Here is a 57671-nt window from a genome sequence, read left to right on the forward strand (position 1 = left end):
CTGCCACTACGAAAGATCCCCAATACGTAGAATGGGCACATAAATGGACGGAACTACTTAAATGTCGAATAGACTCCCAAACTGTTTTTCGAGGATTTTTATTCTATTATGGCGCGGCATTGGGAAGTATTCTGCTAGAAGATCATCAAGGAAGGGAAATTGCTGTTCTTTCGGCAAAATCTATCGCTAAATCCTTTAATCCAAATGCGGGCCTCATTCCTCTTGGTATGGAGGCAGAAGAGGCGGGGAATGTTGGGATTGCGGAAACGAATATTGATGGAGTTAGTGCAACCCCATTATTGCTATGGGCAGCAAAGGAAACAGGGGATGCAACACTCGCGAACATTGCCATTCGCCATGCTCTGAAAAATAGGGATTTAAGTATTCGGGAAGATGGCTCTGTTTGTCAATCGGCCTCCTTTGATCCATCAGGCAACTTGGTCAAAAGGTACACACACAAGGGCTTCTCCGACGAGAGTACCTGGGGACGTGCACAGGCTTGGGCTATGATGCACTATACGGTGGGATACCTATGGGCAAAAGAAGAAAGACAATTGTTAGAAACAGCGATACATGTATCCGATTGGTGGGTCAATCACTTACCTGAAGATGGTGTAGCTTTTTGGGATTTTGATGATCCTGCTATCCCCAATACTAATCGTGATACTTCTGCAACGGCTATAGGTGCGTCCGCTCTATTAAAGTTAAGTTCATTGATAAATGACAAAGAAAAAAGTGCAGTATATAGATCAACGGCAGTTAAATCGATTAATCATCTCGTTTCCAATTATTTAGTCCCCGAACATGAACAGGATCAAAGAAGACCAGGCATGCTGCTAGGAGGATGTTTTAATAAAAAATTAGGTGTTGCCACGGACAACGAATTAATTTGGGGAAGTTATTATTTGTTTGATAGCTTGTGTTGTTTACTTGGTTATTTAAAACCTAATAAATATTAATTTTTTATTAAGTGGGGGATTTCAATTCATGTTTTAACCGTTAACGGTCCAACTGCTAGGGCCTTTTGAAATCCCCCTTTTTAGGTCTTCGACCGGACTGTGGATATAGCAAAAGATCCCCCATCTAGTTAGGTAGAATGAACCGATCGGGTACTTCCGCATTCTTATAATCTCTTATTTTTCACCATTCCTTTTTTCATAATTCCGATATTCTTTAAATATAATTCTAAAGTAGACAAGAGAGCAAATTCTTATCCTCCATTGGAAGGTTCATAGAGATGGTCTCCAACTACTTTACTTGTTTTAATTTTATTTGAATCTAATGAAAGGGGAAAATCCATTGAATCTATTAAACCGAAGCTTTCGCTATGAACTCCCAACAGACATTGTATTTGGTGTCAATACCGTAGAGCAACTACCGATTCATATCAAGGCCTTAAAAGGATCGAAGGTTTTTATCGTGACTGATCCAGGAGTGGTGCAAGCAGGAATTTTGGACAAGGTAACAAGTATTTTAGGGGAACAGGAGATTTCCTATGAGGTTTTCTCTGAGGTTGATCGTGAACCTGATGTGCACACCATTATTCGGGCAACGGAGCAAGCCAAACTCGTTCAAGCGGATCTGGTGATTGGGGTTGGTGGAGGGAGTTCGCTAGATGCTGCAAAAGCCATTGCTGTTATGGTTAAAAATGAAGGGGTGGTTACCCAATATGCTGGCCTTAATCAAATTCCGAACGCAGGTATTCCCTTAATCTGTATTCCTACAACATCCGGTACGGGAAGTGAAGTGACGATTTGGTGCGTCATCTCTGATAAAGCAAACCATCGAAAACATCCGATAGGCGGAAAAGTACTAGCACCAACCCTTGCTGTCTGTGATCCTGCACTCACACTAACTTTGCCTGCTTCGATAACCGCTGCCACAGGTCTTGACGCATTAACACATGCCTTGGAATGTTATGTTAATAAAATAACCCAACCCATTTCCATGGCTCTTGCCAGGGAAAGCATGCGACTGATCGCCAAGAGTTTAAGAACTGCGGTGACCCAAGGGGATCATTTGGAAGCTCGTTCAGATATGATGATTGCCAGTACGATGGCCGCAATGGCATTTAATCCGACCCGGTTGGGCTTAGCACATGCCCTTGCCATGCCATTAGGAGGAAAATATAATATCCCGCACGGGATGGTCAATGCGATTGTATTACCACAAGTGATGGAATATAACTTAATCAGTAATTTAGAAGCTTTCAAGGAGATTGCCGAGATCTTTGGAGAAAACACCGAAGGGTTATCTCTCCGTGAAGCAGCAGCATTATCCATTAAAGCAATTCGTCAATTGAACCAAGATATTGGAATTCCTGCTGGATTAAGAGAGTATGGAGTGAGTGAAGATGATTTGGATGAAATTGCCGAGGAAGGAATGGAAAGCGGGAACATTCTCGTCAATCCAAGGAAGGCTGGTCCCGAAGATTTAAAAGAGATTGTGAGAAGATCAATATAGTGTGGTAGAGTGACCCTGATTCTTTGAAAAAAAAAATCGGGGTCTTCCCATTGGGGAAAAGTTTTCCGTTATTTGTCTTTACCTTATTAAAGATGTCCAGATAACGGAAGAATTTTCCTCTATCTAAGGTTGTAATCGTTTTCAAATAATAAGAGATCACTCATAACGGAAATTCTTTCCGCTATTCCACATTTTTTAAAGCGATTATTTAGATTAACGGAAAAGTTTTCCGTTAAACTCATCCAACTCCAGAAATAACTGCTGCCTCCCTGCGCTTTTTCTAATGAATATTCCAACCCTATCCACGTATGCTTTAGTATCACAAGCCCTTACTCTCAAATCATTAAAGAAGGAGTGTTGAAATGATAGCGTTGAAAGGAGTTAAAATTTTAGACTTGACGCAATTTCTCGCTGGGCCGTATTGTACGATGGTTTTGGCGGATTTTGGAGCGGAGGTCATTAAGATTGAAAAGTTTCCAGATGGGGATGACTCGCGGAGGACGAGGCCGTATATTAACAATGAAAGTATGCCGTCAGCGATGCCAAATCGAAATAAAAAGAGTCTTGCTATAGACTTGAAGAGTGAAAAAGGGAAGGAAATATTTTTAAAGCTTGCCAAAGAGGCAGACATCATAACTGAAAACTTCCGCCCAGGTGTAACAAAAAAGTTAGGCATTGACTATGATGCTATTCATCAGTTCAACCCGGGGATTATTTATTGTTCAATTTCGGGCTTTGGACAAACAGGACCCTATAGTAAGAAAGGTGGCTTTGATATTATCGCCCAGGGGATCACCGGTTTTATGACGATGACGGGGCATCCAGACAGCAGGCCGGCCAAAGTGGGGATTGCGATTAACGATATTGCTGCCGGGTCTGCCGCGCTTTATTCGATCTTAGCAGCCTATATTCATAAGCTGCAAACGGGCGAGGGGCAGTATATCGATACCTCTTTGGTAGAGGCCGGATTGGCATGGACGGTTTGGGAACAGGGAGCTTATTTCGGCTCGGGTGAAGTTCCAACTGCAACAGGTACCAGGCATCGACGATCCACGCCTTATCAGGCCTACCGGACTAGCGATGGTTATGTCACCGTTGGGGCAGGGACGCAAAGGCTGTGGGAGCGTTTTTGTCAAGATGTGGTTGTTAAGCCGGAATGGATACAGGATGTTAGATATGCCGATTTGAAAAATCGAATGGAAAACATTGATGAACTGGAAAGAGACATTGAGGAAGTTTTAACGAAGGATAGCACTGCTTACTGGGTTAAAAAACTAGATGCTGCGGGAATTCCGGGAGGACCTGTTTACACTTATGATCAAACGTTAAGTGATCCACACCTCCTCGCAAGAGAGATGGTTGTTGACTTAAAACATCCGATTATGGGGGATATCAAAACGATTGGAGTCCCGGTGAAGTTATCAAAAACACCGATGGCCATACGGTCAGCTGCTCCCTGGCTTGGTCAACACACAACAGAGGTTTTAAAAGGAATGAAATTTTCTGAGGAGGAGATTGAACGGTTTTACGCGGATGGGGTTGTTTATAGGAAATATCCGGGACAAGGGGGCTGAGTAATCAGTCTCTTTTAATTTACAAAAAATACTGAAAATTCCGTTGACAAATGAAGCCCTAGAATTTATATTTGGGTTAAGCGGTATACCACCTCGGTATACCATTAAACTCATGAAAAGGGGGTTTGTTTTATCCATGTACCAACTTGGTATCTTAAAAGGAGATGACATTGGACTCGAGGTCGTTCCCGCAGCGGTACAAGTGCTTCAAGCAGCGTTGCAAGGATTTCCGGATGTTCAAGTGAAATGGGCGGATCTCCCTGTCGGCTACCCCTCCTACTTACAAAATGGAGAAACACTGCCACAGCATACGATGGAGGCACTGAAAAGTATGGACGGCTGGATCTTGGGCCCGATCGGTCACGCCGCCTATCCAAAAAATGATCCGAAGGCTATTAACCCACATCCGATCATCCGCAGAGTATTCGATCTTCATAGCAATATCCGCCCTAGTCGATCTTACCCCAGTGTGACCTCTATCCATAAAAACGTTGATTTGATTCTTGTTCGTGAGAATAATGAAGGCTTTCAGCCTGACCGCAATCTTTTTGCTGGAAGTGGAGAATTTATGCCAAATCCCGATTTAGCCATGTCTGTTCGAGTGATCTCGCGGAGAAATTCCGAGGCGGTAGCCGAAACTGCTTTCCGTTTAGCACAGAAGAGAAAGAAGAAAGTATCGGTATTACATAAAAACACTGTCTTTAAGCTAGGCTGTGGTTTGTTTGTAGAAAGCTGTCGCAATATCGGTGAAAAATTTCCAGAAGTGGAATATGAAGAAATTCATGTCGATACGGCCGCAGCTCTTTTAGTCATGAATCCGCAGAAGTTTGACGTCCTGGTTACCACGAATATGTTTGGTGACATCTTAAGCGATCTCACATCAGGCTTAGTTGGTGGATTGGGGATGGCCCCTGGGCTATGCATCGGACCGAAGTATTCGATGGCGCAAGCCACGCACGGTTCCGCACCGGATATTGCCGGTAAACAGCTGGCCAATCCATATGCGATGATCATGTCTGGGAAGATGCTGATTGAGTGGCTGGGGATTAAATACAATGATTCCTCCCTCATGATGGCGGCACAGAGGATTGATGAAGCGGTGTCCACCGTGATCGAATTAGGAACAGTGACTCCGGATATGGGTGGGAAGGCAATGACGAGAGAAATGACCGAAGCCATTTGTGCTAGTCTTGAGAAAAATTGAAAGACAAAGGAGGTTGCAGTGGAAAACCAGCAGATTAAAAAGGAGTTTGTATTTGAACGGCTGCATGAGATGATCGTCAATGGCTATTTCCGCCCAGGTGAGAGCCTGAGTGAGAGGGAAATTGCCGAAAGGTTTGGTGTTAGCCGTACCCCTGTCCGTGAGGCTTTTCGCAAAATGGAGAAGGATGGCATTGTGCTTTATGAACCGAAAAAGGGGGTGACAATTCCTTCTTTCTCCACTGAGGAAATCGTCAAGCTATACGATGTTAGAGAATACCTCGAAGGGTTAGCTGCACGTTTGCTGGCAGAAAAGAAGAATGAGCAAGCGGTAAGTGAGTTGAGAAAAAATATTGAGCAAGCGGAAAAGGCTGCGAAAGAGAACGACGGAAAATGGCAAGCGGTAATCAATGGGCATTTTCATTTGATGATTCTTGAAGGTTCGGAAAATCCTTATTTGTTGCATGCCTATCAAGGATTACGTTCGAAGATAAGCTTGATGCGTTCGACTTCTCTTTCCTTTCAAGACCGATTGATCACCAATCTGCAAGATCATCGACAGATCTATGATGCCATTGCCCATGGGGATGCGAGTCGAGCAGAAGAGGCGGCTCGCCAGCATGTGCGGAACAGTATGAAATCCACCTTATCCAAGCTTCGAACGGAGTCAAAAAGTAAATATTATTATGGCTAGATGTCGGAATAAACAGACTAATATAACGTAAAATCAACTAGATTTGCCTGAAATAAAAAGCGTTATCAAATTTGGAGGAGGGTCATGATGATGCTTAAAAAGAAGAGTTGGGCAATGGTTCTGTTAACAGGGATATTGTCGTTGAGCTTGACGGCTTGTGGAGGTGGCGGAGGAACTGCTCCTGCGACCTCAGATCCGAAACCCGCGGAAAATAAGGCGAGTGCTCCAAAAGAAGAAGCGAAGCCAGCACCTGCACCGGCGCCAACTTCGACATATCCGGAGAAACCAATTACGGTGATTGCCCCATCAGGCGCTGGCGGGGGATTGGACATCGCTTCAAGAACCATGATCAAGGCGTTGGCTGATACCGGTCTTGTGAAGCAATCGATGTCCGTTGAAAATAAGCCTGGGGGAGGCCAGGCGGTTGGACTCGCTGAATTTGTCACAAAAGATCCAAAGAATGAACATAAGCTAAACGTCATGTCACCACCATTGATTATTAACAATCTAAGAAAAGAAGGCAACAGCCCACACTCCTTTAGGGATATGACTCCTCTTGCCCGACTCTATAGCGATTATGAAGTAATTGCAGTTAAATCCGAATCCAAATATCAGGATTTGAAATCATTAATGGATGACATCGAAGCAAATCCAGATAAGGTAACAGTTGTGGGCGGATCAGGTCCCGGGTCGCAAGATCACTTAAACGTGATGTTTCTTGCGGATGCAGTCGGCATAGAACCGAAGTCCATCAAATACATTTCCTATGACGGTGGCGGTGAAGCGATGACCGCTCTGCTTGGCGATAATGGAGACGTGCTTACATCGGATACGGCTGGCCTTGGGGATTTCGTGAAAGCTGGAAAGGTAAGAGTCCTCGGCGTATCGGCACCGGAACGTTTGGATGGTGAGTTCAAGGACATCCCAACTTATAAGGAACAGGGATTTGACGTGGAATACTACAACTGGCGCGGGGTATTTGGGGTCAAAGATATGTCACCGGAGGTTGTTAAGTATTGGGATGAAACGCTGAAGTCCTTGTCTGGATCAGAAGAATGGAAAAAGGTTGGGGAGACAAGTGGATGGGTTCCGGGACACCTTGGTGCTGAAGAGTTCAAAGCGTTCCTGGAAGAACAAGAGACGATGTTTAAAAAGATCCTCGAGTCTCTTGAGATGCTGAAGTAGTAGGAAAGTAAAACTGGGGAAAGGAAGGAGGGCTTTTCCTTCCTTTTCTCCTGAATCAAATGAGGAGGTATAGAGTGAATAAAACGTTTGACCGGTACGCAAGCATCGCCTTCCTTGCCATCGGGATTCTGTTTATTATCGAGAGCCGAAAGATTACAGCTAGCGCGTATGGTAGTGAAGTGGGACCCAATATTTTCCCTCTAGGATTGGGGTTGGTCTTGGTTGTCCTCAGCCTCCGCTTATTGTATGAAACCTTTAAGTACCAACAAACAGAAAAGAGGAGGAGCAGCCTCGATTACAAAAGATTTGGCATTATTTTTGTCGCTGCATTTGTATATTGCTACTTTCTTGAAGACATTGGTTATGTCTTGTCCACCTTTTTGTTCCTATTGATTGGTTTTCAAACCATGCAGCAAGGAAAAATCTGGTCGTCGATTTTGATTTCCGGAGGATTTTCATTTGGCGTCTATTATCTTTTTGTGGAGGTGTTGAAAGGCTCACTGCCGGGGCTTCCCACATGGCTGGGTCTATCATAAGGAAAGGAGGTTATCATGGGTACCCTGGATTTTTTAATAAACGGCTTTTCTGTTGCCCTGCAATGGCATAATTTGCTTTTTGCTTTTTTTGGTGTATTAATTGGGACGGCTGTCGGCGTCTTACCAGGAATAGGTCCGATGAGTGGGGTCGCCTTGCTAATTCCCATATCTTCCACACTAACAGGCGGATTGGGTGCAGAAGATGCGGCTGTCAGTTCCATTATTTTGCTAGCTGGAGTCTATTATGGGGCGATGTATGGGGGTTCGACAACTTCGATTCTCCTCAATACACCGGGTGAATCCTCGTCAGTGATGACAACTCTTGATGGATACCAGATGGCAAAACAGGGAAGGGCCGGGGCAGCCCTTGCGATCTCAGCCATCGGATCTTTCATTGCGGGATTGTTCTCCCTCGTTGGTTTAATCCTGCTGGCACAGCCTTTATCAGAGATTGCTCTGCGCTTCGGTCCGCCAGAATATTTTTCCCTGATGCTCCTTGGCCTTGCTGCTGTAAGTGGGTTGGCAGGAAAATCGATGACCAAAGCGTTAATCATGACGGTCTTTGGGCTGCTGCTGGCTACCATTGGCATGGATAATGTATCCGGTGTGGCTCGGTTTACTTATGATATTCCTGTTTTATACAATGGCCTGGAGTTTTTAACGGTCTCTGTAGGCTTGTTTGCTCTTGGAGAAGTGTTTAAGACGATATTGCATAAGGAAGCAAATGAAGGCACAATTGCCAAAATTACGCGTATCATCCCCACAAAGCAGGATATGAAAGATAGTGCAGGACCGATCGCACGCGGATCGCTTCTTGGCTTTTTTCTTGGAGTTTTGCCTGGAGCTGGGGCAACTTTGGCCTCTTTTTTCTCTTATGTCATGGAAAAGAAAATTAGCAAAAATCCGGAGAAGTTTGGTAAAGGAGCCATTGAAGGTGTAGCTTCGCCAGAAACAGCCAACAATGCGGCGGCAGGTGGTGCGATGATCCCGCTATTAACTTTAGGAATCCCGGGATCGGGGACCACCGCTATTCTGATGGGAGCTTTCATTATGTTCAACATCCAGCCGGGACCTTTGCTGTTTGAGGAGCACCCACAGGTGGCATGGGGGTTAATTGCAAGTATGTTTGTCGGTAATGTCATGCTTTTGATTTTGAATTTGCCGCTGGTACGGATCTTTGCCCAAATTATCGCGACACCCCCCAAATATCTAATCCCGTTAATCGTTGCATTTTCCGTTTTCGGCGTTTACGCCGTGCAGGTTACGACTTTTGACCTGGTGCTGCTGTTGGCCTGTGGGGTGGTTGGCTATTTCCTGGCTAGCAATGATTTTCCACTGCCCCCCCTCGTATTGGGACTCGTATTGGGACCAATGATTGAAAACAACATGCGCAGAGCACTCACTGCATCAAATGGTGATTACATGATCTTCCTGCAAAAGCCGGTTTCCGCGGTATTTCTAATTGCCAGCCTGTTGTGGTTGGTGATACCCCTTGTGCTGAAGTGGAAGGGCAAGAAAGTGGATATCACAGAGTCGATGTAGCCAGGTATTGGTGAAGCCCCGCCCTAGTACTGGGACGGGGCAATAGTATTATTTTTTCGCTTTGGATAGAATCTTGTCTAAATATTCGATCGCAGCCTTGCGATTCCCCGAGATCTCGTCTGATCTTTGCTGGTCTTTTTCCATTTTGTCTAATGCACTTTCTAAGATATCCTGTTCGAGTGCCTGGGGGATGACCACCACACCGTCTACATCACCGACAATGATATCGCCTGGGTTGATAGCTGTTCCACCACAGGAGATTGGTACGTTAATTTCACCAGCACCGGCTTTTGCACTGGCACTTACTGTCGTTCCCCGAGAGAACACCGGAAAATTTAATTCCTTAATTCCAGCAATATCGCGAATTACCCCATCCACGACGATCCCGCCGATGCCGAGCGTTTGCGCCATTCCAACGACAAAATCACCGGCAATAGCTCGGTAGGTATCACCCTTGGCATCAATCACGAGAATATCTCCGTGTTTGGCATCCCTGATGGCTTGTAGAACAGCGGTATTGTCACCAACCGGCATTTTCACGGTAAGGGCTCTTCCAGAAATGGTATATTGCTCTTTCAGCGGTTTGATCGCGGGATGAAGATTGTTTAGGCCCTGCATCGCATCTGAGATACATGTGGTAGGGATCTTTTTAAATTGACTGATGATGTCCGACATGGGATTCCTCCTCTTAGAAATGAAATCTCTCACTATATTTCTATTATAGCCACCTCTTTTCTAAATAGTGGAAAAAGAGTAAAAATAATTATAGCCACTGAAAAATGGATGGACAGTCATTAAATCATTTCTATTTTCCGATGATTACAAAAGATGATACGATGGATTGAGAAATAGGGAAAAGGGGATAGAAGGATGGCAGATCAAGAAAACCTGAAGGAAACCGTGAAAGAACAGTTTGCTAGAAACGCAGAAAAATATGTAACAAGCCCGACCCATGCTAAAGGGAATGACTTGGACCTACTGGTAGAATGGATGGAACCCAAGGAAAACTGGACAGTCCTCGATATCGCTACAGGAGGCGGCCATGTCACCAAAAAGCTGTCTCCCCATGTTTCCCGAGTGATTGCTACCGATTTGACGCGGGGCATGCTGGAAGCAGCGAAAAAACATGTTCAGCCCACCTGCCAAAATGTTTGGTTCATGGTTGCAGATGCCGAGAATTTGCCTTTTTTGGATGACACATTCGATGCCATCACGTGCCGCATTGCTGCCCATCATTTTCCCCAACCCCACTTGTTTATTCAGGAAGCCGCTCGTGTGCTCAATCCTGGTGGGAAGTTGATTCTGATCGATAATGTGGTTCCTGCGGATGAAGTGCTTGCTAAATTTGTTAATAAGCTAGAAAAGCTGCGCGATGAAAGCCATGGTCGTTGCTGCAGCATTGAAGAGTTTACTAAATGGGCCATGGAAGCCCGTCTAAGCTTGGAGAAATCTCGTCTGAGAAAGAAGACATTCGATTTTCCCACTTGGGTTCGCCGCACCACCCGTTCGGAAGATCAGGTGAAGCAAGTGGAACGCCATATATTGGAGGCTGATCAAAGATTACAGGAGTACTGTGGGTTGGTCATGAAAGATGGAACGATCTCGTGTATTCATATCGATGAGTGGATGGCGATGTTTATTAAGAAATGAGGCAGGTAACAGAAAAAATATTATGTCAATTACAGTGACCACCAAGTGGCTTTTTATCTAGTGTTTCTTGTATAATGAACTTATTCCATTTTTTGCATATGATAATTCCTTGGAAGAAATCCTATGTATAGGTAGAATAATACAAAATAACGAGGTTTTATATGAGTGAAAAAAATTTTGAGGATTATCATTTAAGTGATGAAATTAGAAAGGCACTTGATGCGTTAAGATACGGCACTCCCACTGAGGTTCAGGCTGAAGTTATACCCAGAGCATTCGAAAATCGGGACTTGGTCGTCAGATCTCAAACAGGCAGTGGGAAGACGGCTTCCTTTGGGATCCCTATTTGCGAAATGATTGCATGGGAGGAGAAAAATCCACAGGTATTAGTTCTTACCCCAACGCGTGAGCTTGCTGTTCAAGTTCGAGAGGATATAGCCAATATTGGGCGATTTAAACGGATTAAGGCGATCGCCGTTTATGGTAAAGAACCTTTTTCAAAACAAAGGGATGAATTAAAACAAAAGACACATGTAGTCGTTGGTACACCTGGACGTGTGATGGATCATATCGAAAGAGGGACTCTAGTCTTAGACGACATCAAGTATTTAGTCATCGATGAAGCAGACGAAATGCTGAATATGGGTTTTATCAACAAAGTGGAGGCAATCATCAATGAACTGCCTTCAAACAAAGTTACGATGGTGTTTTCTGCTACATTACCCAAAGACGTTGAAAATCTCTGCCATCAATACATGACAAATCCTGTCCATATTGAGATTGGCTCTTCAGAAATCACGACGAGTACGATTGAACACCGTTTAATCGAGGTGAAAGAGGGAGATAAGATTTCACTGCTTAAAGACGTGACGGTCGTGGAAAACCCAGATAGCTGCATCATTTTTTGCAGAACCAAAGAACATGTTGATACCGTGTACACTGAATTAAAACGATCGAATTACCCCTGTGGAAGACTCCACGGAGGGTTAGAACAAGAATACCGCTTTGAGGTGATGGATGGCTTCAAAATGGGGCATTTTCGTTATCTTGTGGCTACAGATGTAGCTGCAAGAGGAATTGATATTGATAATGTTTCACTTATCATTAACTATGATGTTCCTATGGAAAAAGAGAGCTATGTCCACCGAACAGGAAGAACAGGTCGTGCTGGAAAACAAGGAAAAGCGATAATGTTTGCAACACCTTCAGAAGAAAAATACGTGAAAGCTATCGAAAGATACATTGGCTTTGAGATCCCTAAAGTGGAGGCACCAACACCTCAAGAAGTCGCTAATGGACAATCCGCTTTCAATGAAAAGCTCAGTGGCCGCAGAATTGTTAAAAATAATAAAACGGCACGGGTTAATAAAGATATCATGAAACTCTACTTCAGCGGCGGAAAAAAGAAAAAGCTCCGGGCTGTGGATTTTGTTGGAACGATTGCGAAGATTCCAGGTGTTACAGCTGATGATATTGGAATTATAACTGTACAGGATAATTTATCCTATGTTGATATCCTAAATGGTAAAGGCTCGATCGTCCTACAAGCCATGGAAAATACAACAATCAAAGGAAAGAAGCTGAAAGTGAGCAAGGCTAATAAGTAATGAGATTGCCACAAGGGTTAAATGATATATACTGGAGAAATTTGCTAAGAAATAGAGGATGGCCGTAGAGTGCCATTCTCTTTTTTGCTTTATGCGTGAATTCCAACTGCTCAACTCCGAATGGATAATCCTGGAATGCTTTGAACAAAAAGGAGGCAAACTAAGCCAAAAGGAGTTGAACAGACATGGAAAACATGACAGCATTAAACAATCAATTAAAGCAACTCAACCAAAATCAGCAAGATCCTAATCTGCAGGGAATTTCACAGGCTATAGATCAACTATCAACCCAAGCGACAAATGGATCAGTTGACCAAATGAGGGAGAACTTGGCGAAAATTCAAGCCTCTCTTCAGGGATCGATTCAAAATCTAGAAGGTCAACAAGGAACAGAACAGCTAACAGAACAACTTAATCAGCTGCAAGTAGAGCTGATGAATTTAAGCCAAGGGTTGGAGCATCAAGCTTTAAATCAAACTCAAACGGAAACGATTCCCGGTCAACCCTATGAAGGGGATAATGATCCTGAACCAGGAGCTCCACTTTCATAAAACAAGGTTGTGTGACCCTTTTTTAGCCTGATGATGGCTAAAAAGGGGTTATTCATTGCTATTCAGACTCACGCGTAACCCTGTAAGAGCACGTTCCTGCTCAAATTGTTCTAAAAGCGAGGAAAAATTCCCTTGAATAAATAGTGGAAATAAATCATCGATAATATCGGGATATGGCTGCCCATTGATTTTTCTTAAGGAGACATAAAGTTCAAGCAGGAGCGCCTTTGGAAAATCTAATCCATTTTCATACGCTAATTGGGAAAGGGAAAGCTCTGGGGGAGGGTTTAGCAGTTTCTTTTTGATCTCGTTGAAGCGCGTTACGTAATAGACATGCAGTTTATAAATTTGATAGTGTTGAAAAATAATTTCCCCTGTCATTTTCACATTTCTGTCTGAAGGACTCGTAAACCCGATGCGGTCTTCCTTTGGCAACAAATAATAGCCATCATTATGAATATACTTGACCATATCCTTGGTTTTGGGATGAAATTGTTTATTAAATGCTAGAATTGAGTATAGAAGTTCTTGAAACTTCGTGTCATCGTCTTTGAGTACAAAAACCCGGTCTGCCAACGGCAGTAGTTCCAATATCTGATCGGAAAAATCCGGGGTCGAAACATCATAAATGACCATATCATGCACGCGCTTTAACTTTTTTAACATTTGTTTTTGCCTTCTAGTAGGCAAGGTAGCAAAACGGTCGATTGTTCCATCTGACAAAGGTTCATTCTGAAGAATTCCATTTGAAACAAAAGCAACCGATAACTTTTTTTCTTCCCTTAGATAACGGGTTACTGACAGCGCCATCTCAGTAACTCCACTTTTTTGCCGTGGAGAATAAAATCCAACTACATACATCGTATCACCTTCCTTCCTTTGGAAGTGGATACTCTATTTTATTCATGAAGCAGTAAAACCGTCTGTACGTTTCAACAGTTTTTGAAAGATTGGCTGTGGCAATCAATGGCAGTCTTTTCTTTTTTTAGTGCCTGGAGGATGTAGAGAACCTCATATACTACAAAATGAAATCTAATGCAGGTATGGTATAATGTAATTATAAGGTTCGATCCACTGCCATTATAGAAACTAAAAATCTCTGAAATAAAGGAGAATTGGATGAATCACATAAATGATGAAAAATTACCAAACGGCATGGGAGGGAGAAGCATGGAGCATAGACGGGTGACCATCAGACTGTCCAAAGAAATGGTGGAGGGTACTGTTACTCGAATGGCTGTTTATCTTCGATGTAAGGTTTTAGAGGTAGAGGTTTCCGATGAATTAACATGTTACCTGGTTTTCTATATGGATCAGGTAATATCTTATAAAGAACTTAACGATTTTCCGAAGGGATCCTTCTTGGATCGGGCTTTCCAGCAAGGCATAGTCATACATTCCCCTCATCCGCTCATTTCCGCTTTCCTCCAGACGAAAGAAATCATTACCATACCCAAACTAAAGGGACTATTTAACAAGTTGCAGCAGCATATTACTCTTCAGGAAGTAGCTTATGTGGCCACTACGATGGATCATATTCTTGAAAAAGATCAAATTGCAGAGATCATGCGTGAAATCTTTTATCACTTCAGGCGAAATGGTCAACTATTTCACGCTTATCAGATTCTGTGGATATTAAGAAGTTTTATTCCACGGGTAAAATGGGTTCAAGAAGCGTTTAATCACATGCAGTTTCAAAAATATAAAACGATGTACGAGCAGGATTCAGAATCACTTATCAAACAGGACCCGTTATTTGTGGAACTACATGCTTATCACAATCGCGACAACAAGAACCATGAAACCAAGCTTCAAATGTTACTGAAGAGTCAATTGCGATGGATAGATTGTATTGCTCTTTACTTAGATCATCTGAAAAAATACAAGGACTTCAGCGTTTATCAGGAACTCCTTGAACTTGTGCAAAAAAATATGACAAAAGGGGATTTAACTACTATTCAAATGGATTTGTATAGTGAGGTACCATCTTTCCAACTGTTACGCAAAGACCTGCTTGAATCACTCATGGAGCAGCAATATTATTACCAAGCACTGTGGGTGATCCAAAACCAGGAAGCCCCTCTCGACATAGAACAATTCGAAACCCTTGAAATCATAATGGAGAACCTTGACCCGAAAGCGTTAGTGGATCCAACTAAACTGAGTGAGTTCCTTGAGCCACTGTTCATCAGTGATTCCGAAAAAAAGGAACGTATTGTTCGGCGATTTATAACACATCTTCTCAGTATATATGAAATCAATGAAGTAAAAGACTGGCTTAAACCTTTAAGCCAATGTCAATCCCTATTACCAGTGATTGGTGAAATAGATAGAATGGCGATGCTTTCAGATGATCCGGATCGACAGATGGAATTGGGGGAATTGTTTTATAAGTATGGTCAATATAAAAAGGCTGTTGGCTGTTTTTCATGGGAGATGGAACTTAATCCTACAAACACAACTCCAGTTCATTGGCTTAGTAAAATATATGGGGAGCAGGGTTTGAAAAAAGAGGCAAAAGCCTATCAACAATCATACACTCAATTATTAAAGTATAGTGATCGTACATCTAACAATTAACAAAATTGCCTTGAAAGTAATGTTCTTGAGGACAGCTTGTTCATTGCCATTAGGGCTTGATTCTATAAAAGATATCCTAGTTTAAAAAGTGCCCTTCAATGAAGGGTGCTTTTTTCTTTTTTTCCCTGGCGGAAATGTCAAGAAAGAGAAGAGGGTTGCATGAATAAAATGTACAAATAATGAATCCTTTTCAAATAGTTCTTCATTATGTTGGTTGACCGTCGACAGTCCACAATGATATTATTGTATATAAAATACGGATTATTAAATTTGTTTATAATTCTACAACCACTAATCCCTTGAGGAGGTCAGGCATGGTGAGTCAAATCATAGACCGAACGACTTCAGATCAGTTCAACATGCTTTCGGTATTAAATCAGGAAGGAAAGGTCATCAATCCCGACTTAATGCCGAAGCTTAAACAGGAACAACTTAGAGATCTGATGAAGAAAATGGTTTTTACGCGAATATGGGATCAACGGGCCATCAGTTTAAATCGGCAAGGTCGCCTCGGATTATGGGCACCGGTTTCTGGCCAGGAAGCTTGTATGATTGGCAGTGAAGCAGCATTGCTTAAAGAGGATTTTATCCTTGGTAGTTACCGCGATATTCCCCAGATTGTTTGGCATGGGCTCCCGCTTTATCAATCCTTTCTCTATTCCCGTGGACACCAGCATGGGGGGCAGATCCCAAAAGACGTTCATGTCTTGATGCCGCAAATTATCATCGGGGCCCAGATCATTCAAGCGGCTGGTGTAGCGTTAGGATTCAAGTTGAGAAAAAAAAGAAATGTGGCCATTGCCTATATCGGGGATGGAGGTACCTCCCAGGGTGATTTTTATGAAGGGATAAATTTTGCAGGGGCTTATCATGCTCCGGCCATCTTCTTTGTTCAAAACAATCAGTATGCGATCTCGGTACCGATTAAAAAGCAAACCGCAGCCGATACCTTGGCTCAAAAAGCATCGGCAGCAGGAATTAAGGGAATTCAAGTGGATGGAATGGATGTATTAGCCGTATATAAAGCTGTTTCCAATGCAGCTGAACAGGCGAGAAACGGAGAAGGACCCACTTTAATTGAGGCTATCACGTATCGTTATGGCCCGCACACGATGGCCGGGGATGACCCTTCAAGGTACCGCAACAGTAAAGAAGAGGAAGAATGGAAAGCAAAAGACCCGCTCATTCGTTTTCGAAAATTTTTGACTGAAAAGGGGCTCTGGAGTGAAGCAGAAGAGTATCAGGTCGTGGAAGAAGCCAAATTGACGATTGCAGAAGGCATCAAAAAGGCGGATGAAACAGCGCAAATGACCATTCCAAATCTGATCGATAGCATGTTTGAAACCACTCCGGAACATTTAGAAGAACAAAAAAGAGAATTTTTGCACACGGAGGATCAATAAGCATGCCGCAAATGACCATGATTCAAGCCATCAACGATGCCCTAGCGATTGAATTAGAAAATGATGAAAACGTACTCGTTTTCGGAGAGGACGTCGGTCACAACGGCGGTGTGTTCCGTGCTACGGAAGGCTTACAGAAAAGATTTGGGGAAGACCGTGTATTTGATACCCCACTTGCTGAATCTGGAATTGGCGGTTTAGCCATTGGTTTGGGACTGCAAGATTTCCGACCTGTTGCGGAAGTTCAGTTTTTTGGTTTCGTTTTCGAGGTGATTGACTCTATTGCGGCTCAAGCTTCAAGGATGCGTTATCGGTCAGGAGGAAGATATCATAGTCCAATCACATTCCGGGCTCCCTTTGGGGGAGGGGTAAAAACTCCAGAATTACACGCGGAAAGTTTAGAAGGCTTGATGATGCAAACCCCGGGTCTAAAGGTTGTCATACCTTCCAACCCTTATGATGCAAAAGGTTTACTGATTTCAGCCATTCGTGACAATGATCCCGTCATTTTCTTGGAACATATGAAGCTATACCGTTCATTTCGGGGAGAGGTGCCGGAAGGTGAATACACAGTCCCGATTGGAAAGGCGAACATCGTTCGGGAAGGCCAGGATGTGACGATTATTACTTACGGTGCGATGGTTCATACTTCCTTAAAAGCAGCTGAGGAGATAGAGAAAAAGAAAGGTGTGAAAGCCGAGGTAATCGATTTACGAACGATTAGTCCGATCGACATCGATACCATTCTTGCATCTATCCAAAAAACCAACCGTGCAATCGTGGTGCAGGAAGCCCAAAAGACCTCGGGAGTTGCAGCAGAAGTCATTGCACAAATCAATGAAAAAGCACTTCTACATTTAGAGGCACCCGTGCTCCGAGTAGCACCGCCAGATACCGTGTATCCTTTTGCTATGATTGAGGATCATTGGCTGCCTAGTCCTTCGAAGGTGGTGGAGGCGATCCAACGGGTTCTCGATTTTTAGATGATAGGGGATCTTGTACGACCTTTCTAACTATTCTTCACAAAAAAAGGAACCGGTGTGAATTTTAATACACCGGTTTTTTTATATCTTATTTGTTGTAATAATGTAGTCCAAATTGCTCTTGATATGCAACTTCATCTCTTGTTCTGCTTGATCCTTGTCCTTATTCATTAAAGCTTGGAGAATCCGCGCATGTTCATCTGCAAAATCAATGTTGGTTTCGTAGTTGCAAAAGATGGTATTGCGGATATACGTAATTTTCACCCGGATTCGCGAGATTAGGTCAATTAATTGTTTATTTCCGGAAGCCTCAATAATAAGTTCGTGAAATCGTTGGTCATATGAACTGATCTCACTTTTCGATCTTTTGTGAATGGCTTCTTTGAGATGCTGTATGTTAACGGAAAGTTCATCTATTAAATCCTCTGTTATATTGTCCGCAGCAAGCCGAACGGCCAAGGCTTCGAGATATTCTCGACATTGAAATACATCGATGATATCATCTCGAGATGGTTTGTATAGTAGAATCGGCCCTTCATCCTGTATAAGCAGTCCATCATGGATCAGCATTCGAAATGCTTCACGGATGGGGGCCCGGCTGATGCCAAGCTGCTCTGCTAATTTCACTTCGATGACCCGTTCACCAGGCTCAAATTCACCTTCTAAAATAAATCTTCGAATAATTTTATAGGCCTGAATATGAAGCGGATCTTGCTTAACGATTTGACTCATCATTCCACATCCTAAATTTTGTCCATTGCAACAGGTAAAAATGGTAAACATACATTAACTATACACTAAATTCATTAGTTATTAAATCCTTAGCCATTATGCATCCGTAAGACACCTTCTGAATTTCGGAAAGAACTGAACCGCTGAAACAATAAACTTTTACAGGGAGGGCCGGGTAGAGGATCCCTTATTTGATCTAATCCCCCTTTTCATTTAACCACCTAGGGAACTCATGGAGTTAATATTTTGTTAATATTTTATTTAGATAGATTCAATAGGCTCCGATTATAATGAGAAACAAGGAAACGTTTCCGCTAATATAATTTGAAGGAGCATTTGAAATGAAACTTAGTAAAAAGAAAATGACTGTTCTTTCATTTACCATCGGTGCCTGTGTCTTTGTTTCTACGGCCTTTGCCGATGTGCTGCTAGGATCAGGATATGATAGTTTTAAGAGCTCAATTAAAACAACTGCTGCCCAGATGGAAAATGGATTGGAAAACTACACGTTTGAAACGCTGATTACGTTAAAGGATAACAATCAAAAGGTGTTCCAGACATCGACTTATTCGATGGTTGATAACATCAAACAGGCCAAGGAGCACTCGACAACTAGCCAGTATTCGAATGGCAAGACGACTACTTCATACGGATACAATGATCAAAAGTTTGACATATGGAAAAATGGGATGGATGACAAGTATTATGTGACGGAGATCCCAGAGGATTCGAACAGGGAAAGAGGAAAAAGCTTTACCAACCCATTTAACGAGCAGGGTGCACCAGAAATGGAAAAGGTTGTGGATGCACTGGTCGGTAATTTAAAGGAAAATGTACAGGCGGAAGAACGTTCTGATGGTGGGAAAATCTATTCTGGGACGCTATCAGCAACACAAGTACCAGCGCTTGTCAATGCGGTTTCTTCCTTTGGCATTAAGCAGGCGATCCGCGATCAAGCCCGCGCGGAAGGGGACTTCAAAATGACGGAGATCGAGAGCGACATTTATGTGAAAAAGGTCACTGGTACGGCGATCGAAAATAAAGCTGGGATTCTGGAAAATGTGACAGGTGATATCATCCTTTCGGGAAAAGACAAAAAGGGAGTCGAGCACGATCTGGCACTTAACATTGTCTTTAAGCTTTCCGATATCGGAAGTACAAAGGTTACCAAACCGAATCTTGGTGGGGCAAATGTTGAGAAGGTTAGTTATTATGGCGGGATCACCAGTAAGTATGTGGGTACCTACAAAAATAATATTATCATTGAAAAAGACGGGGAATTTGTGAAGATTGGAGAGAGAAGGCTGGAAATTGTAAGCGTGGAAAATGGAAAAATAGCAGGAAAGTTTGTTGAAACAGTGAAACCTGGATTTGAAGCAGATTACCCAGACCCGTATGACTTTGAATTCGAATACAAGCAAAAGGACTATAATTCAAGATTTACTTATATCAATTCAGATGGCGATCAGGAACAAGGACAGCTTCATCCAAGCAATCCTGGTAAGATTTATGTCGATTTGCAAATCGAAGTTATTGATGAGAATTCATATCGTTCCAATAGCCGTGCAAATTGGGATCAAGAATTTAACCGAGTATTTGAAGACTAAAGATGGCTTACCCCCAAGAGAATTTTCCTTGGGGGATGCCTACGCATAAGGGAGAATGTGAGAAATGGAGAAAGCAATTAAAATCGCCGGATTAACCAAGATTTATAAAAACGGCCGGGGAATCAGCGATTTAAATTTAGATGTCGATCAAGGGGATATCTTTGGTTTTTTGGGTCCGAATGGGGCGGGGAAAACAACCGCAATGAAAATGATGGCCGGACTCATTAAACCGGATTGCGGGGATGTCAAGATCTTTGGGGCTAGTGTATTAGACAATTACGTGGTGGCGATGAAGGACGTGGGCTGTATTATTGAGACGGCGGAATCTTATCCCTATTTAACAGCCAATGAAAATCTAAAGTTATACGCCCGCTTTTACCCAGGCGTGGACCAGAATAGAATTGATGAATGTTTGGAAATCACTGGTTTAATCAAATATAAAAATGAAAAGTCGGAAAAGTTCTCCTTAGGGATGAAGCAGAGATTAGGGGTAGCAGCGGCGATTCTATCTAAGCCGAAACTGTTGATTTTGGATGAACCGTTGAATGGGCTCGATGTTGAAGGAATGTTGGATATGCGGGCTCTGATCAAACGTTTGGCCCAGGAGGATGGGACAACTTTCTTTATTTCCAGCCATCTCATTCATGATGTAGAACTAACCTGCACTAGAATTGGTGTAGTCTATGGAGGGAAGCTGGTCAATGTCGAATATACAAAAAATATTCTGTCAGACTATGCGTCACTGGAAAACTATTTTGTCAGTGAGGTGGATCGTAATGGTAGGGTTTAGAGCTGCATTTTTAAATGAGACCACCAAACTGATGAAAAAGAAAAAGATCCTGGCTGCCGCTATTTTGTCCGTTCTTGCTGTTGTGGTTGGGCAAGTTGCCGTAACCGCGATTAAGCATGGCTTTGGTTTGAGGGTTGTGGGGAGCACCGAGTTTCCTTTGGTAGTGCTTTCAATCTTTGTTTATACGATCCTGCCGCTTTTCGCCACATTTGTTGCGATTGATATGTTTAACGGTGAATTCTCGGCGAATACGATGAAAATCACCCTTACCAGACCGGTTACTCGGTTCGGAGTTTATAGTGCCAAGGTATTAACCATAGCTCTGTTTATTGCAGCCAATCTATTTTTTGTGATGGGTCTATCACTCCTGGCTGGATTAATGTTTAATCCGTCTTCTGCTAGTATGCTGGGAATGCTTAGGATTGTATTATCCTATTCTTCCTCGTTTCTTCCTGTTTTTGTATTTGCGTTACTAGTTGTCTGGCTTTGTAATCTATTGCGGGGAGGACTAGCCGTATTCTTTCTTTCGATTTTGGTTTTTGTTGGGTTTACGTTTTTAGACATAGTTCTTTCTCATTATTCCAGTTTCTTCATCACTTCCATGTTTGACTGGTATACGCTTTGGATTTCGGAGAAGATCAACGCTTTTAAAATCATGCGTCAGCTCTTGATTATGCTTGGAAGTGGTATAATGTTTTTTACGGCAGGCTATTATTTATTTGACCGAAAGGATATTTAGAAAGGTAATTCCACATGCAGTTAACCAAGCGATTTTTTATGATGAACATGGTGGCAGTATTGGCTACTATTGCTTTAACCGTTTTGGCTGTCATTCTATTTTTCGCTGCCTATGAAAAGGTGGGCGGTTCAGCTCCAGGTGTCAACGATTTAAAGAGATTCTATGAGGTACGGTCAGGGCTTGGTGAGATCAAGAGGGAAGCGATGGGCTTGGGATTTGAACAATGGCTTGAGCCATCTTATCAGCAAAAGCTGTCCAATCAAGCGGGTCTGTTAGGGGCAGACGTGGTGATCTTGAAAAACCGGGAGATATTGTATTCCACGAGAACTTTTACAGGAATTGATATGGAGAGAAGTATCATGCTATCCGACCAATCTTCTGAATTAGATACACTCGAACTGGAAGGAGAGAACTTCCTTTTTGTCAGAGCAGACTATCCCCTTTCTACAGGGGATAAAGGCATTCTATTAGTGCTGGCACCGATGAAGCTGAATTCTGGATTTTATCTGTTTTTAGTTGTTTTTACCGTTAGCATTTTTATCCTTTCTTTTTTACTGAGTAATTTTTGGGTTTCTTATCGTTTCTCCAGAGGAATCATTTCACCTGTTGCCAGGTTGAAAGATGCGGCGGTCAGGATTCGTGAAGGAGACTTGAGCGATGGCATCACGGAAGAAGGCGAAGGAGAAGTCAGGGAGCTGTGTCGCTCGCTGGAATTGATGCGGATTAAATTGAAAGAATCGATTTATTTGCAACGAAGGTATGATGAGAATCGGGCCTTTTTGATCTCGAGTATTTCACATGATCTAAAGACCCCAGTCACTTCAATTAGAGGGTATATAGAGGGAATTATCGATGGGGTGGCAGGCACCCCGGTGAAGGTGGAGCAATATTTGGAAACGGCTAGAGCAAAAGCGATTCTCGTGGATGCGATGATTGATGATTTGCTTTTATATTCCAAGCTGGATTTGAATCAAATTCCTTACCATTTTGTGAAGACAGACTTGGCAGATTACTTCGCTGACTGTGTAGCTGACTATTCCTATGAATTTGAGAAGGCGAATATTAAGTTATCCCTAAAGGTTGAGTTGGAGGAGCCGGTTTTTGTCTCTATTGATCGGGAACGTTTGAAAAGGGTCATTCAAAACATACTCGATAATGCTCGGAAGTTTACGGTGAAAGAAAACGGTCTGGTAGATATCACTTTAAGAGAAACTAGGACCTCTGCGATCATCGAAATCCGGGATAATGGAAAAGGGATTCCTGAAGAGGATCTTCCTCATATTTTTGAACGTTTTTATCGTGCTGATCTATCGAGACAACAGGCAGATGGCAGCGGACTTGGGCTTGCTATAGCGAAACAGATTGTTGAAGGTCATGAAGGGAAAATATGGGTCACAAGTGTCATTGGGGAAGGAACTCGGATGATGATTTCTCTGAAGAAATTTGCCTAGTTTACTTCGGTGGAGGGTTATTATGAAAAACATTCTAATTGTTGAAGACGATCCCAGTATCGCCAATCTTCAAAAAGATTATTTAGAACTTAGTGGTTTTTCCGTGAAAATCGTTCATAGTGGAACAGACGGGCTGAAGGCTCTTGTGAAGGAGAACTTCCATCTTGTTATTCTCGATATCATGTTGCCGGGGATGGACGGATTTGAACTGTTAAAAATTATACGTGAAAAAGAAGATATTCCTGTCCTTTTGGTATCAGCAAGAGCAGAGGAGATCTATAAAATAAAGGGCCTTGGTCTAGGTGCCGATGATTATATTACGAAACCATTTAGTTCTGCTGAACTGGTCGCCCGTGTGCAGGCCCACCTGGGCAAGTTCGAACGGATGAAGGAGCGGTTTGAAAAAAAGAACAATGATGGGAAAATTCTAGTTCGAGGACTGGAAGTGCAGAAAGACGCAAGAAGAGTATTTATTGGCGGAAACGAAGTCATGATGGCGCAAAAGGAATTCGAGTTGCTCTTGTTCCTTTTGGAGCATGCCAACCGTGTTTTTAGTAAAGATGAACTATTTGAGCGAATCTGGGGAATGGATGCACTTGGTGACGCCTCCACAGTCACTGTCCACATCGCCCGGATCCGAGAGAAAATTGAAGAGAACCCGTCAAAGCCGCAATATATTGGGACCGTCTGGGGATCAGGGTATCGGTTTATGGCTTAGTTGTTTTCACCAACTATTTTTTGCGTTTTTCCTCATCTTTATTCCAGCAAAAATAAAGAGGGGAGATTCCCCCTCTTACTCACTACCGGCTTCGCCAACACCTGGGCCAAATGGGCCCTCAACATTGGTGCCTTGTTCATCATGGGTCTTGTGTGCGCCTGGGTCTTGTCTTGGCGTCCCCTCATGAAACCCTCTTGCTTCATAAGTGAATCTTGGAGCGGGATACATATCATCCCTCCAAAAATCTCTCGACATATCAAAATTCATTGGACTTCCATAGGGACCTTCTGCAAATTCTTCAGGGAAAATGGTATGACTTTGGTCATACTCTGTAGACAATGGTGTAAACTGTTTTTCTTCCACAATAAAGCCCCCTTTCAAACGTTCTTGCTTTCTATTCTAATGAATATCCCCAAAGATATTCACGATTCGATAAGATTTTTTTCTAGACAAACTAAAGAAAGGGGACTAGGTGCATATTACGACTGCCTAATATATACCAATTTGTCATGCCTCCATTCTGTCTCAGTTTTTCATTAAAACCCCATTCATATTAAAGTTATTTGGGCATAAATAGATGTTACTAAATTTTATAACTATTTCTAAAGAATAGATTGACTTGAAAATTAAATTTAAATATAATTTCCCTATAGTGATTATTTTTATACTATTTAAAGTTTTGTCAAAGGTCAGACCACCATAATTTAGTGAGAGGAGTGAGATTCGAAAGCAATTCAAATAAAAATATGTTGTTTTATGAAAACGCTATCTTTGACTTTTTGAGAGGGGGAAGAAAAAATTGAAAAAGTTTTTTAGTTTTTCTATGGCAACAATTCTAGCACTGGCCTTAACAGCATGCGGTGGAGGGGCAACACAAACAGCTAAAGAACAACCGTCGACACCAGCACCAGCGCAACAAGAGGAGAAAAAAGAAGAACCGAAAGAGTCAAAAGAAAAGTGGCCGGATAAGCCTATTAATCTTATTATATCCTACGCTGCAGGCGGTGGTACAGACGTTGGGGCACGGATGTTAACGCCTTATGTTGAAAAGGAACTTGGCGTTTCGATTAATATTATTAACAAGCCCGGCGGAGGTGGATGGGTTGGTTGGACAGAACTTGCCCATGCAAAACCTGATGGTTATACCATTGGTTATCTGAATACACCTAACCTAATGACTGGTTATTTAGATCCTAAACAAAATCGTAAAGAAAATCTAGAAAGCTTTACGCCAATCGCCAACCACATTACAGATGCAGGTGCAATTGCTATTCGCCCAGATGAAACGCGGTTTACCGATATCAAATCAATGCTTGAGTATGCGAAAAACAATGATCTTACGGCGACATCCACTGGTGTAGGTAGTGATGACCATTTTGCATCCTTAAAGTTGAATCATAAATTTGGTACGAAATTTACTGCTGTACACAACAAGGGTTCTGCAGAAAGTCAGGCTGCTGTCATGGGAGGCCATGTAGACGTATTGTTTGCTAACGTCGGAGAGTTAACCAAACTTCATGAGAGCGGTGAAATCAAAATTATTGGTGTCATGTCTGAAGAACGTTCCCCATTCCTTCCAGATGTACCAACGTTGAAGGAAAGTGGATTTGATGGTGTGTTATCTGCTTCTGCAAGAGGAATTGGTGCTCCTGCCGGACTTGATCCAGAAAAGTTGGAAATTCTCCGTGCAGCCTTTGAAAAAGGAATTAAAAATGAAGAACAAATGAAGAAGCAGAGTGAAACCGGACTACAAGTTGATTACAAGGATGGCGAAGATTACGTAAAATTGTTAAAAGATGATGAACAAGCAGTACTAGAATTAAGCGAGTTACTAGGATGGTAATCATCTTGATGGCCGGACAATTCTGTCCGGCCACAAATTCTCCTCTAAATGAGTCCGACTTTAAAGGAAAGGACGTGTGAATAAATGAAAAATGCGGGAGCTTTGGTCGGGTTCCTTATCTTAATTTTTGCTGGGACGCTCTTCTTCCAAGCCTTATCCTTCGATTATTACAGTGATTACGGTCCAGGTCCTGGATTGTTTCCTCTTTGGCTGAGCGGTTTGTTAATACTGCTTTCAATTGCCTATATTATTGATTGCTATCGGAAAAATATTATTCAATTAAAGGATATTTTACCAAAAGGCGCGGGACTTAGAAAAATTATTCTGATCATGGTTTCATTAGTCGTTTTTTACATTCTCGCTCCCTTTACAGGTTATAGCGTGGCCGGCATTATTATGTTAATGATTCTATTTATAAAAGAATACAAGTGGTACTGGGGTTTAGGAATTTCGGTAGTTGTTACGGTAGTTTTGTTTTATACCTTCTATTCCGTGTTAAATGTTCCGCTACCTGTAAACTCATTCGGACTATAAAGGGAGGGAGCTCATTTGGAATTACTAGCAGGATTTGAAACCGCATTTACTTGGTGGAACTTATTATATTGCCTTATCGGTGTGACAGCGGGAATGCTCGTAGGCGTCCTTCCGGGACTCGGTCCTACTTCAGGGACAGCTGTTTTATTGCCCCTGACTTTTGGAATGGAACCAATCTCAGCCATTATTATGTTATCTGGTATTTATTATGGAGCGATGTATGGCGGAACGATTACCTCAGTCTTAATTAATACACCAGGGGAAGCAGCCTCCGTTATTACTTGTCTAGACGGTTATCCCTTGGCAAAACAGGGGAGAGCAGGTACCGCATTAGGGGTGGCAGCAATTGGTTCCTTCATTGGCGGAACCATCTCGATTATTGGACTTGCCATCGTTGGTCCTCCTATTGCCAGGCTTGCTCTAAAATTTGGTCCACCTGAGTTCTTTGCCTTGATGGTGCTAGGAATGACGATGGTTGTTGGTTTAATGGGGAAATCCTTGCTTCGTGGTGTCATTGCGGCTGTCATCGGGTTGAACCTGGCCTTATTCGGCCTCGATCCTATAACGGGAGCCATTCGCTTTGATTTTGGCAAAATGGAATTGATGAATGGTTTTGATTTTGTACCGCTTGCGATGGGACTGTTCGGTATTTCAGAAATATTGTCCAGTGCGGAGAGTAAGCTAAAGGCAGAAAAGCCACCGAAAATTCAAGGGTTATTGCCGAGAAGAGGGGAATGGCGAACGACGTTTGCAGCGATTATGCGTGGGACAGGGTTAGGGTTTATCGTTGGACTCTTGCCAGGTACCAACTCTGTAATCCCAGCAATCATGTCTTATTCCCTTGAAAAGAAAGTTTCCAAAGATCCATCCCGTTTTGGGAAGGGTGCAGTGGAAGGTGTAGCAGGACCGGAAACAGCGAATAATTCCTACTGTGGTGGAGCGCTTATTCCTTTATTTACCTTAGGGATTCCAAGCTCCCCTACGATTGCCGTTTTGCTAGGGGCTTTTATTATGCACGGGTTGACCCCGGGCCCACAGCTGTTCCAGAAGAACCCTGACTTTGTTTGGGCAGTCATCGCCAGTATGTTTATTGGAAATTTCATGCTGCTTATTATGAATCTGCCGTTAGCAGGGATCTGGGCCAGAATTACGATGATCCCCTTCAAACTGTTGTTTCCCATCATTCTTGCTGTTGCAACGGTTGGTGCATACAGTGTAAATAACAACATGTTCGATATCGCTGTCATGATTGGGTTTGGGATCGTCGGTTACCTTCTGAAAAAGGTAGATATCCCGCTTGCCCCGATCGTACTGACGTTTGTCCTTGGGGATTTGATGGAAGGAGCCTTGCTGCAATCCCTAACGATTTACCATGGTGATTTCTTCGCCTTATTCACAAGACCGATTTCTGGAACCTTGTTGGTGCTTTCCATTGTGATTATCGTTATCAGTGTTGTGGCAGGGATTAAGAACAAAAAAGGCGCTTTTGCGCAAGATGTTGAGATGTAAAGATAGAACCCTGATTCTTTGAGAATCAGGGTTTTTATATAGGGAAGACAAATGTATGAAATTTGAAGGATTAATTTTGTTTTTCATAGAATTCTTAATAGAATTATTATTAGAATGATTATTAGAATGGAGGACTGTACATATGGATCAGAAGAGATTTGATGAGGGATTAGAAGTACGAAAAGCCGTGTTAGGGGCAGAATATGTTGAGAATTCGATTCGAACTGCCACAGATTTTAATCGTCCAATGCAGGAGTTAGTAACGGAATATTGTTGGGGAGAAATCTGGACAAGGCCTGGTCTGTCTAGAAAAACGCGCAGTATTGTTAACCTTGCGATGCTTACTGCACTGAACCGTCCACACGAGTTAAAACTACACGTTCGGGGAGCAATCAACAATGGTTTAACAAAAGAAGAAATTCAAGAAGTGCTGTTACAGACTGCTATATACTGTGGAGTTCCGGCAGCGATTGACAGTTTCCGGGTGGCTAAACAAGTGATCGAGGAAATGGAACAAGAAGGGGATCAAGGGTAAGGTATATGAAGTAAACTTAAGAAGCTAGCCGATATAGTACTTGATGCTATAATAGAAAGATTTTCTTGGCTGGTAGGGTGTGGCCCAGGTGAGAGCCAAACTTGCTCGGGCCGTTTTATCCAACCACACCATTCTTCTGCTTTCGTTTCTACCGCTATTTTCATGAATTAATAGAGTGTGTGATTCATAGAATAGTATACAACCATTAATTAACATGGAGGTTAAAACGATGCAGATTAAAGTGACGATGGATAGCGGAAAAGATTACATCGTGGTTATGCCTGTTGATGACTTTATCAATAGAATGAAAGATACAATGGGGAATATCTTAAATGAATTCGTTCGAGTGAGTGAAGGACTCATAATCAATCCTAGTCATGTGGCTAGCATTGAAGTATTAGCGAGATGAAATTTTTATTTTTGAAAAAGTGGAAATATGGTAAAATATATCACGGTCTTGTATAATCCAACCCTTGGAAAGTGCTTGGTTATAGGGAATCGTTGGTCTGATGACCGAAATAGGGGAAATGATTCCCCTTATTTTTAATTTCCGGACGGTATCTGAGCGTATAATCAAAATCAAATCTTATAATATCCATAAGGTGCGTGTTGTAACGTTGAACAAAATTATTCTAAAACTAGAAGGATTAGCCGTTCTTATTTTATGCCTCTATTTCTATTCCACTTATGGCTTCAGCTGGGGAATCTTCTTGCTTTTTCTGCTTCTGCCTGATCTATCGATGTTAGGATATATAATGAATGTAAGAGTTGGTGCTGCAGCCTACAATCTATTTCATACCTACCTCGTTTCGATTTTACCTTTAGTATGGGGGATTGTTACGAAGAGTGATTGGAGTATCATGGTAGGCCTTATTTGGACCGCACATATTGGGATGGATCGATTATTAGGTTACGGCCTGAAATACACGACCCATTTTAAAGATACACATTTTCAGAGATTATAGTCATCTTGCGTATAACTAGTGGGCGAATTCAGCCCAATTTTTTGCATTGTTCACTCAGGACAGAGCAGTTTAGCTCTGTCCGTTGATATTAGCGGAAAAACTTTCCGCTATTTATGATTCTCCGATTGTTTTTGAGTCAATAACGGAATTTATTTCCGCTATTACAGATTGCAAACGTTTACAAGTGAGTTAAATGAAGCATTAGCGGAAAAACTTTCCGCTATTCTTATTGGTATGAACCGATTTTAAAAAATAACGGAAATTTATTCCGCTAATATTTCCCTTTATTGTTAGGAGACCATCGAAACAGGGTCACACAACCGATTTTTTACCTTCCCTCATCCACCACCCACCAAATTCGACAATATGTTCATACTTTCATCATATTTGGTCACGAATTTATAAAACTCTGAACATAGGCTCCTCATATTCATTCTCTATAATTCTAATGGTCAAGACTTAAGCGATGCAAAGGATGGTTAGGATGAAGAGATTTTGGAAAAGCAGCCTAGCCAAGCTGGGGCTTACAGCATTTATTGCAGCAGGAGCGGTGGTTTACTGGTTGTGGCCGCCGACAGCAGAAGTAGAAAGTGCCGAAATTGGGGCAGGAATACAGATTAAATATAGAGCAAACGGAACGCAAATCGAACAGTTCGCTAATCAGTTATGGCAGCCTTATTTTGCCAAAGGGGTGAATATGGGTGCGACGATTCCTGGCCATTTCCCAGGGGAGTTGGCAATTACGAAAGAGGATTATGAAAGATGGTTTGCCATGATTCAAGAGATGGGTGGCAATGTCATTCGGATCTATACCATTTTACAGCCGGAATTTTATGAAGCCTTAGTGAGATACAATGCGAAGCATCAGGAAAATCCGTTGTTCTTTATTCAAGGGGTATGGAGTCCGGAAGAGAAGTTAAACACATCTCAAGATGCCTATGATCCAAAGATTAAACAAAGTTTTCAACAGGAGATTGTAAATGCCGTTGATGCGGTTTATGGAAAAGCCGAATTGGAGGCAGATCCACATTCAGGAAAAGCCAGCGGTACTTACCTATTTAATGCGGGACCTTACCTCATGGGCTGGATCATTGGTACGGAGTGGGATGCCCGTATGGTGAAAAACACCAATGATCAACACCCAGATGTTCCAGATTACCATGGAACTCATTTTCACAGTAAGCCAGAGGCAAATCCTTTTGAAAAGTGGTTAGCCGAAATGGTCGATCTTACCGCCAAAACGGAGACGAAATACGGTTGGCAGCATCCGATTGCCTTTTCCAATTGGGTGACAACAGACCCTCTAGAACATCCGGGTGAACCACTTCTCGAAGAGGATTTGGTCAGTGTGGATCCCACCCATTTAGAACCTGTGGATTGGAAGGCTGGTTATTTTGCTTCCTACCATGTCTATCCCTATTATCCTGATTTTTTCACTTTCGATAAATCATTTCAAAAGATGAAAAACGATCAAGGGGAAATGGACAGCTATAAAACCTATCTACACCAATTAAAAGACTATCACAAAAATATCCCGGTGATGATCTCAGAATTTGGCGTACCCGCCTCACAGGGGATAGCCCACAAAGGGATGTTAGGTCGTCATCAAGGTGGTCACGATGAGAAATCTCAAGGAGATATCGATGCCGAAATGTTTAGGCAAATTCACCAAGCAGGGTATTCCGGTGCGATCCTTTTTACGTGGCAGGACGAATGGTTCAAAAAAACGTGGAACACTATGCGCTATGACATTCCCGATCGTCGGGCTTATTGGTATAACGCATTAACCAATGAATCTTTCTTTGGGGTGCTGGGGATGTTTCCGAGTAAGGATAAGGATCTTCTCATTGATGGGGACGCGTCGGATTGGGACAAGCTGGCAAACGAGGAAAAGAAAAAACTGCCGATAAAAATGAAAGGGTTCAAAGAAATTTGGGCCTCCCATGATGAAGGGTATTTATATCTGATGGCAAAACTGTCGAAACCTTTTGATCCCCAAAATCAGGAGGTATATTTTGGAACCGATACGCTGAAAGGAGGGAACCGCCATGCACCACAGTTGCATGGGAAGACCTTGGACGAAGGGTTGGAAACCCTCGTCGAGCTATCAGAACCCGAGAAGGGAAGGATCAAGATCGCTTCCAATTATGATTTCCATAGTCGACTCTATGGAAAGGCCTATGGGATGTTTCCCGTCAATCCGCAGGACTTCCAGGACAATACAGGGATCTTCAACACATGGAGGCTGGTGGTGAATTATAAATTAGAGCCACCGGATTCCCGCTTTGAACATCCATTCAGCGATGTGGAAGTCGGTGAATTACTAAGAGGAAACAGTGATTCAGCAGACCCAGATTACAACTCGAAAGCAATGTGGCAGGCCAAAGGAAATATCCTAGAAATCCGTATTCCTTGGATGCTTCTCGGGTTTGGTGATCCGAGTTCGCGAAAGGTGATCAGCTATCAGGATACAGGAAAATCATCCTTTGAATATAAGGAGGTAGAGGGTATTCGCATCATACCATGGATCGTGGACAAGGGAACACAGCAGGTCATCAGCTGGGAAGATTCTACCAAACCGTATCCTGTTTCACAGCTTCCTCTCTATAACTGGGAGAAATGGCAGGACGTGGATGTCAAGTATGTAGAGCGACCAAAGCAAAGCTATGATCGGATGCAACAAGTGATGAAAGAAATCAATCAACCAGCCAAAAAGTAATGGAGTCAAACCTTCTTTTTGGGGAGGAGTATACGATGTTTACCAATCTGAATCTAGCGATTTACTTTCTATATATTCTCGCCTTAGTGAATGTGGTCTTAATCGCAGCCATTTATATCATCAAGATGAGAAATATTAAAAAGCAAAAAATAATCGATTATTTCCAGCAGAGGTTTCAAGATTATCTAACCTATCTTCATGTGAATTTGGAAGGAAAAGAACGACTCCATGTTCCTCCGTTCAAAATGAATAGGGTCGAGCAAGTTGCTTTGCAGGAACGGTTAAACGAGATGATTGATTCTTTTACAGGGGGGGCAAGCCAGAAACTTCTCGACCTTTGTGAGGATTTGGGGTTTGTTCACTATCATCTAGATCGTTTACAAAGTCGTTCCTACCGGAACAAAGTTGATGCTGCCTATCATTTAGGCTGTATGCGAGTAAAGGAAGCAGTCCCTGCTCTGTTGCAATTTTTAGAAACACACAAATACAATTCAACTCTGTTTGTGATTGCTCGATCCATCTCACGCTGTGCGCGAGATGAATTGGATGTCCGAGCTATGGTATCGATTTTAATGATGCATAAAAAGGAGTTCAGTGACCTGTTGGCCGACATTATTAAAGAAGCAACTGTGGATCACGCGGCTCTATTCGGCGAATATCTTCAAGCTAACGATCCGGCCCTCGTTCGGCTCGGGTTAGCCGGGGTGAAAGAATACCATGATCCTAAGGTCTCCTCTGTGGTCTATGGTTTGCTCGACGCTCAAGATACAGAGATACAACGGTTGGCTGTTCGTATTTATCTCAAATCCGCACATTTCTTGCCTAGGAATGTGGTGAATAAGCTCATTCGTCATGAGCGTGTAGAAATTCGTTTATTAACCATCCAGGCTTTAACTGAATGGAAACATCATACGTATCTAAACGAAATGAAAGAGGCCTTAATGGATCCGGATCGACGGGTGATGTATGCCAGTGCGGTAGGGTTGATGGAACTTGGACAAGAAGGTGTAGTGGTACTTTGTGGGTCTGCTCTAGAAATGAAGGGTGCCGGGCGGGGAGAAGCCATTCAAGGAATCATTGAGGATGAGATTAAAAATCTATCAACCAAGCTTCATGACGTGGAACACCTAGCCCGCTATAACGCAATCTTGTACACCTATGAAAAGACTTTTGATGAAAATAAACGAATCTATCGAATTGTGTAGTTTTAGGGGGATTAAAGAAGAATGAGGATCATTGAGTATTACTTGCAGCAGGACTCTTGGCTGAATCTCCTGCGGGAGTTCCTATTAGGCTATGGCTATCTAGCTATGTTTTATGTCATGGCCGTCACGGTGATCTATTTTTTGATCTTTGGTCTGTCGATTCGCCATACCTTACCGTTGAAAAGGGGATTTCAATATAACTCCATTAAAAAACTATCAGGCTCGGAACATGTACCGCCTGTATCGCTTCTCGTTCCAGCGTACAACGAGGAGTTGACAATTAAGGAAAATGTGCGCTCCCTGCTTGCTCTGAACTATCCAGAGTACGAGGTGATTGTAGTCAACGATGGTTCGCAGGATGATACTTTTCAGGTGATGGTAAAAGAGTTCCAACTAAAAAAAGTTTCCTCCATCGTCTCAGATGCCATTCAAACCTCGAAGGTACGTGGAATCTATCATAACCCAGAATATCCACAGCTCTATTTTATCGATAAAGAAAATGGAGGGAAGGCGGACGCCTTAAATGCAGGGATTAACCTTTCCCATTATCCGCTCATCTCGACCATTGATGCGGATTCCCTCTTGGAGAAAGATGCCTTGACACGAATCGCCAGAGTCTATATGGAGAATCCGAAAGATACCGTTGCTGTTGGAGGAAATGTACGCATTGTGAACAGTTGTACGGTAGAGGACGGGATTGTGAAGCATGTCACTTTTCCGAAAAAATTGCTTCCAGCCTTGCAAAATGTCGAATATATCAAAGCGTTTTTAGGTGGAAGAATTGGTTGGAGTGCGGTGAATGGTCTGATCATCGTATCGGGTGCCTTTGGGGTATTCCAAAAGGAAAAGGTGATCGCGGTAGGTGGATACCGCGGCGGTTATCCTGGGGAAGACATGAACATTGTAATCAAGCTTCATCGCTATTGTTTGGAAAACAAGATTCCTTATCGTGTGGCGTTTTGTCCGGATGCAGTATGCTGGACTCAAGCACCGGATAGTTACAGAATCTTGAGCAGCCAACGGAAACGGTGGGGTCGTGGAAACTTAAAAAATATGGTTGAAGAGGGTTTTGCGATGGTCTTTCGGCCGCGCTATAAAGTATTTGGCATGTTGACACTCCCATACAATATTTTATTTGAAACCTTAAATCCCTATTTTCGAATCTCTGGCATGTTGGCCATCTTAGCTTATTGGATGCTGAATATGACGGAATGGAAAACCATCGTGGTCTTTGGTTTGGTCAACTTTTTATCATGTTTCATCCTTAGTCTAGGCGCCTTGTACATTGAAGAAACAGCTTTTAGCCGATATCCAAAACTGAGCGATCTAAACAAAATGCTTTTTTATTCCTTTCTGATGTTTATCGGCTACCGTCAAATCGGTGTGCTGTGGAGATTAATGGGACATATTGATTTCTTCCGCAATAACAATACTTGGGGAACGATGGTAAGAACCAATTTTAATAAATAAAAGGAGTGAGAGAAATGGCTGTTTTCATGCGTGACCAGGTGGTCGATTTAAACCAAGATCTTTTCAATTTTGTCAGCTTTAAATGTGTAAATGGGTTGGCTTGTGGGGTTATCTTGGCGCGATGTGCAAACCTAAACCAGAAAGTGTTGGATTCCTTAAAAAACTATATGAGTAAACATCAACCTGAGCTTTCGGCTCAATATGTATACGACGATCATAATCAAGTCCTATCTATCCTTCTGGATAACTGGAAATTATCGGCCACGCATTATACATCCTTAATTTTGAAAGATTTTCTCCAAGACCACCACTTTTTGGAAGGTTCGATAGTGATAGCCAGCTTTCCAGAAAGTGGGGAACCTTCATCCTTCAATCTGAGCCAATTGGTGGGGTGTGTGACCCACCCGAAAAAAGAAAGCAAGGAGATTCGAATCTTTACCGATCAAAGTACAGGAGAAGAGATTCAGTCGATCCTCGTTGTGGATACAGATGAAGTGGTGCGAGAGTTTGTACGGCTTCGCCTGGAATTGCAAGGGTATGCAGTTAGCGAAGCCAAAGACGGACATGAAGCCTTGGAAAAGTACTCGCTAATGAGCCCTGATTTGATCATAACTGAGCTCAATCTACCAATTCTTGATGGTTACCAACTGATGAACCAAATTAATAAAAGGGACTCCAAATCTGGAAAGGTTATTGTTTTGACAGACAAGCATTTATCCAGCCATATGAACCGGGCTTTTGAATTAGGTGCCGCCGATTATATCACGAAACCTTTTTCGATTTCCGAGCTGACCTGGCGAATCAAAAAACTCAATGCTTAAATATCTATTCAATTTTTACAGAAACCAAGAGAAGAGAAAGGTGGACGAAACATGCTATTATACCATGGATTAAAGGAAAAGTTACAAAATAAGACTGCAAAAGTCGGCGTTATTGGATTGGGTTATGTGGGATTGCCGCTAGCCATGGAGATGGTGAAGGGTGGTTTTACCGTCTACGGAATTGACTTGGATCAACGCAAGATAGATTCCCTAGTTAATAAGAAGTCTTACATACAGGATGTTCCCAGTACAGTTGTTGAGGATGCGGTGACAGGGCAGAAGTTTTTCCCAACAGCGGATTTTAGGGCGATCCGGGAATTGGACACGATTAGTATTTGTGTTCCCACGCCATTAAGTGAGAATCAAGATCCTGATACTTCTTTTATAAAAAATGTCGTCCAAGAACTGAAAAAATATATGAAAAAAGGGACGTTGATTGTCCTGGAAAGTACAACCTACCCGGGAACAACGGAGGAACTAATTCAATTTGAGCTAGAAAAGAAGGGATTAACCGTTGGACTGGATTTCTTCCTTTGTTTCTCTCCAGAGCGAGTCGACCCGGGGAACCGAAACTACAACACATATAACACGCCTAAGGTCATAGGAGGGACTACAGAAGCCTGTATCGAACTAGGGGTCCTTCTGTATAGTAATGTGGTAAGAAAAGTCGTTCCGGTTTCTTCGCCGAAGATTGCCGAGATGTCTAAACTGCTGGAAAACACATTTCGCAGTATCAATATCGCGTTCGTCAATGAATTGGCGATGATGTGTGATCGGATGAATATCGATGTGTGGGAGGTTATTCGAGCAGCCTCCACCAAACCTTTTGGATTCATGGCTTTTTATCCAGGTCCGGGAATCGGTGGACATTGCATTCCCCTCGATCCGATGTATTTGTCCTGGAAGGCAAAGGAGTTTCGCTTTTACAGCAAATTTATCGACCTAGCCCAATCGATTAACGATAACATGCCGGAATATGTATTAAATCAAACCTCGCATGTGCTTAATATATACGCTAAATCGATTCGCAACTCAAAAGTCCTGATTTTAGGCATGGCATACAAGCCGGATGTCGATGATCTGCGTGAATCGCCAGGTTTGGAAATCTATCAATTATTTAAGGAAAATGGGGCAAAAGTGGAGTACTATGATCCCTACGCAACCTCTTTCCGCGATGAAGAAGGAATGGTTGTCCCATCGGTTTCCTATGATGCCAAGGCCTTTGCCCAGTATGACTGTATGGTACTAATCACCAATCACCGCAGCTTCAGCTATCATGAATTGGCTGAATTGGGTGTGCCGATCATTGATACCCGTAATGCTTTTGCGGAAATTCAGGCAGATCATATTTATAAGTTAGGTTCAGGAATCAAGCAAAACGAAGTCAAGGTAGCCGTAGGCGTTTAATAGAAACAATTAGAAGGAGGCATAAATATGTGTGGAATTGTAGGATATATTGGAGAACGAGATGTGCAGCAGATCCTCGTAAATGGGTTAAGCAAGCTTGAATATCGTGGATATGATTCAGCTGGCATCGCGGTGATGGAAGAGGATCAGCTAACGATCGAAAAAGCGGAAGGGCGCTTGAAAAATCTCAAAGGAAAATTGGAGCAACGTCCATTGCAAGGAACAATCGGTATTGGACATACACGTTGGGCAACACATGGAGAGCCTTCTGATGCGAATTCGCATCCACATACCGATCAAACAGGGAAATTTTCCATAGTGCATAATGGGATTATTGAGAACTATATGGAATTAAAAGAAGAGTTAATGGAAAAAGGCGCTGTGTTCTCGTCTGAGACAGATACTGAAGTGATCGTCCATTTAATTGCTGAACTTTATAACGGCGATATAGTATCTACGGTTCAATCCGTCATTGCCAAACTAGATGGCGCCTATTCCTTAGGGGTCATCACCGAATATGAACCGAATAAGTTGATTGCTGTACGGCATGCCAGTCCCTTAGTGATTGGAGTGGGAAAAGGAGAACATTTCATTGCCTCTGATATTTCTGCCGTGATCCAGCATACCAAGGATGTCTATGTGCTGCAAGATGGGGATCTGGCTGTATTGATGAAAGATAAAGTGACGATAATGAAAGCGGACACTGGAGAGTCTGTACGGCGGGCAATCATGCGCGTAGATTGGGATGTTGATCAAGTGGAAAAAGGTGGTTTCGAGCATTTTATGCTAAAAGAAATTCATGAACAGCCTTTGACTTTACGAAAAACAATGCTAGATCGGATCAACAAAGAAAACGATGTCGTATTCGAAGGATTGGATCTGACGCCTGCAGATTTTGATAAGATCTATATTATCGGCTGTGGTACCGCTTATCATGCTGGATTGATCGGCAAAAATGTGATTGAAAAATTAACGCGTATTCCCGTGGAAGTGGATATTGCCTCGGAGTTTCGTTACCGTGACCCGATCGTTAACGACAAGAGCTTAGTGATTGTGGTCAGCCAGTCTGGTGAAACAGCGGACACGCTAGCCGCGCTGCAGGAAAGTCACCGACGTGGAGCCAAGGTTCTAGCGATTACCAATGTTCCCAGCAGTACGATTGCCCGAGATGCAGATTATGTCGTTCCGACCATGGCAGGTCCGGAAATTGCTGTTGCATCAACGAAGGCCTATACTGCACAGCTTATTACCTTTTATTTGCTGGGGATTTATTTGGCGCAAGAAAAAGGGACGCTGGACGACTTGTACCGAGTGTCGTTAGTTCAGGCCTTGAAAGAACTCCCTATGCAAGTGGAGAACATTTTAGATGATGCCTACGAACTTAAATTGTTCGCCCAATCCATCAAGAATAAAAAGAATTTGTTCTTCATTGGTCGTGGCTTGGATTTTGCTGTCGCGCTAGAGGGCTCACTGAAATTGAAGGAAATCTCCTATATTCACTCGGAAGCATATGCAGCAGGTGAATTGAAGCATGGAAGTTTGGCCTTGGTAGAGGAAGGGACTCCCATTATTGCGCTGATCACCCAACAGGATCTTTATGAAAAAACAGTAAGCAATATAAAAGAGGTTAAGGCACGCGGAGCCGATGTGATGGGGATTACTTTGGAAGTAAACGTGGATTTATTCAATGTAGTCGATGAAGTCTGCTTTATCCCGAAAACTAACGCCCTGTTCACACCTATTTTGTCCGTCGTTCCCTTACAGTTAATCTCTTATTATACCTCTTTAGCTTTAGGAAACGATATCGATAAACCAAGAAACTTGGCCAAAAGTGTAACGGTGGAGTAAACAAAGGAACAGGGGGGAGATCCTATCAAAAAACAACAACACCTTCAACCCCGGTTCTGGAAGTTTCTATTAGGAATTCTTACAATTGCTTTGCTTACTTGGTCGTTCTTAGCCTTTCTCGCGGAGAGCTCAGGGGAACATAAAGGAACCTGGATCTGGGAAACTTCAAAGATTGTGACAGACAGGGAAAACATCTTGGCCTTCTGCAAACAAAATGGGGTTACCGACATCTATCTCTATATTGATCAGCAAAAGGTGGAACCGAGAGACTATGCCCTTTTTATTAAAGCTGCCCGAAAACAGCAAATCCAGGTAGAGGCACTCGGTGGTGACCCCTCATGGGGTACGAAGGAAAATTTGAAAGATGTCCTGGAATTTGTCCAATGGGTGGAGAGCTATAATCTCAACGTTCAGAAGGAAGAGCGATTTTCCGGGATCCACTTTGATATTGAGCCGTATCTCTTACCCGATTGGGGGAACGGTCATGATCGGGTGCTTAAAGAATGGTTGGAGAACATGGAGCGGGTAGCCTCACATGATATCAAAGTATCGGTTGATTTGCCTTATTGGTCTGATCAAGTGATGATCCCGGGATATAAGGACTATTCTCTTAGCAGCTGGATGTTAAAGCGGTTCAATACGATTGTTCTGATGAATTACCGCGACACTGCACAAGGTAATGACGGAATCATTGTCAATGCTTTAGATGAATTACGCGAGGCTCTCTCATTGAATAAATCCGTTATCGTAGGCGTTGAAATGGCCGAAAGTGGGGAAGGTGACAAAGTCACTTTTTTCGAAGAAGGGGTTGAAGCAATGGAAAAGGAACTGGACATTACTCGGCAACACCTCAAATCCTATAGCAGCTTCAAGGGGATTGCGATTCATGGTTTTCCATCCTGGATCTCATCCTATCAGAAAGAAGGAGGGAAATCACCGTGAAAACATTTGCTATAATCTTGGCTGCTGGAAAAGGCACGCGGATGAAATCAGAGCTTCCGAAAGTACTGCACCCGATCGGTGGAATCCCCATGGTGGAGCACTTGGTAAGCAAACTAGAAACTATGGATATCGATGAAATCATCGTTGTAATCGGCTATAAAGGCGAGCTCATTCAACAAAGCCTAGGTCCTCGTGTTTCCTATGTAGTGCAAAGGGAACAACTGGGCACCGCGCATGCCGTGGAACAAGCAAGAAGTTTACTGCAAGATCGACAAGGAGCAACCTTAGTGCTCACGGGGGACACCCCATTGATCAAGACAGGCACCATAGAAAATCTCATCAAGGTGCAGCACGAAACCCAAAGTGCGGGGGTTGTTCTGACGACCCTTCAACAAAACCCACCAGGCTATGGAAGGATTCTTCGTGACAAACAAACCCAGAAGATCTACGGGATTGTTGAAGAGAGAGACGCTACTTCAGAGCAAAAAAAGATCCAAGAAGTCAACACGGGTATCTTTTGTTTCGATAATCAATGCCTATTTCAAGCGCTGCCATTCATTAAAAATCAAAATGTCCAGCAAGAGTTTTACTTAACAGACATTATAGAAGCTATGAACAACATAGAGAAGATTAAACATAGAAGATTTGAGTCCGTATTATTGGAAGACCCTAAAGAAGTCATGGGGATAAACAATCCAGATCAGCTACAGGAAGCTGAAAATGTATTGCAAGATAGAATGAAAGTTTTGTATAAAGCGAGGGGATGAGTCACATGGGTAAATATTTTGGCACAGATGGAGTAAGAGGTGTGGCAAATGATAGTCTAACCCCCGAATTCGCATTTAAACTAGGAAGATGCGGGGGATATATTCTCACTAAAGATCGAATAGATGCTCGTCCTAAGGTGGTGATTGGTCGGGATACCCGTGTTTCTGGTCAGCTTCTGGAAGGCGCTATGATTGCCGGGTTGCTTTCGATTGGGGTCGATGTGGTCCGTTTAGGAGTGATCTCTACACCAGGTGTAGCCTATTTAACGCGAACACTTGAAGCCAATGCGGGGGTGATGATTTCGGCTTCCCATAATCCATTTGACGATAACGGGATCAAATTCTTTGGGAGCGATGGATTTAAGCTATCTGATTCGATGGAAGGAGCGATCGAAGCCCTCTTGGATCTCAACGAAGATCCACTTCCAAGACCTGTTGGGGCAGAAATCGGAACGGTGACCGATGATCTTGAAGGGAAACAAAAATATATGGCATATCTGAAATCCACTGTTAGTCAACCGTTTGACGGGATGAAGATCGTTCTAGATTGTGCCCATGGCGCTGCAGGATCCGTTGCTCCGCAATTGTTCGTCCAACTTGGCGCAGAAACTATAGTTCTAGGGAATGAGCCGAATGGCTTCAATATAAATCAGGGTTGCGGATCTACGTCACCAGAGCGTATTCAGGAAGCGGTAATCGAGCACCAGGCAGATGCCGGCCTTGCTTTCGATGGAGATGCAGATCGTTTGATCGCCATCGATGAAAAGGGGAATATCATCGATGGGGATCAAATCCTTTTTGTCCTCGCTCGCGTTCTGTTGAAGAAGGGGCGATTAAGAGAAAACACAGTCGTTTCTACCTTGATGAGTAATTTAGGGTTTTATAAGGCTTTGGAAAAGAACGGAATAAGAAGTAAACAAACTAAAGTAGGTGATCGCTATGTGATTGAGCAGATGAGGAATGGTGGATATAACCTGGGTGGAGAACAATCAGGTCATATTATCCTGTTGGATTACAATACGACTGGAGATGGAATTTTATCTGCACTCCACCTCCTTCAAGCAATAAAAGAAGAGAAACAACCTTTATCCCAGCTCGTTGCTGCCATGCCCAAATATCCTCAGTTTTTAATTAATGTCCCTATTAAAAATAAGGACGAATTTGACACAAATCAACGAATTAAAGAGGTGATCCATTCAGTTGAAAAAAGGCTAGGAGAATACGGTCGAATCCTCGTTCGCCCTTCAGGAACGGAGCCTCTGGTAAGAGTAATGGCTGAAGGCTCAAATGAACCTGAGCTTTTGCATTGTATGGAAAGTATAGTTGAGGTGATTCATGAAGAATTTGTTCAAGCCGTGGGATAGGTTTTAAATGAAGTTCTTCATCTTGACATTATTGATTAGTTTCTTCGTCCTCATCCCTGCATTTTCCGCAACCTCTTTACAAGTTGTGGTGGATGGTCAACCCGTGCAATTCCTAAATGTGTCGCCTTATCTTGATCAACAAACGGGGCGTACCATGGTCCCCGTTCGCTTCATTGCGGAGAGACTCGGGATCAGTGTTCAGTGGAAGGAGGCACAAAACCAGGTGGTGTTTAGGGCTGAGAACAAAGAAATAATCGTACCCATTAAAGAAAAATATGCTTATGTTAACGGAAATAAGATGGCTCTGGATTCACCAGCTGTGATTAAAAATCAGCGTACCATGATCCCACTCCGATTCATCAGCGAAGGATTTGGGGTTGATGTTAACTGGATCGCTGAAAGCAACCAGGTTCATGTCACCACTCAAAAGGCTTTACCACGAAGCACTTGGGTATGGGAAGCGAAAATTATTAAAACAGATCCTAATCAAGTATTAGAATTTGCTAGAAATAACCATTTAGATTCCATCTATCTTCAAGCAGACCGAGATGTGGATGAATCATTCTATCGCATGTTCATCTCCAGAGCAACCGATCAAGGTATGGAGGTCGAAGCGTTAGGTGGCGCCCCTCGTTGGGTCAAAAAAGAGAATCAGCATGAAATCATGAAACATCTAGAGTGGGTGAATACCTACAACACTTCAGCAAGATCCAACGAAAAATTTGCCGGGCTGCACTTTGATATTGAACCTTATCTTTTGGATGATTGGGGAACAAAGAGGGAAAATGTCCTACAAAAGTGGGTGGACACTATTCGTCTAATTGAGAAGGAAACCCGAGGGATGGGGCTGAAGGTAGCCTATGATGTTCCTTTTTGGATCTACCAGTATGACCTACCAGGTGATGGTTCCTCTTTAAGTGCGTGGTTATTAGAAAGAGCAGATCAACTTGTAATTATGGATTATCGAAATTTTGCCCTTGGAAGGAACGGGATCGTTGAGAATGCGCGCCCGATCTTGGAGGAAGCAGTAAAACTTGGCAAGCAAGTCATCGTGGCTGTTGATAGCGCTCAAAGCAAGGAAGGCGACCATACCACCTTTTATTCAAGAGATGTGGAAGAGATGAAGATCGAATTAAAATTAGCAGCAATAGAGCTTTCTCGCTATTCAAGCTTTGGGGGATTCGCTGTTCATGATTATAAAAACTGGCGATTGATGAAATAACGGGAAAATCTTCCGTTATTCACGCGACAACAAGCGAAAAAAAAACGGGAATAGCGGAAAATGATTCCGTTATTCCCGTTTGCACATAGTCTGAAGGACAAATTTCAGGTGTCGCCCCTTACATTTTAAGTGAAACCTGTTTTGAAGTAACCTGAACCTTTTTCTTTCCAATTTTCGTGGATAAACCGAAGGCGATAAAGGTAAATACGATGATCATGCCAACCACTCCGATCCAGCCAAACGATCCGTAAAACGTTCCACCAGCGGTTCCACCAATACTTGATCCAACATAATAGAAGAATAGGTATAATGCCGATACCTGTGCTTTATCATGGGTGGCGAGTTTCCCCACCCAACTACTGGCAATTGAATGCCCGGCGAAAAATCCGAAGGTAAAGACGGCAATCCCGATGATTTTTATCCAAAGGTTCCCATACAGTGTTAAACATGCGCCAAGTAAATAGATGCCCATTGAAACTTGTATGATCTTTTTTCTCCCATGTTGATCTGCCAGTATCCCCATCCATGTCGAACTAAAAGTTCCGACGAGATAAACGACAAAGATAAATCCTACCAAGGTTTGGCTTAACAAGTAGGGAGGGGCCATCAGTTGAAAACCGATGTAATTGTAGAGAGAGGAGAAGCCTCCCATTAATAAAAATCCTACACCGAATAAGTAAACAAATCCCGGTTCTTTGAACTGGCTAAGCAAGGACATCCCTAATTTCCCAAACTCCAGTTTCCGTGGTTCAAAATGAGTGGATCTCGGCAGTGTCAACCAAAACAATAGACTAGCAAATAGACTAATAATCCCGATCCCGACAACAGCCACTCGCCAATCAAAATAATCGGTCAAAGCCCCGGTAATGATCCGGCCGCTCATCCCCCCAATGGTGTTCCCGCTAATATATAACCCCATCGCCATGCCAAGACTTGACGGTTTGATTTCTTCTCCTAAATAGGCCATTGCAATTGCCGGTAGTCCACCTAATGCAATCCCTTGTACGATACGCAGTAAGAGCAACACATGAAAATTAGGGCTAAAAGCTACCAAAATGGCAAGGATTGACGAGGCCAATAAAGAAACCGCCATCACTGGTTTGCGGCCATACACTTCCGATAAAGACCCCGCCACTAACATACTAATGGCCAGCGCAACCGTTGTGGAGGACAAGGTTAAACTCGACACGGCGGGCGAGACATGGTACTGCTTAGCGATCTCCGGCAGCAGCGGCTGAATGCTCCATAATATAGCAAATGTGACAAATCCACCTGCGAACAATGCCAGATTTGCCAAACGAAATTCTTTGGTACCACGTTCGATATAACTCATGATAGTACAATCCCCTCTATAAATATCCTGCTTCTGTTCCTACAGGTTATCTTTTGTTCTTCTTTATCATACGCCTCTCGTTCCATTACTTCCAATATATTATTCGTATCAAATCGATACATCAGAGTAATCAATCCATGTTCCTGGCCAATTGTGACTTTTTTCCTCTCGACCGTGGAATCCTATAATATACCTTTGAGATTGATATTTCTTCACTTCGTCAGTAATTTTTATAGTCCAATCTCCCCATAAATTTCCCTTTTCATTCGAAGGACTATAGTATTTGAATGAGAACGGGGTTATGAGACATGACAGATGTACCTTTAAATACGAACAAACCTAAAGCAAAATTCCCTTATGGGAAAATTATCCTAGCAGTGCTGAAATACTCCTTGCTGATCCTCTGTATGTGTCTGATGTTTGGCGGAGGTGCGGCCATGGGGTTTATTGCCTCGCTGGTGAAAGATCAACCTTTGCTTTCCCAAGAGGAGACGCAAAACAAGATCTTTTCCAATTCACAAACCAGTTTTGCATACTTTAACCGGCAGAATTTGATTGGTCCCTTAAGAACGGAGGAAGACCGTCGGCTGGTTCAAATAGGGGATGTATCACCCGATTTGATCCATGCTATTATCGCGACGGAGGATCGCTATTTTTATGAACATCCAGGTGTAAATGTGAAGGGGCTTTCCAGAGCGGTGATGGAAACTTTGACAGGAAGCCCTGTACAAACTGGGGGGAGTTCACTGACCCAACAGTTAGTGAAACAGACGATTCTCACACCGGAAGTTTCCCTCGAGCGGAAGGCCAAAGAAATTTTCCTAGCCCTGCGGATGGAACGCATGTTTTCCAAAGATCAAATTCTGCAGGCCTATATCAATAAAATGTACTTTGGTAAAAACGCGAATGGTGCAAACATTTACGGAGTGCAGGCGGCGGCAAAGGGAATCTTCGGGGTTTCTGCCAAGGACCTGAATATTGCCCAAGCAGCTTATATTGCCGGTATGCTGCAGGCTCCTTCACGCTATATTCCGTTTAATCCAGAAGGGTTAAAGGCAGGAAAGATCAGGCAACAGACGGTGCTTGATCGCATGCTCGAAAACGGCTTTATCACAGCCGATCAATACGAGGAAAATAAGGCTTATAACATCCAGGAGCATCTCAAAGCAGCAGACAAAGTCCGTGCTTACAATAAATATCCCTATCTAATGATGGAGATCGAAAATCAAGCGGCGCAAATTCTAGTGGAGCAAGAACTGCGAACGCGAAAAAACGTCACACCTGAAGAATATCAGGAACTCCTCGATTTTAAGCGAAAAGAAGTTTTGACCGGTGGGTATCACATCTACACAACGATAGACCAAAAGATCTATGAGATGATGACGGGTATCGCGGAAGATCCAAAGAACTTTGCTCCTAATCAATCCTATACCGTTGATGGAAGGAAAATCGAAAATGCACCAGAGCAAATAGGGGCAACGCTCCTTGATAATAAAACCGGTGCGGTACTCGGGTTCATTGGTGGAAGGGATTTCCACCTTTCACAGTTGAATCATACCGCAGCGCCAAGACAACCTGGGTCCGCGATGAAGCCTTTGGCAGCCTATGCGCCTGCTTTTGAAATGGGACTGCTGCAGCCGGGTTCTGTGATTGAAGATTCGCGGATTGCCTTGGAGAATGGGCCGGGAAATCCGCCTTTTTATCCATCCAACTATGACAACCGGTTCCATGGTTTGATGTCGGCGCGGACGGCGTTGGAGAAATCCTACAACATTCCAGCGATAAAAGCCTATTTGCAAGTTGGCATTCCCCAGGCGCTTGGGTTTGTGAAACAGATGGGAATTCGTACGATTGTCGAGCCTGAGGATAATGCGCGGCGCAATGATTACCAGTCGAAAACCGCTGTGATCGGTGGGTTAACCCAAGGGGTAACCGTGGAAGAGATCACCAATGCCTACTCTGTTTTTGCTAACCAAGGGGTGTTCTTGGATAGTTTTATGATCCAAAAAATCACCAATTCAGCTAAGGAAACGATATATGAACATACGTTATCTCCGAAAAAAGTTTTCTCGGAGCAAACAGCTTATCTCATGAACGATATGATGAGAACCGTGGTGAAAAGTGGAACAGCTACCGGACTTAAAAATTACATTGGAAACGCGGATGTAGCGGGAAAAACAGGAACAACGAATTATGATTACGATTCCTGGTTTGTCGGATACACCCCAGAGATCTCCTTAGGAGTTTGGATCGGCTACGATATCCCGCATACTCTGACTAAAGCAAAACCAGCAAGACCCATTCAAATTTGGGGTAAGTTGATGAATCAGCTTTATGCCATCGATTCCGGGAAATTTCCAAAAGACTCAAAGTTCACTGTTCCACCCGGAATTGTAACCGTTGAGATATGCAGCAAATCTGGGAAACTAGCGTCTAATGTATGCCGGAAGGAAGGGACCGCAGTCAAAGAGATCTTTAATGCCAAGTATGTACCAACCGAAGTAGACCGTTCGAAACCCATCGTCCCACCGGCAGCTGCTGAGAAGAAGAAACCGGAGGTGGAGAAGAAGAAGGAACAGAAGGAGCAGATAAAGGAACAAAAGAAAAAGAAAAAAGAAAAAGAGAAGAAAAAGAAATAGCGGAAAACAATCCGCTATTTCACTTGTTTAGAGTGGATTTCGGTCGAATAACGAAATCTTTTTCGTTATCCTCCTCTGATCCTTAGTTTTATCGGGTATTCACCCCATTTTTTGTTAATAATAGTACAGTACTATAAAACATTTTATAAGGGTGAGCAAGGATGATACAATTCGACTCAGAAATTCAAGGGAAAAAGACCAACTTTGGTCTTGCTCGTGAAAAATTCTATTCTGCCGGGTGCGAATTCAGTGACAGCTTTGATTATGATGAAGGCAGCTTTGACTCTATTTTATGGCGAGAAGCCGGGGAAACCATCTATTTAAGAGTCCCTTTTAATGTGATAGATGGGGCTTTGGATGAAGCCGACACCATGATCGAGTTTAAAACTCCTTATGTAATTAAGCATGTCGTAAATACTGGATTGGACACGGATGGGAGTTCCTTAATGACTGCGATTGGGCTTAGCCAGTTTCAAGATCCTTTAGATCGAGACGGGCATATAAGGGATAAAAGCAGATGGGTAAAGGCTGGGGAAGAGAAGATCGAAGAAGCAATATCTGGTCAATGGCTGCACTAAGGTTTACCGGAAAAATAGACGGACTATTTCCGACTAATTCCGAAAATCAATAGAAAAACACTTGAATAAGCGGACATTTTCCGTCTATTAATCAAAAAACAGTCTAAAAGTAGGAGTTTTCTTTGATTAACCGGAAAATTTCCGCTTATTTCACCTTAAATAAGGCTCATTTTAAAAATAAGCGGAAATCTCCGCTTATTTTTCTACCCTTTGATTTGCCGAGACTGCTACGACTTCCATATCCTCTGTTTTCGGCACATGGTTAAAAACCTCTTGGGATTCAAAGTACTCAACCAAGCGGCTCAGCCAATTATAGAAGTTTAATGAATGGGTGCTGTCGTCAAAATACTCCTTGGCTTTTTCTCTTGTTTGTTCATCGGACTGGGCGTCATCCATGATTTCTTTTAACTCCTTGCGAACCTTTTGCAGGAACACACGATTCATGCTGATCCCTTTGTGCCAATTGGAACTGAATAAGCTAATAAAGGTTTGATAATAATCCTGTTCCACATCATATAGATCTTTCCGCAAGCCTTTTTCATATACTTTTTCGGCGAGTTTGTGATCCATTAACTCCCGAACAGCTTGACTCATTCTTGTTTTGCTCATGCCCACCGTTTCGCTCATATCATCCAAGGTCATCGGTTTTCGGTGATAGTACATCGCTCCCATCAGTCTTCCTACCGTTTCCGGGACGCCATAAAGTCTCATATTCGTGGCAATTTGCTCAATAATGCGATGATGGATATTTTCCAATCGCTCCTGGTTAGTCAATTTCGTAGCAACTCCTCCAACTTAAAAAGTCATATATACACTTTATCATGACTTATTATAAATGCAAAAAAAGTTTAGATAAGGATTTGGGAGGATTCAAGAGGATTTATAAGCATCCGCTATGTAAACGTTGTAAACTTTTAAGTTTACGTAATTTATAAAGTGTATAACGTTTATATGACGTTTGTCGGATGGAAACGAAAACCAGTATAATTAATTATGTTATTTTTAATTCATTCGAAAAACGAAACAATATCTAATTTTCCTATTATAAGAAAAGGCGGGAAGTGACTAATGATTCGTTTAGAAGGAGTGCAAAAGGTCTATGAAGACGGGTTTAAGGCACTAAAAAACATTAACATTGAATTTAAAAGGGGTGAAATTAGTGTGTTGATTGGTCCCAGCGGATGTGGGAAAACAACCACGATGAAGTTGTTAAATCGGCTGATTGAACACACAGAGGGAAAGGTTTTGATCGATGGGAAGGATATCAGTACGATTGATCCGATTGATCTGCGTCGAAGCATCGGCTATGTCATTCAGCACATAGGGCTATTCCCACATATGTCTATTAAAGAAAATGTGGCAGCGGTCCCAAAACTGTTGAAATGGGATACTGAACGCATCGAAAAACGGGTAACTGAGTTGCTTAATATGGTCGGTCTAGATCCTGACACATACAAAGACCGCCGACCCTCTGAATTAAGTGGTGGTCAACAGCAACGCGTTGGAGTCATTCGTGCTTTGGCAGCTGAACCGTCCATTATTTTAATGGATGAGCCATTTAGTGCGCTCGATCCGATTAGTCGAGAACAGCTTCAAGATGAACTAGTCCGGCTGCAGAAAGAGATCCAGAAGACGATTATCTTTGTGACACATGACATGGATGAGGCGATTAAGATTGCCGATCAGATTATTCTTATGAAAGATGGGGAAGTTGTCCAGCAGGGCACACCGGTTCAAATCTTGCAAAATCCGGCCAATGAATTTGTCGAAGAGTTTATTGGAAAGGAGCGCTTGCAGAAATACCGTTCGATGCCCACGGTAGAAGAATTTATGGAGAAGAGATCTGCCATCGTATCTCCTGATATGCCCCTGCCAAAAGCAATGAAGCAGATGGAGGAGCATCATCTAGACACTATGATCGTAGTGGATGGCTACAGACAAGTCAAAGGTCAACTATCTATTTTTCAAATGTTTAATAACAATGATGCAAATAAGCTCGTTGTCGATGTGATGAAACCTGTGAAATATCGAGTTCAAACCGGGACACCGCTCGAAGATGCACTAACTCTCATGAGCCAGCACGACGTCCATGCTTTGCCGGTCATCGACAAGAAGCTTGGTTGCCTTGGGCTAATCACAAAAAATCGAATGATTGAGGGAATGGCCAGGATCTATTCGATGCCAAGAAAAGAGGGAGCGTAGATGGAATGGATAACAGACTACTTCCAGTTCCTCGCAGAGCGCTATCCTGACATTTTGAAATATACGGTAGAACATCTTCTTATGTCGATAGGTTCTGTGGTTTTAGGAATTGTGATCGCGATTCCACTGGGAATCTACTTATCGAAAACAGAGAAGAAGCTAGTAAATAGTTTTGCATTTACTATAGTCAATGTATTTCAAACGATTCCGACCATCGCCTTGCTTGCGATTATGATACCGTTCCTGGGGATTGGGTTGAAACCAGCAATGACTGCCTTGTTTTTATATTCGTTGCTACCCCTTCTCCGGAACACGTACACAGGGATTAAGTCCGTTGATCCGAAAATCATCGAGGCTGCACGAGGGATGGGTTATAACTCATTGCAGCAACTATTCCGAGTAGAATTACCACTGGCTTTCCCTTATATAATCTCCGGAATTCGCGTCACTACGGTTTATATTATTAGCTGGACAACGCTTGCCGCCGTGATTGGGGCAGGTGGATTAGGCGGATTGATTTTGTCCGGGCTTGGCTTTAATAGCAAACCACTAATTTTTACTGGGACAATCATGGCGATCGTGATTGCCGTCCTTGCTGATCATCTGATTGGAAGAGTTGAAAAAAGATTATCTTACAAATAAAAGATTGCACATAAATAGAGGAGTGTTTCAAATATGAAGAAGAAATTAATATTAGGTTCCATTTTATCAGCGGCAATGTTAGTAACCAGCGCCTGTGGCGGGGGTGGTTCTGATGAAATAACGATTGGTGCTCAAACTTATACAGACCCAAAAATCATAGCCCATATGGTGGAAGCATTGGTAGAGGAACAAACGGACCATGAGGTGAAAATTATCAAGGATATTTCCGCAAGTCCGCAAATTATCTCGGCGATGGAACAGGGAGAAATACAGATTGCTACTTTATACTCAGGGGAAGTTTACAATAACCATTTTGGCAAAGATGAGGTTGAATTTACAACAGATCCACAGAAAACCTTAGAACAAGCCCAGAAATTGTTTAATGAAAAATATGACTTTACCTGGTTTGATTCTTTAGGATTCCAAAATAAATATACGATTGCCATCAAACGCGATTTCGCTGAAAAGAACAACATTACCAAGATGTCAGACCTTGCACCCTTTGCTGATCAACTTCGTTTAGGAACGGACAGCACATGGTTGGAGCGTCCAAACGATGGATACCGAGCCTTTTCCAAGCATTATGGATTTGAGTTTAAGGATCCCAAAGGGATGGAAGTTCAGTTAATGTACACAGGGGTTGAAAACAACGAGTTGGATGTCGTCACTGCGTATTCCGTTGATCCTCAAATCATTCAATTGGATCTAAAAATGCTAGAAGATGATAAAGCCTTTTTCCCACCATTCAGTGCCAGCCTTGTCGCGAGAAATGACATGTTGGAAGAATATCCAGATGTGAAGAAGATTATAGAATCTCTAACGGATACAATTGATGAAGAAACCATGACGAAATTAATCTACGAAGTTGACATTAACAAGCGAGATGAAAAAGAAGTTGCCTTGGAATACTTGAAGGAACAAGGGTTATTGAAGTAAATCTAACAAAATAAGGTGTGAGACCATGGAATTTATGACAGAATTGCTAAGTTATATGGCGAACCATTGGGATCATTTATTGGAATTAACGCTCGATCATCTTCTCATGGTTGTTTATGGAATCTTAATGGCATTAGCTGTGGGGGTTCCCCTAGGAGTGATTTGCGCGAAGAATGAACGATTTGCCCCGGTCATTTTATCCACGGCGAATATCATTCAAATTATCCCGAGTTTGGCTTTGTTGTCAATTCTAATGCTTTACTTTGGGCTTGGCTTTACCACGGTTGTCTTTGGATTGTTCCTCTATTCCTTGCTCCCGATTATTCGCAATACCTATGTGGGACTAAAAGAAGTGGATCCCCATCTGTTAGAAGCAGGAAAAGGGATGGGCATGACCCCCTTGCAGCTCTTAACCAAAGTACAAATCCCTTTATCTTTACCGTTTTTGATGGCCGGTTTTCGCGTGGCGGCGGTAATTGCTATTGGTGTGGCAACCATTGCACCCTATATCGGAGGCGATGGCTTGGGAAGAGAAATCGTTGCCGGTATCAATGGTCGGTCAGAAATTGAAATCTATGCGGGGGCAATTCCAGCTGCATTGTTAGCCATCCTCGCGGATTTTCTCCTCGGTATGCTGGAGAAGAGATTAAAAAGATTGACAGCCTAAAGAAAGAAGGGTCAGACCTGAGAAGGTCCGACCCTTTAGCGTTGAAAGGAGAGGAGAACGTTGATGTTAGAAAATCTATTTGAGCGTTTAGAAGAAATTTTTCCGGAGATGGTCCGCATTCGCAGAGAACTGCATATGAATCCTGAACTGTCTTTTCAAGAAGAGAAAACACCTGCATTTATTGCTGCATACCAGCGCGAGTTAGGCCTCGAAGTTAAGACAGGCGTAGGTGGAAACGGTGTGGTAGCGAAACTAGCTGGCGGAAAGCCCGGAAAAACGATTGCCTTCCGTGCCGATTTTGACGCGCTTCCGATCGAAGAAGCGAACGATGTTCCTTATCGCTCGAAGGTTCCAGGTGTGATGCATGCTTGTGGGCACGATGCACACACGGCGATTGCTTTAGGACTGTCCAAAGCCTTGGTAGGAATGAAGGATCAGCTTGAAGGAAACGTGGTGTTCATTCACCAGCATGCGGAGGAATTAAATCCCGGCGGGGCAAAGGCGATGATTGAAGATGGTTGCCTTGAGGGCGTCGATTGCATCTATGCGCTGCATATGGAAAATTATTTTCCGATTGGAAAAGTGATTTATAGCAATGATTATATTTTAGCGGCTTCCGATGAATTTGAGATTGAAGTGATCGGTCGTGGAGGACATGGTGCCTTTCCGCACGATACCATAGATCCGATCATTATCGCGTCTCAGTTAGTTTGCAATTTACAGCAAATCGTCAGCCGACGAGTAGATCCTTTGCATTCTGCGGTTTTGTCGGTGGGCTCCTTTCACTCCGGAAAGGCCCATAATGTGATCCCCGATCGAGCGGTTTTGAAAGGGACGGTTCGTACGTTTGATCGAGAGGTAAGAGTCCTGATGCAAAAAGAGCTGGAACGCATCACTTCCCATACCTGTCAGGCGGCAGGGGCAAAATATGAATTCCATTATGAGTGGGGCTATCCGGCAACCAAAAACCACCTGGCAGAAACCCAGCTTTTAGTGGAGGCTGTGGCAGATGTCGTTTCGCCGGAGGACATTGTAGCGATTCCACCGAATATGGGCGGCGAGGACTTCTCTTATTTTCTTGAGAAGGTACCTGGATCCTACTTTTTCATCGGTTCGGCCAATGAGGAAAAGGGATTGATCTATCCTTACCATCATCCGAAATTTGATATCGATGAGCAGGCGTTGTTGATTGGCGCGAAAACATACGCAGCAGTGGCGATGAAGTATCAAACGAAAAACCCCCGATAGAGGCTCGGGGGTTTTTCGTTTGGGTAAAGCAACGCGTATCTTATTCCTTTATAAACTGGGCCACGAGTCGATGTGCCTCGCGACTTTCCTCCGAATCCGGAAACGTTCGTAAGAAGCCGTGAATCGTCCCTTCAAAGCGTGTCATCGTAACGGGGACTCCTGCCTCTTGCAGGCGTTTGCCATATTCTTCGCCCTCATCGCGGAGAACATCCTTTTCGATCGTCAGGATCAGTGCCGGGGGTAACCCGTTGAGATCTGCTTTAATCGGTGAGGCATAGGGGTGTGTGCGATGCTCTTCTTTTTCTAGATAAAAATTCCAGAAATGGCTCATTTTCAAATTGGAAAGCCCAAAACCTACCGCATTCTCCTGATAGGACGGATAGGGGGATGGTGAGCCATGATGGTGAAAATCAGTGACAGGGTACAGCAGCACTTGTTTTGAAATAGTTGGGCCACCTTGTTCCCTAGCCATGAGACAGACGACAGTCGCCAGGTTTCCTCCGGCACTGTCTCCCGCTACATAAAGCGGAGTTCCTTCCGCGTTTAATTCTTCGCGATGATCATCCACCCATTTTGTGGCTGCAAAACAATCTTCAGGCGCAGCTGGAAAAGGGTGTTCTGGTGCCAATCGATAATCGACGGACACCACTTTGCAACCTGTTTCCCTAGCGAGTAACCGGCAGACGACATCATGCGTTTCCACACTAAGTAAGACAAATCCTCCTCCATGAAAATAGACGATTATCGGAAAAGGTCCTTCCCCTTCAGGGGTATAAATGCGAATCGGGATGTGTCCGGCAGGGCCGGGAATCTGGTGATCCTGAACAGATGCAACCTGTGGCCGTTGTTCGACCGGTGGAACAAGCGTATGTTCGATATCACGGGATGCGATCATTTCCTCAGGCGTCATTTCGGTTGAGGGTATAAGACGTAAGTTTTCTATTACATGCGGTTTTAGGGACATGACAATTCCTCCTCAGACATAAACCTAGCTCTTCTTCTATAATAGCCTTTAATCTGGACAGACTCCACCTTTTTTGTAAGTGTATGTCAATGGTATAATAATGGAAAGTGAATGTGAAAGGGGTACAGCTTTTTTGAAAAAAATAGGATGGATCTTAACATCATTGGGCATCGTTCTAGCCGGTGGACTTTACTACGGGTATGAACAATTTATAAATGTAAAACCGCAAGCCATCACTATTCCCCAGGAGGAGAGGTTCTTCCAAGACGATGGAACAAGCCTTGATTGGCTAGAGGATCCTGCCCTCGTGGAGAATACAGATACAGTACCAAAAAACCAACCTGTGGTTGAATCACCATCAGACGTTGTGGTAACCGAAAACACTGTAAAAGAGCAAACTTCTTCACCGAAGCGAGCTCCTAAACAAAATATTGATTCTGGACAACCTTCTGCTACACCTGTGAAGAAAGCGAATCCCATTGCAGAAATCAAAAGCAAATACACCGTTCAATTTAAAAAGCTGGAGCGTACCTATCAAGGAAAGTTGATGGGATTAATTGGACAAGCCAAGGCAGATTATGTCGCGATGAAAAAAGGGGAACTTGAAACCTCCACCATGTCTCTAGCTACCGAGTACTTAAAGCGCGCACAGCAAATGGAAAGTGAGGCGGATGCACAGTTTTACTCCGTGCTTTCCCAAATGAAGCAGGAGTTGATTAACCAAGGTCTTCCTAATAAACTTGCGGATAACGCAGAGATCGAATACGAACAAAGAAAAAAGAACCAGCGAGCGGCTCTCCTACAGAAGTTTTCGTCGAAGCTATAAGAAAGAAAACGCCCCCAAAAGGGGGCGGAAAGTTAGTGTTTCATTCCGTGCTTAACACCATAACGAACAGCCAGGTAAATACCTCCGATGACCAAGGCCATAGGAATAAGACACCAAAGTCCAACACCCATTCCATAACCCATCATGCCATACATCATGTGAATCACTCCCTTTCTACCTTCAATATAACACCATTGGAGGCAGCTACAGTGTATGAAGTGTGAAGTATTTTTGAATTTTTTACTCAAGTTAATATTTAAGGGATAATTGAACGATGAAGGACAAATCTTGCTTGTACATCATGGGAAATGTCCTTCATAAATCGCGGTCCCAACAACAAGACTTTAACTTATAGATTTTGATCTGTATCAAGTTATTTAATGCCCCAAGAGATTAAGATAAAGGTGCGAAACAAAATCTCTAGTTGGGAGAGGATCCTAATGGCGAAATACACATGGGTAGACAAGGAAACATGCATTGCTTGCGGGGCGTGTGGGGCAACAGCGCCAGACATCTATGACTATGATGACGAAGGATTAGCCTATGTCACCTTGGATGACAACCATGGGATTGTAGAAATTCCTGAAATCTTATGGGATGACATGGAAGACGCAGCCAATGGATGTCCAACGGATTCAATCAAGGTTCAGGATAAACCATTTAATAAGTAAATTCATTGAAGGGTATCCCGATAGTCTAGATTTTTAGGCTGAGGGATCCCTCTTTTTTTTCGCTAAGTTCAAAAACGGTATGCCAAAAAGAGTCATCTTATTCTAAAATGAATGAGAAAGGAGACTACCAATGAAAATCTTAAGAGGGCATCATGTATTATGTATCCACGGCTTTCAGGGGATGGGCTACAGTTCGGAATTCATCGATAAAATGACCGAAATTGTAGAGGATATGCGGAATGAACAAATGACTTTCCCTGTCAGAGTTGTCCAAGATCTTGACGAGGCCTGCTTTAGCTGTCCGAATCGGGGAGATGGGTTTTGTAATGCGGGGGAGGATTCCGATGATCACGTGCGGAATATGGATTCAAGGGCCATGGAGCACCTTGGGATTACACATGGTGAGATTTTGGATAAAAATGCATTAATCCGCTTGACAGCCCGGAAGATCAGAACTGAAGATCTGAATGATATCTGTGAAGGATGCTCCTGGTTAAGATACGGGGTTTGCAAAGAGGGGATCCGAATGCTGAATCAAAAATTTACCTAAAGAAAGGCAGGTTCAACCTGCCTATTTACTTTACGGTCTGATGAATTCCTGCACCCAGTAGGTTCATAGGAGCCTCCCTTAGCAAGACCAACCCCAATTTCCGTATAATTCTTATTTAATATATTCGCCCTACATATGCAATTCTCATTATGAAAAATCAGTTTTTAAGCAGATTCTCGCTAGCGCATGAAACCCATTCTCTCTTCATATGATGAAATGATTAGCCCCGCTGACATCAGGACATTGTAAAGGAGAATGCCGATATGGAAAGGGAAAAGTGGATGGAAATGGCCATACAACTGGCGCTAGATAATGTGACTAAGGGACATGGCGGACCATTTGGTGCGGTAGTTGTCAAGGACGGAAAAGTGATCGGGGTCGGGCGAAATGAAGTAACCGCAAATAACGACCCCACGGCACATGCTGAGATCCAGGCGATCCGCGAGGCCTGCAGTCATTTGGGAGATTTTCAATTGGCCGGCTGTGAAATCTACACCAGCTGTGAACCCTGCCCGATGTGTATTGGCGCGATCTATTGGTCGCGGCCGAAAGCTGTCTATTATGCCTGTTCGAAAGAAGACGCTGCAAGAATCGGGTTTGATGACCATTTTATTTATCAACAACTTGCCCTTCCTTTTGCTGAAAGATCGGTAGAGATGAAAAAGATTTACCCGGAAACAAGCAGCTTGCCTTTTCAAGCTTGGGAAAGTACACAGAATAAAATCATTTATTGAGGGATAATATTTGATACAATAGAAGATGCGAATAATTGTTTTGGAGGCATACATGATTACCATTAAAACTGAAGAAGAAATTCAGAAAATGAAAGAAGCAGGAAAAATCCTGGCCGCTTGTCACAAAGAAATCGCGAATTTGATTCGTCCAGGGATCACAAGCCTTGAAATCGATCAATTTGTGGAGAAACTTCTGCAAAAACACGGAGCAACCCCGGAACAAAAAGGCTATCACGGATACCCTTTTGCAACCTGCGCTTCTGTCAATGATGTGATTTGTCACGGTTTCCCTTCCAAAGAACCATTGAAAGATGGTGACATCGTGACCATCGATATGGTTGTGAATTTGAATGGGTGGTTGGCGGACTCAGCTTGGTCCTATGCTGTTGGGGAAATTTCTGAAAAAGCGCAAAAGCTGTTGGACGTTACTAAAGAATCTTTGTATAAAGGAATTGAAAAAGCGGTGATCGGAAATCGAATTGGCGATATTTCCTATGCCATTCAATCCTTTGTCGAGCCATTGGG

Annotated in this window: 55 protein-coding genes (2 of these 55 cut by a window edge); 47 read left to right on the plus strand and 8 right to left on the minus strand. The window is 43.0% G+C overall.

Going from position 1 to position 57671, the window contains the following annotated elements; all coding sequences use genetic code 11:
• The 8 genes from J2Z37_RS04560 to J2Z37_RS04595 all read left to right on the plus strand — a co-directional run.
• Window positions 1-959, plus strand: the 3' portion of a protein-coding gene (locus J2Z37_RS04560; RefSeq protein ID WP_209809047.1) for a glycoside hydrolase family protein. The gene continues 178 nt to the left of window position 1, outside the view; only the last 959 of its 1137 coding nucleotides appear in the window; its start codon lies off the left edge, out of view; it ends in the stop codon at window positions 957-959.
• Between the two features lie 322 nt (window positions 960-1281).
• Complete coding sequence (locus J2Z37_RS04565; RefSeq protein WP_245203608.1) at window positions 1282-2463, plus strand: iron-containing alcohol dehydrogenase; 1182 nt, start codon at window positions 1282-1284, stop codon at window positions 2461-2463.
• Window positions 2464-2825: 362 nt separating this feature from the next.
• On the plus strand, window positions 2826-4037 hold the full coding sequence (locus tag J2Z37_RS04570) for a CaiB/BaiF CoA transferase family protein (protein ID WP_209809048.1): 1212 nt from the start codon (window positions 2826-2828) through the stop codon (window positions 4035-4037).
• Between the two features lie 136 nt (window positions 4038-4173).
• On the plus strand, window positions 4174-5241 hold the full coding sequence (locus J2Z37_RS04575; protein ID WP_209809049.1) for an isocitrate/isopropylmalate dehydrogenase family protein: 1068 nt from the start codon (window positions 4174-4176) through the stop codon (window positions 5239-5241).
• 18 nt (window positions 5242-5259) lie between these two features.
• Window positions 5260-5931, plus strand: a complete 672-nt coding sequence (locus J2Z37_RS04580) for a GntR family transcriptional regulator (protein WP_209809050.1) — start codon at window positions 5260-5262, stop codon at window positions 5929-5931.
• 90 nt (window positions 5932-6021) lie between these two features.
• Entirely contained in the window at window positions 6022-7116 is a 1095-nt protein-coding gene (locus J2Z37_RS04585; protein ID WP_245203579.1) for a tripartite tricarboxylate transporter substrate binding protein, read from the plus strand.
• A 74-nt stretch (window positions 7117-7190) separates the two neighbouring features.
• Window positions 7191-7652, plus strand: coding sequence for a tripartite tricarboxylate transporter TctB family protein (locus tag J2Z37_RS04590; RefSeq protein ID WP_209809052.1), 462 nt, complete (start codon window positions 7191-7193; stop codon window positions 7650-7652).
• A 15-nt stretch (window positions 7653-7667) separates the two neighbouring features.
• The gene (locus tag J2Z37_RS04595; RefSeq protein WP_209809053.1) at window positions 7668-9194 is read left to right on the plus strand and encodes a tripartite tricarboxylate transporter permease; all 1527 of its coding nucleotides are present in this window, start codon (window positions 7668-7670) and stop codon (window positions 9192-9194) included.
• Window positions 9195-9242: 48 nt separating this feature from the next.
• On the opposite strand, the gene J2Z37_RS04600 is transcribed toward J2Z37_RS04595, so the two are convergent.
• Window positions 9243-9869: an RraA family protein gene (locus tag J2Z37_RS04600; RefSeq protein ID WP_209809054.1), complete on the minus strand. Its 627-nt coding sequence runs from the start codon at window positions 9867-9869 to the stop codon at window positions 9243-9245.
• 195 nt (window positions 9870-10064) lie between these two features.
• Here J2Z37_RS04600 and J2Z37_RS04605 point away from each other — a divergent pair, with 195 nt between their 5' ends.
• The 3 genes from J2Z37_RS04605 to J2Z37_RS04615 all read left to right on the plus strand — a co-directional run bounded on the left by J2Z37_RS04605 (window position 10065) and on the right by J2Z37_RS04615 (window position 13002).
• Window positions 10065-10844: a class I SAM-dependent methyltransferase gene (locus tag J2Z37_RS04605; protein ID WP_209809055.1), complete on the plus strand. Its 780-nt coding sequence runs from the start codon at window positions 10065-10067 to the stop codon at window positions 10842-10844.
• 161 nt (window positions 10845-11005) lie between these two features.
• Window positions 11006-12451, plus strand: coding sequence for a DEAD/DEAH box helicase (locus J2Z37_RS04610; RefSeq protein ID WP_209809056.1), 1446 nt, complete (start codon window positions 11006-11008; stop codon window positions 12449-12451).
• 185 nt (window positions 12452-12636) lie between these two features.
• Window positions 12637-13002 (plus strand): hypothetical protein, encoded by a 366-nt coding sequence (locus J2Z37_RS04615; protein WP_209809057.1) that lies wholly within the window; start codon window positions 12637-12639, stop codon window positions 13000-13002.
• 48 nt (window positions 13003-13050) lie between these two features.
• Here J2Z37_RS04615 and J2Z37_RS04620 read toward each other — a convergent pair whose 3' ends face one another.
• Window positions 13051-13863: a hypothetical protein gene (locus J2Z37_RS04620; protein WP_209809058.1), complete on the minus strand. Its 813-nt coding sequence runs from the start codon at window positions 13861-13863 to the stop codon at window positions 13051-13053.
• Between the two features lie 309 nt (window positions 13864-14172).
• On the opposite strand from J2Z37_RS04620, the gene J2Z37_RS04625 reads away from it, so the two are divergent.
• The 3 genes from J2Z37_RS04625 to J2Z37_RS04635 all read left to right on the plus strand — a co-directional run bounded on the left by J2Z37_RS04625 (window position 14173) and on the right by J2Z37_RS04635 (window position 17968).
• Window positions 14173-15582, plus strand: a complete 1410-nt coding sequence (locus tag J2Z37_RS04625; RefSeq protein ID WP_209809059.1) for a tetratricopeptide repeat protein — start codon at window positions 14173-14175, stop codon at window positions 15580-15582.
• Window positions 15583-15896: 314 nt separating this feature from the next.
• The gene (gene pdhA, locus J2Z37_RS04630; RefSeq protein ID WP_209809060.1) at window positions 15897-16985 is read left to right on the plus strand and encodes a pyruvate dehydrogenase (acetyl-transferring) E1 component subunit alpha; all 1089 of its coding nucleotides are present in this window, start codon (window positions 15897-15899) and stop codon (window positions 16983-16985) included.
• A 2-nt stretch (window positions 16986-16987) separates the two neighbouring features.
• Complete coding sequence (locus J2Z37_RS04635; protein WP_209809061.1) at window positions 16988-17968, plus strand: alpha-ketoacid dehydrogenase subunit beta; 981 nt, start codon at window positions 16988-16990, stop codon at window positions 17966-17968.
• A gap of 81 nt (window positions 17969-18049) precedes the next feature.
• Here J2Z37_RS04635 and J2Z37_RS04640 read toward each other — a convergent pair whose 3' ends face one another.
• Window positions 18050-18700, minus strand: a complete 651-nt coding sequence (locus J2Z37_RS04640) for a GntR family transcriptional regulator (RefSeq protein WP_209809062.1) — start codon at window positions 18698-18700, stop codon at window positions 18050-18052.
• Between the two features lie 341 nt (window positions 18701-19041).
• On the opposite strand from J2Z37_RS04640, the gene J2Z37_RS04645 reads away from it, so the two are divergent.
• From J2Z37_RS04645 to J2Z37_RS04665, 5 genes are all read left to right on the plus strand, one after another.
• Complete coding sequence (locus J2Z37_RS04645) at window positions 19042-20307, plus strand: hypothetical protein (protein WP_209809063.1); 1266 nt, start codon at window positions 19042-19044, stop codon at window positions 20305-20307.
• Window positions 20308-20371: 64 nt separating this feature from the next.
• Entirely contained in the window at window positions 20372-21097 is a 726-nt protein-coding gene (locus J2Z37_RS04650) for an ABC transporter ATP-binding protein (protein ID WP_209809064.1), read from the plus strand.
• Window positions 21084-21836: an ABC transporter permease gene (locus J2Z37_RS04655; protein WP_245203581.1), complete on the plus strand. Its 753-nt coding sequence runs from the start codon at window positions 21084-21086 to the stop codon at window positions 21834-21836. The genes J2Z37_RS04650 and J2Z37_RS04655 overlap by 14 nt, the downstream gene beginning before the upstream one ends.
• Window positions 21837-21850: 14 nt before the next feature.
• Window positions 21851-23287, plus strand: a complete 1437-nt coding sequence (locus J2Z37_RS04660) for a sensor histidine kinase (RefSeq protein WP_209809065.1) — start codon at window positions 21851-21853, stop codon at window positions 23285-23287.
• A 22-nt stretch (window positions 23288-23309) separates the two neighbouring features.
• Window positions 23310-24005: a response regulator transcription factor gene (locus tag J2Z37_RS04665; RefSeq protein ID WP_209809066.1), complete on the plus strand. Its 696-nt coding sequence runs from the start codon at window positions 23310-23312 to the stop codon at window positions 24003-24005.
• Window positions 24006-24080: 75 nt separating this feature from the next.
• Here the strand turns inward: J2Z37_RS04665 and J2Z37_RS04670 are convergent, their stop codons facing one another.
• On the minus strand, window positions 24081-24368 hold the full coding sequence (locus J2Z37_RS04670; protein WP_209809067.1) for a hypothetical protein: 288 nt from the start codon (window positions 24366-24368) through the stop codon (window positions 24081-24083).
• Between the two features lie 436 nt (window positions 24369-24804).
• Between J2Z37_RS04670 and J2Z37_RS04675 the strand changes: the two genes are divergently transcribed.
• The 16 genes from J2Z37_RS04675 to J2Z37_RS04750 all read left to right on the plus strand — a co-directional run bounded on the left by J2Z37_RS04675 (window position 24805) and on the right by J2Z37_RS04750 (window position 43156).
• Complete coding sequence (locus J2Z37_RS04675; RefSeq protein ID WP_209809068.1) at window positions 24805-25848, plus strand: tripartite tricarboxylate transporter substrate binding protein; 1044 nt, start codon at window positions 24805-24807, stop codon at window positions 25846-25848.
• 84 nt (window positions 25849-25932) lie between these two features.
• Window positions 25933-26382 carry a tripartite tricarboxylate transporter TctB family protein gene (locus J2Z37_RS04680; protein ID WP_209809069.1) on the plus strand — a complete coding sequence of 150 codons (450 nt, stop codon included), beginning with the start codon at window positions 25933-25935 and terminating at the stop codon, window positions 26380-26382.
• 15 nt (window positions 26383-26397) lie between these two features.
• Window positions 26398-27891 carry a tripartite tricarboxylate transporter permease gene (locus J2Z37_RS04685; protein WP_209809070.1) on the plus strand — a complete coding sequence of 498 codons (1494 nt, stop codon included), beginning with the start codon at window positions 26398-26400 and terminating at the stop codon, window positions 27889-27891.
• 142 nt (window positions 27892-28033) lie between these two features.
• Window positions 28034-28426, plus strand: a complete 393-nt coding sequence (pcaC, locus tag J2Z37_RS04690) for a 4-carboxymuconolactone decarboxylase (RefSeq protein WP_209809071.1) — start codon at window positions 28034-28036, stop codon at window positions 28424-28426.
• Between the two features lie 229 nt (window positions 28427-28655).
• On the plus strand, window positions 28656-28835 hold the full coding sequence (locus J2Z37_RS04695) for a hypothetical protein (protein WP_209809072.1): 180 nt from the start codon (window positions 28656-28658) through the stop codon (window positions 28833-28835).
• Between the two features lie 208 nt (window positions 28836-29043).
• Window positions 29044-29391, plus strand: coding sequence for a DUF4260 domain-containing protein (locus tag J2Z37_RS04700; RefSeq protein ID WP_209809073.1), 348 nt, complete (start codon window positions 29044-29046; stop codon window positions 29389-29391).
• Between the two features lie 484 nt (window positions 29392-29875).
• A complete protein-coding gene (locus J2Z37_RS04705) occupies window positions 29876-32110 on the plus strand; it encodes a hypothetical protein (protein ID WP_209809074.1) in 2235 nt (744 codons plus the stop codon).
• Between the two features lie 35 nt (window positions 32111-32145).
• A complete protein-coding gene (locus J2Z37_RS04710; protein ID WP_209809075.1) occupies window positions 32146-33315 on the plus strand; it encodes a HEAT repeat domain-containing protein in 1170 nt (389 codons plus the stop codon).
• 69 nt (window positions 33316-33384) lie between these two features.
• Window positions 33385-34785 carry a glycosyltransferase family 2 protein gene (locus tag J2Z37_RS04715; protein WP_209809518.1) on the plus strand — a complete coding sequence of 467 codons (1401 nt, stop codon included), beginning with the start codon at window positions 33385-33387 and terminating at the stop codon, window positions 34783-34785.
• A gap of 14 nt (window positions 34786-34799) precedes the next feature.
• The gene (locus tag J2Z37_RS04720; RefSeq protein WP_209809076.1) at window positions 34800-35606 is read left to right on the plus strand and encodes a response regulator transcription factor; all 807 of its coding nucleotides are present in this window, start codon (window positions 34800-34802) and stop codon (window positions 35604-35606) included.
• Window positions 35607-35657: 51 nt separating this feature from the next.
• Window positions 35658-37013: a nucleotide sugar dehydrogenase gene (locus tag J2Z37_RS04725; protein ID WP_209809077.1), complete on the plus strand. Its 1356-nt coding sequence runs from the start codon at window positions 35658-35660 to the stop codon at window positions 37011-37013.
• 27 nt (window positions 37014-37040) lie between these two features.
• Window positions 37041-38861, plus strand: coding sequence for a glutamine--fructose-6-phosphate transaminase (isomerizing) (glmS, locus tag J2Z37_RS04730; RefSeq protein WP_209809078.1), 1821 nt, complete (start codon window positions 37041-37043; stop codon window positions 38859-38861).
• Window positions 38862-38951: 90 nt separating this feature from the next.
• Window positions 38952-39803 carry a hypothetical protein gene (locus J2Z37_RS04735; RefSeq protein WP_209809079.1) on the plus strand — a complete coding sequence of 284 codons (852 nt, stop codon included), beginning with the start codon at window positions 38952-38954 and terminating at the stop codon, window positions 39801-39803.
• Window positions 39800-40570, plus strand: a complete 771-nt coding sequence (locus J2Z37_RS04740) for a sugar phosphate nucleotidyltransferase (protein ID WP_209809080.1) — start codon at window positions 39800-39802, stop codon at window positions 40568-40570. Before J2Z37_RS04735 ends, J2Z37_RS04740 begins: the two co-directional genes overlap by 4 nt.
• Window positions 40571-40575: 5 nt before the next feature.
• Entirely contained in the window at window positions 40576-41934 is a 1359-nt protein-coding gene (gene glmM, locus J2Z37_RS04745; protein WP_209809081.1) for a phosphoglucosamine mutase, read from the plus strand.
• Window positions 41935-41956: 22 nt separating this feature from the next.
• Entirely contained in the window at window positions 41957-43156 is a 1200-nt protein-coding gene (locus J2Z37_RS04750) for a copper amine oxidase N-terminal domain-containing protein (protein WP_245203582.1), read from the plus strand.
• A 118-nt stretch (window positions 43157-43274) separates the two neighbouring features.
• Here the strand turns inward: J2Z37_RS04750 and J2Z37_RS04755 are convergent, their stop codons facing one another.
• Window positions 43275-44489 (minus strand): MFS transporter, encoded by a 1215-nt coding sequence (locus J2Z37_RS04755; RefSeq protein WP_209809083.1) that lies wholly within the window; start codon window positions 44487-44489, stop codon window positions 43275-43277.
• Window positions 44490-44797: 308 nt separating this feature from the next.
• On the opposite strand from J2Z37_RS04755, the gene J2Z37_RS04760 reads away from it, so the two are divergent.
• Both J2Z37_RS04760 and J2Z37_RS04765 read left to right on the plus strand, forming a co-directional pair.
• Complete coding sequence (locus J2Z37_RS04760; protein ID WP_209809084.1) at window positions 44798-47128, plus strand: transglycosylase domain-containing protein; 2331 nt, start codon at window positions 44798-44800, stop codon at window positions 47126-47128.
• A 161-nt stretch (window positions 47129-47289) separates the two neighbouring features.
• The gene (locus tag J2Z37_RS04765) at window positions 47290-47706 is read left to right on the plus strand and encodes a YugN family protein (RefSeq protein ID WP_209809085.1); all 417 of its coding nucleotides are present in this window, start codon (window positions 47290-47292) and stop codon (window positions 47704-47706) included.
• A gap of 195 nt (window positions 47707-47901) precedes the next feature.
• Here J2Z37_RS04765 and J2Z37_RS04770 read toward each other — a convergent pair whose 3' ends face one another.
• Window positions 47902-48480 (minus strand): GbsR/MarR family transcriptional regulator, encoded by a 579-nt coding sequence (locus J2Z37_RS04770; protein ID WP_209809086.1) that lies wholly within the window; start codon window positions 48478-48480, stop codon window positions 47902-47904.
• Between the two features lie 294 nt (window positions 48481-48774).
• Here J2Z37_RS04770 and J2Z37_RS04775 point away from each other — a divergent pair, with 294 nt between their 5' ends.
• The 5 genes from J2Z37_RS04775 to J2Z37_RS04795 all read left to right on the plus strand — a co-directional run bounded on the left by J2Z37_RS04775 (window position 48775) and on the right by J2Z37_RS04795 (window position 53401).
• A complete protein-coding gene (locus J2Z37_RS04775) occupies window positions 48775-49908 on the plus strand; it encodes a betaine/proline/choline family ABC transporter ATP-binding protein (RefSeq protein WP_209809087.1) in 1134 nt (377 codons plus the stop codon).
• A complete protein-coding gene (locus J2Z37_RS04780; protein WP_209809088.1) occupies window positions 49909-50550 on the plus strand; it encodes an ABC transporter permease in 642 nt (213 codons plus the stop codon).
• 33 nt (window positions 50551-50583) lie between these two features.
• Entirely contained in the window at window positions 50584-51486 is a 903-nt protein-coding gene (locus J2Z37_RS04785; RefSeq protein ID WP_209809089.1) for a glycine betaine ABC transporter substrate-binding protein, read from the plus strand.
• A gap of 25 nt (window positions 51487-51511) precedes the next feature.
• A complete protein-coding gene (locus J2Z37_RS04790; protein ID WP_209809090.1) occupies window positions 51512-52153 on the plus strand; it encodes an ABC transporter permease in 642 nt (213 codons plus the stop codon).
• A gap of 63 nt (window positions 52154-52216) precedes the next feature.
• Window positions 52217-53401, plus strand: a complete 1185-nt coding sequence (locus J2Z37_RS04795) for a M20 family metallopeptidase (protein WP_209809091.1) — start codon at window positions 52217-52219, stop codon at window positions 53399-53401.
• A 40-nt stretch (window positions 53402-53441) separates the two neighbouring features.
• Here the strand turns inward: J2Z37_RS04795 and J2Z37_RS04800 are convergent, their stop codons facing one another.
• Window positions 53442-54365 carry an alpha/beta hydrolase gene (locus J2Z37_RS04800; protein ID WP_209809092.1) on the minus strand — a complete coding sequence of 308 codons (924 nt, stop codon included), beginning with the start codon at window positions 54363-54365 and terminating at the stop codon, window positions 53442-53444.
• A gap of 133 nt (window positions 54366-54498) precedes the next feature.
• Here J2Z37_RS04800 and J2Z37_RS04805 point away from each other — a divergent pair, with 133 nt between their 5' ends.
• Window positions 54499-55191 carry a hypothetical protein gene (locus J2Z37_RS04805; protein ID WP_209809093.1) on the plus strand — a complete coding sequence of 231 codons (693 nt, stop codon included), beginning with the start codon at window positions 54499-54501 and terminating at the stop codon, window positions 55189-55191.
• A 32-nt stretch (window positions 55192-55223) separates the two neighbouring features.
• Here J2Z37_RS04805 and J2Z37_RS25715 read toward each other — a convergent pair whose 3' ends face one another.
• Complete coding sequence (locus tag J2Z37_RS25715; RefSeq protein WP_280922155.1) at window positions 55224-55349, minus strand: hypothetical protein; 126 nt, start codon at window positions 55347-55349, stop codon at window positions 55224-55226.
• 282 nt (window positions 55350-55631) lie between these two features.
• Between J2Z37_RS25715 and J2Z37_RS04810 the strand changes: the two genes are divergently transcribed.
• The 4 genes from J2Z37_RS04810 to map all read left to right on the plus strand — a co-directional run.
• Complete coding sequence (locus J2Z37_RS04810; protein ID WP_209809094.1) at window positions 55632-55862, plus strand: ferredoxin; 231 nt, start codon at window positions 55632-55634, stop codon at window positions 55860-55862.
• Window positions 55863-55992: 130 nt separating this feature from the next.
• Window positions 55993-56412 (plus strand): DUF1284 domain-containing protein, encoded by a 420-nt coding sequence (locus tag J2Z37_RS04815; RefSeq protein ID WP_209809095.1) that lies wholly within the window; start codon window positions 55993-55995, stop codon window positions 56410-56412.
• Window positions 56413-56675: 263 nt separating this feature from the next.
• Entirely contained in the window at window positions 56676-57146 is a 471-nt protein-coding gene (locus tag J2Z37_RS04820; RefSeq protein WP_209809096.1) for a nucleoside deaminase, read from the plus strand.
• A gap of 52 nt (window positions 57147-57198) precedes the next feature.
• On the plus strand, window positions 57199-57671 hold the 5' portion of the coding sequence (map, locus tag J2Z37_RS04825) for a type I methionyl aminopeptidase (RefSeq protein ID WP_209809097.1). It continues 277 nt past the right edge of the window; the window shows 473 of its 750 coding nt (coding positions 1-473); its start codon is at window positions 57199-57201; its stop codon lies beyond the right edge, outside the window.

Source organism: Ammoniphilus resinae, assembly GCF_017873965.1.
In the GTDB taxonomy this organism is placed as follows: domain Bacteria; phylum Bacillota; class Bacilli; order Aneurinibacillales; family RAOX-1; genus Ammoniphilus_A; species Ammoniphilus_A resinae.

What these genes read in the sequence shown, in the direction of transcription:
- J2Z37_RS04565 (WP_245203608.1), top strand. Translation starts at nt 1,282, where the DNA reads ATGAAAGGGGAAAATCCATTGAATCTATTAAACCGAAGCTTTCGCTAT.
- J2Z37_RS04570 (WP_209809048.1), top strand. Translation starts at nt 2,826, where the DNA reads ATGATAGCGTTGAAAGGAGTTAAAATTTTAGACTTGACGCAATTTCTC.
- J2Z37_RS04575 (WP_209809049.1), top strand. Translation starts at nt 4,174, where the DNA reads ATGTACCAACTTGGTATCTTAAAAGGAGATGACATTGGACTCGAGGTC.
- J2Z37_RS04585 (WP_245203579.1), top strand. Translation starts at nt 6,022, where the DNA reads ATGCTTAAAAAGAAGAGTTGGGCAATGGTTCTGTTAACAGGGATATTG.
- J2Z37_RS04595 (WP_209809053.1), top strand. Translation starts at nt 7,668, where the DNA reads ATGGGTACCCTGGATTTTTTAATAAACGGCTTTTCTGTTGCCCTGCAA.
- J2Z37_RS04600 (WP_209809054.1), bottom strand. Translation starts at nt 9,869, where the DNA reads ATGTCGGACATCATCAGTCAATTTAAAAAGATCCCTACCACATGTATC.
- J2Z37_RS04605 (WP_209809055.1), top strand. Translation starts at nt 10,065, where the DNA reads ATGGCAGATCAAGAAAACCTGAAGGAAACCGTGAAAGAACAGTTTGCT.
- J2Z37_RS04610 (WP_209809056.1), top strand. Translation starts at nt 11,006, where the DNA reads ATGAGTGAAAAAAATTTTGAGGATTATCATTTAAGTGATGAAATTAGA.
- J2Z37_RS04615 (WP_209809057.1), top strand. Translation starts at nt 12,637, where the DNA reads ATGGAAAACATGACAGCATTAAACAATCAATTAAAGCAACTCAACCAA.
- J2Z37_RS04620 (WP_209809058.1), bottom strand. Translation starts at nt 13,863, where the DNA reads ATGTATGTAGTTGGATTTTATTCTCCACGGCAAAAAAGTGGAGTTACT.
- J2Z37_RS04625 (WP_209809059.1), top strand. Translation starts at nt 14,173, where the DNA reads ATGGAGCATAGACGGGTGACCATCAGACTGTCCAAAGAAATGGTGGAG.
- pdhA (WP_209809060.1), top strand. Translation starts at nt 15,897, where the DNA reads ATGGTGAGTCAAATCATAGACCGAACGACTTCAGATCAGTTCAACATG.
- J2Z37_RS04635 (WP_209809061.1), top strand. Translation starts at nt 16,988, where the DNA reads ATGCCGCAAATGACCATGATTCAAGCCATCAACGATGCCCTAGCGATT.
- J2Z37_RS04640 (WP_209809062.1), bottom strand. Translation starts at nt 18,700, where the DNA reads ATGAGTCAAATCGTTAAGCAAGATCCGCTTCATATTCAGGCCTATAAA.
- J2Z37_RS04645 (WP_209809063.1), top strand. Translation starts at nt 19,042, where the DNA reads ATGAAACTTAGTAAAAAGAAAATGACTGTTCTTTCATTTACCATCGGT.
- J2Z37_RS04650 (WP_209809064.1), top strand. Translation starts at nt 20,372, where the DNA reads ATGGAGAAAGCAATTAAAATCGCCGGATTAACCAAGATTTATAAAAAC.
- J2Z37_RS04655 (WP_245203581.1), top strand. Translation starts at nt 21,084, where the DNA reads ATGGTAGGGTTTAGAGCTGCATTTTTAAATGAGACCACCAAACTGATG.
- J2Z37_RS04660 (WP_209809065.1), top strand. Translation starts at nt 21,851, where the DNA reads ATGCAGTTAACCAAGCGATTTTTTATGATGAACATGGTGGCAGTATTG.
- J2Z37_RS04665 (WP_209809066.1), top strand. Translation starts at nt 23,310, where the DNA reads ATGAAAAACATTCTAATTGTTGAAGACGATCCCAGTATCGCCAATCTT.
- J2Z37_RS04680 (WP_209809069.1), top strand. Translation starts at nt 25,933, where the DNA reads ATGAAAAATGCGGGAGCTTTGGTCGGGTTCCTTATCTTAATTTTTGCT.
- pcaC (WP_209809071.1), top strand. Translation starts at nt 28,034, where the DNA reads ATGGATCAGAAGAGATTTGATGAGGGATTAGAAGTACGAAAAGCCGTG.
- J2Z37_RS04695 (WP_209809072.1), top strand. Translation starts at nt 28,656, where the DNA reads ATGCAGATTAAAGTGACGATGGATAGCGGAAAAGATTACATCGTGGTT.
- J2Z37_RS04705 (WP_209809074.1), top strand. Translation starts at nt 29,876, where the DNA reads ATGAAGAGATTTTGGAAAAGCAGCCTAGCCAAGCTGGGGCTTACAGCA.
- J2Z37_RS04710 (WP_209809075.1), top strand. Translation starts at nt 32,146, where the DNA reads ATGTTTACCAATCTGAATCTAGCGATTTACTTTCTATATATTCTCGCC.
- J2Z37_RS04720 (WP_209809076.1), top strand. Translation starts at nt 34,800, where the DNA reads ATGGCTGTTTTCATGCGTGACCAGGTGGTCGATTTAAACCAAGATCTT.
- J2Z37_RS04725 (WP_209809077.1), top strand. Translation starts at nt 35,658, where the DNA reads ATGCTATTATACCATGGATTAAAGGAAAAGTTACAAAATAAGACTGCA.
- glmS (WP_209809078.1), top strand. Translation starts at nt 37,041, where the DNA reads ATGTGTGGAATTGTAGGATATATTGGAGAACGAGATGTGCAGCAGATC.
- glmM (WP_209809081.1), top strand. Translation starts at nt 40,576, where the DNA reads ATGGGTAAATATTTTGGCACAGATGGAGTAAGAGGTGTGGCAAATGAT.
- J2Z37_RS04755 (WP_209809083.1), bottom strand. Translation starts at nt 44,489, where the DNA reads ATGAGTTATATCGAACGTGGTACCAAAGAATTTCGTTTGGCAAATCTG.
- J2Z37_RS04760 (WP_209809084.1), top strand. Translation starts at nt 44,798, where the DNA reads ATGACAGATGTACCTTTAAATACGAACAAACCTAAAGCAAAATTCCCT.
- J2Z37_RS04765 (WP_209809085.1), top strand. Translation starts at nt 47,290, where the DNA reads ATGATACAATTCGACTCAGAAATTCAAGGGAAAAAGACCAACTTTGGT.
- J2Z37_RS04775 (WP_209809087.1), top strand. Translation starts at nt 48,775, where the DNA reads ATGATTCGTTTAGAAGGAGTGCAAAAGGTCTATGAAGACGGGTTTAAG.
- J2Z37_RS04780 (WP_209809088.1), top strand. Translation starts at nt 49,909, where the DNA reads ATGGAATGGATAACAGACTACTTCCAGTTCCTCGCAGAGCGCTATCCT.
- J2Z37_RS04785 (WP_209809089.1), top strand. Translation starts at nt 50,584, where the DNA reads ATGAAGAAGAAATTAATATTAGGTTCCATTTTATCAGCGGCAATGTTA.
- J2Z37_RS04790 (WP_209809090.1), top strand. Translation starts at nt 51,512, where the DNA reads ATGGAATTTATGACAGAATTGCTAAGTTATATGGCGAACCATTGGGAT.
- J2Z37_RS04795 (WP_209809091.1), top strand. Translation starts at nt 52,217, where the DNA reads ATGTTAGAAAATCTATTTGAGCGTTTAGAAGAAATTTTTCCGGAGATG.
- J2Z37_RS04800 (WP_209809092.1), bottom strand. Translation starts at nt 54,365, where the DNA reads ATGTCCCTAAAACCGCATGTAATAGAAAACTTACGTCTTATACCCTCA.
- J2Z37_RS25715 (WP_280922155.1), bottom strand. Translation starts at nt 55,349, where the DNA reads ATGATGTATGGCATGATGGGTTATGGAATGGGTGTTGGACTTTGGTGT.
- J2Z37_RS04810 (WP_209809094.1), top strand. Translation starts at nt 55,632, where the DNA reads ATGGCGAAATACACATGGGTAGACAAGGAAACATGCATTGCTTGCGGG.
- J2Z37_RS04815 (WP_209809095.1), top strand. Translation starts at nt 55,993, where the DNA reads ATGAAAATCTTAAGAGGGCATCATGTATTATGTATCCACGGCTTTCAG.
- J2Z37_RS04820 (WP_209809096.1), top strand. Translation starts at nt 56,676, where the DNA reads ATGGAAAGGGAAAAGTGGATGGAAATGGCCATACAACTGGCGCTAGAT.